The 41077-nt window shown below is 68.8% G+C and carries 42 protein-coding genes and 2 pseudogenes; 34 read left to right on the forward strand and 10 right to left on the reverse strand.

Translation table 11 applies throughout. The features are described 5' to 3' along the window. Positions 1-569, forward strand: a pseudogene (locus tag VSO01S_RS27540) (hypothetical protein); the annotation flags it as partial. On the opposite strand, the gene VSO01S_RS14430 reads toward VSO01S_RS27540, so the two are convergent. Then, positions 564-2195 (reverse strand): tannase/feruloyl esterase family alpha/beta hydrolase, encoded by a 1632-nt coding sequence (locus VSO01S_RS14430; protein ID WP_161944446.1) that lies wholly within the window; start codon positions 2193-2195, stop codon positions 564-566. The pseudogene VSO01S_RS27540 and the gene VSO01S_RS14430 sit on opposite strands and share 6 nt — an antisense overlap. A gap of 215 nt (positions 2196-2410) precedes the next feature. On the opposite strand from VSO01S_RS14430, the gene VSO01S_RS14435 reads away from it, so the two are divergent. Continuing rightward, the gene (locus VSO01S_RS14435; RefSeq protein WP_068643513.1) at positions 2411-3040 is read left to right on the forward strand and encodes a TetR/AcrR family transcriptional regulator; all 630 of its coding nucleotides are present in this window, start codon (positions 2411-2413) and stop codon (positions 3038-3040) included. 50 nt (positions 3041-3090) lie between these two features. Here VSO01S_RS14435 and VSO01S_RS26765 read toward each other — a convergent pair whose 3' ends face one another. Next, positions 3091-3477, reverse strand: coding sequence for a LysR substrate-binding domain-containing protein (locus VSO01S_RS26765; RefSeq protein WP_161944447.1), 387 nt, complete (start codon positions 3475-3477; stop codon positions 3091-3093). Between the two features lie 12 nt (positions 3478-3489). Between VSO01S_RS26765 and VSO01S_RS14445 the strand changes: the two are divergent. The 5 genes and pseudogenes from VSO01S_RS14445 to VSO01S_RS14465 all read left to right on the forward strand — a co-directional run. Then, a pseudogene (locus VSO01S_RS14445) lies at positions 3490-3699 on the forward strand (hotdog family protein); the annotation flags it as partial. A 157-nt stretch (positions 3700-3856) separates the two neighbouring features. Beyond that, entirely contained in the window at positions 3857-4906 is a 1050-nt protein-coding gene (locus VSO01S_RS14450) for an SAM-dependent methyltransferase (RefSeq protein WP_068643516.1), read from the forward strand. Between the two features lie 33 nt (positions 4907-4939). Further along, complete coding sequence (locus VSO01S_RS14455) at positions 4940-5743, forward strand: DUF1295 domain-containing protein (RefSeq protein ID WP_068643517.1); 804 nt, start codon at positions 4940-4942, stop codon at positions 5741-5743. Then, on the forward strand, positions 5740-6384 hold the full coding sequence (locus VSO01S_RS14460; RefSeq protein WP_068643518.1) for a DUF6134 family protein: 645 nt from the start codon (positions 5740-5742) through the stop codon (positions 6382-6384). Before VSO01S_RS14455 ends, VSO01S_RS14460 begins: the two co-directional genes overlap by 4 nt. Positions 6385-6407: 23 nt before the next feature. Then, positions 6408-6833, forward strand: a complete 426-nt coding sequence (locus VSO01S_RS14465; protein ID WP_068643519.1) for a DUF2177 family protein — start codon at positions 6408-6410, stop codon at positions 6831-6833. Between the two features lie 8 nt (positions 6834-6841). On the opposite strand, the gene VSO01S_RS14470 is transcribed toward VSO01S_RS14465, so the two are convergent. Both VSO01S_RS14470 and VSO01S_RS14475 read right to left on the reverse strand, forming a co-directional pair. Beyond that, positions 6842-7483 carry a ChrR family anti-sigma-E factor gene (locus VSO01S_RS14470; RefSeq protein ID WP_068643520.1) on the reverse strand — a complete coding sequence of 214 codons (642 nt, stop codon included), beginning with the start codon at positions 7481-7483 and terminating at the stop codon, positions 6842-6844. Beyond that, positions 7480-8142 (reverse strand): sigma-70 family RNA polymerase sigma factor, encoded by a 663-nt coding sequence (locus VSO01S_RS14475; RefSeq protein ID WP_245684214.1) that lies wholly within the window; start codon positions 8140-8142, stop codon positions 7480-7482. Before VSO01S_RS14475 ends, VSO01S_RS14470 begins: the two co-directional genes overlap by 4 nt. Positions 8143-8303: 161 nt before the next feature. On the opposite strand from VSO01S_RS14475, the gene VSO01S_RS14480 reads away from it, so the two are divergent. Genes VSO01S_RS14480 through VSO01S_RS14490 form a run of 3 tightly spaced genes read left to right on the forward strand, consistent with a single transcriptional unit; the run spans position 8304 to position 11691 of the window. Beyond that, complete coding sequence (locus VSO01S_RS14480) at positions 8304-9650, forward strand: NAD(P)/FAD-dependent oxidoreductase (RefSeq protein WP_068643551.1); 1347 nt, start codon at positions 8304-8306, stop codon at positions 9648-9650. After that, positions 9647-10462 carry a DUF1365 domain-containing protein gene (locus VSO01S_RS14485; RefSeq protein WP_068643521.1) on the forward strand — a complete coding sequence of 272 codons (816 nt, stop codon included), beginning with the start codon at positions 9647-9649 and terminating at the stop codon, positions 10460-10462. Before VSO01S_RS14480 ends, VSO01S_RS14485 begins: the two co-directional genes overlap by 4 nt. Then, positions 10459-11691 carry an SAM-dependent methyltransferase gene (locus VSO01S_RS14490; RefSeq protein WP_068643522.1) on the forward strand — a complete coding sequence of 411 codons (1233 nt, stop codon included), beginning with the start codon at positions 10459-10461 and terminating at the stop codon, positions 11689-11691. Before VSO01S_RS14485 ends, VSO01S_RS14490 begins: the two co-directional genes overlap by 4 nt. Before the next feature lie 235 nt (positions 11692-11926). Here VSO01S_RS14490 and VSO01S_RS14495 read toward each other — a convergent pair whose 3' ends face one another. Continuing rightward, positions 11927-12727: an IclR family transcriptional regulator gene (locus VSO01S_RS14495; protein WP_245684215.1), complete on the reverse strand. Its 801-nt coding sequence runs from the start codon at positions 12725-12727 to the stop codon at positions 11927-11929. Between the two features lie 129 nt (positions 12728-12856). Here VSO01S_RS14495 and VSO01S_RS14500 point away from each other — a divergent pair, with 129 nt between their 5' ends. From VSO01S_RS14500 to VSO01S_RS14525, 6 genes are all read left to right on the forward strand, one after another. Continuing rightward, entirely contained in the window at positions 12857-14014 is a 1158-nt protein-coding gene (locus tag VSO01S_RS14500; protein WP_068643524.1) for an acyl-CoA dehydrogenase family protein, read from the forward strand. Then, positions 14011-15147 (forward strand): acyl-CoA dehydrogenase family protein, encoded by a 1137-nt coding sequence (locus tag VSO01S_RS14505; RefSeq protein WP_068643525.1) that lies wholly within the window; start codon positions 14011-14013, stop codon positions 15145-15147. The genes VSO01S_RS14500 and VSO01S_RS14505 overlap by 4 nt, the downstream gene beginning before the upstream one ends. A 23-nt stretch (positions 15148-15170) precedes the next feature. Then, entirely contained in the window at positions 15171-16151 is a 981-nt protein-coding gene (locus tag VSO01S_RS14510) for a Bug family tripartite tricarboxylate transporter substrate binding protein (protein WP_245684216.1), read from the forward strand. 2 nt (positions 16152-16153) lie between these two features. Continuing rightward, entirely contained in the window at positions 16154-17374 is a 1221-nt protein-coding gene (locus VSO01S_RS14515) for a CaiB/BaiF CoA transferase family protein (RefSeq protein ID WP_068643526.1), read from the forward strand. Between the two features lie 112 nt (positions 17375-17486). Next, positions 17487-17765, forward strand: coding sequence for a BrnT family toxin (locus tag VSO01S_RS14520; RefSeq protein WP_068643527.1), 279 nt, complete (start codon positions 17487-17489; stop codon positions 17763-17765). Next, positions 17740-18021, forward strand: coding sequence for a BrnA antitoxin family protein (locus tag VSO01S_RS14525; protein ID WP_068643528.1), 282 nt, complete (start codon positions 17740-17742; stop codon positions 18019-18021). Before VSO01S_RS14520 ends, VSO01S_RS14525 begins: the two co-directional genes overlap by 26 nt. A gap of 29 nt (positions 18022-18050) precedes the next feature. Here the strand turns inward: VSO01S_RS14525 and VSO01S_RS14530 are convergent, their stop codons facing one another. Then, complete coding sequence (locus tag VSO01S_RS14530; RefSeq protein WP_174544735.1) at positions 18051-18596, reverse strand: PaaI family thioesterase; 546 nt, start codon at positions 18594-18596, stop codon at positions 18051-18053. Between the two features lie 51 nt (positions 18597-18647). Here VSO01S_RS14530 and VSO01S_RS14535 point away from each other — a divergent pair, with 51 nt between their 5' ends. The 4 genes from VSO01S_RS14535 to VSO01S_RS14550 are packed head-to-tail and all read left to right on the forward strand — an operon-like array spanning position 18648 to position 22533. After that, complete coding sequence (locus tag VSO01S_RS14535) at positions 18648-19121, forward strand: MarR family winged helix-turn-helix transcriptional regulator (RefSeq protein WP_068643530.1); 474 nt, start codon at positions 18648-18650, stop codon at positions 19119-19121. After that, the gene (locus VSO01S_RS14540; protein ID WP_068643531.1) at positions 19111-20376 is read left to right on the forward strand and encodes an MFS transporter; all 1266 of its coding nucleotides are present in this window, start codon (positions 19111-19113) and stop codon (positions 20374-20376) included. Before VSO01S_RS14535 ends, VSO01S_RS14540 begins: the two co-directional genes overlap by 11 nt. A 9-nt stretch (positions 20377-20385) precedes the next feature. Beyond that, complete coding sequence (locus VSO01S_RS14545) at positions 20386-21795, forward strand: MATE family efflux transporter (RefSeq protein ID WP_068643532.1); 1410 nt, start codon at positions 20386-20388, stop codon at positions 21793-21795. 33 nt (positions 21796-21828) lie between these two features. After that, positions 21829-22533, forward strand: coding sequence for an SDR family oxidoreductase (locus VSO01S_RS14550; RefSeq protein ID WP_068643533.1), 705 nt, complete (start codon positions 21829-21831; stop codon positions 22531-22533). Here the strand turns inward: VSO01S_RS14550 and VSO01S_RS14555 are convergent. The 4 genes from VSO01S_RS14555 to VSO01S_RS14570 are packed head-to-tail and all read right to left on the reverse strand — an operon-like array spanning position 22515 to position 25314. Then, positions 22515-23285, reverse strand: coding sequence for an aldolase (locus tag VSO01S_RS14555; RefSeq protein ID WP_068643534.1), 771 nt, complete (start codon positions 23283-23285; stop codon positions 22515-22517). The two genes, VSO01S_RS14550 and VSO01S_RS14555, sit on opposite strands and share 19 nt — an antisense overlap. A gap of 28 nt (positions 23286-23313) precedes the next feature. After that, positions 23314-23955, reverse strand: coding sequence for a 2-dehydro-3-deoxy-6-phosphogalactonate aldolase (locus VSO01S_RS14560; protein WP_068643535.1), 642 nt, complete (start codon positions 23953-23955; stop codon positions 23314-23316). A gap of 8 nt (positions 23956-23963) precedes the next feature. After that, a complete protein-coding gene (locus VSO01S_RS14565) occupies positions 23964-24920 on the reverse strand; it encodes a 2-dehydro-3-deoxygalactonokinase (RefSeq protein ID WP_068643536.1) in 957 nt (318 codons plus the stop codon). A gap of 1 nt (position 24921) precedes the next feature. After that, positions 24922-25314, reverse strand: coding sequence for a RidA family protein (locus VSO01S_RS14570; RefSeq protein ID WP_068643537.1), 393 nt, complete (start codon positions 25312-25314; stop codon positions 24922-24924). A gap of 192 nt (positions 25315-25506) precedes the next feature. On the opposite strand from VSO01S_RS14570, the gene VSO01S_RS14575 reads away from it, so the two are divergent. The 14 genes from VSO01S_RS14575 (at position 25507) to VSO01S_RS14640 (ending at position 40888) form a co-directional block, all read left to right on the forward strand. Then, positions 25507-27045: an ABC transporter substrate-binding protein gene (locus tag VSO01S_RS14575; RefSeq protein WP_068643538.1), complete on the forward strand. Its 1539-nt coding sequence runs from the start codon at positions 25507-25509 to the stop codon at positions 27043-27045. A gap of 33 nt (positions 27046-27078) precedes the next feature. Further along, entirely contained in the window at positions 27079-28029 is a 951-nt protein-coding gene (locus tag VSO01S_RS14580) for an ABC transporter permease (protein ID WP_068643539.1), read from the forward strand. After that, the gene (locus VSO01S_RS14585) at positions 28026-28859 is read left to right on the forward strand and encodes an ABC transporter permease (protein WP_068643540.1); all 834 of its coding nucleotides are present in this window, start codon (positions 28026-28028) and stop codon (positions 28857-28859) included. The genes VSO01S_RS14580 and VSO01S_RS14585 overlap by 4 nt, the downstream gene beginning before the upstream one ends. A 2-nt stretch (positions 28860-28861) precedes the next feature. Beyond that, entirely contained in the window at positions 28862-29905 is a 1044-nt protein-coding gene (locus VSO01S_RS14590; RefSeq protein WP_068643541.1) for an ABC transporter ATP-binding protein, read from the forward strand. Positions 29906-29916: 11 nt separating this feature from the next. Further along, on the forward strand, positions 29917-30918 hold the full coding sequence (locus VSO01S_RS14595; RefSeq protein ID WP_068643553.1) for an ABC transporter ATP-binding protein: 1002 nt from the start codon (positions 29917-29919) through the stop codon (positions 30916-30918). A 12-nt stretch (positions 30919-30930) separates the two neighbouring features. Next, positions 30931-32208, forward strand: coding sequence for an amino acid deaminase (locus VSO01S_RS14600; protein ID WP_068643542.1), 1278 nt, complete (start codon positions 30931-30933; stop codon positions 32206-32208). Between the two features lie 13 nt (positions 32209-32221). Further along, positions 32222-33187, forward strand: a complete 966-nt coding sequence (locus VSO01S_RS14605) for a MurR/RpiR family transcriptional regulator (RefSeq protein WP_084241882.1) — start codon at positions 32222-32224, stop codon at positions 33185-33187. Next, positions 33171-34634 (forward strand): N-acyl-D-amino-acid deacylase family protein, encoded by a 1464-nt coding sequence (locus VSO01S_RS14610; protein ID WP_068643543.1) that lies wholly within the window; start codon positions 33171-33173, stop codon positions 34632-34634. Before VSO01S_RS14605 ends, VSO01S_RS14610 begins: the two co-directional genes overlap by 17 nt. A gap of 166 nt (positions 34635-34800) precedes the next feature. Next, the gene (locus VSO01S_RS14615; RefSeq protein ID WP_068643544.1) at positions 34801-35742 is read left to right on the forward strand and encodes a 2-hydroxyacid dehydrogenase; all 942 of its coding nucleotides are present in this window, start codon (positions 34801-34803) and stop codon (positions 35740-35742) included. Positions 35743-35768: 26 nt separating this feature from the next. Further along, positions 35769-36569 (forward strand): FadR/GntR family transcriptional regulator, encoded by an 801-nt coding sequence (locus VSO01S_RS14620; protein WP_068643545.1) that lies wholly within the window; start codon positions 35769-35771, stop codon positions 36567-36569. Between the two features lie 41 nt (positions 36570-36610). Beyond that, positions 36611-38002 (forward strand): ABC transporter substrate-binding protein, encoded by a 1392-nt coding sequence (locus tag VSO01S_RS14625; protein ID WP_068643546.1) that lies wholly within the window; start codon positions 36611-36613, stop codon positions 38000-38002. A gap of 43 nt (positions 38003-38045) precedes the next feature. Beyond that, a complete protein-coding gene (locus VSO01S_RS14630) occupies positions 38046-38924 on the forward strand; it encodes a carbohydrate ABC transporter permease (RefSeq protein WP_068643547.1) in 879 nt (292 codons plus the stop codon). Further along, positions 38921-39781 carry a carbohydrate ABC transporter permease gene (locus tag VSO01S_RS14635; RefSeq protein WP_068643548.1) on the forward strand — a complete coding sequence of 287 codons (861 nt, stop codon included), beginning with the start codon at positions 38921-38923 and terminating at the stop codon, positions 39779-39781. The genes VSO01S_RS14630 and VSO01S_RS14635 overlap by 4 nt, the downstream gene beginning before the upstream one ends. Before the next feature lie 36 nt (positions 39782-39817). Beyond that, positions 39818-40888 (forward strand): ABC transporter ATP-binding protein, encoded by a 1071-nt coding sequence (locus VSO01S_RS14640; protein ID WP_068643549.1) that lies wholly within the window; start codon positions 39818-39820, stop codon positions 40886-40888. Positions 40889-41077 lie beyond the last annotated feature (189 nt).

Raw genomic sequence — 41077 nt, forward strand, 5'->3', positions numbered from 1 at the left:
GGGCGCTGGCGCCACGCAGCACGGCCGCGCTGCTTCTGGTGGACGCCTCGGCATCCAGCGCCGACGCATCGAGCGATGGCGGCCCCAGCGCCCTGTCGCGCCAATGCGCACAGGCCGCGGCCCTGGCCCAGGCGATGCAGCGTGCGGGATGGCGCGTGGCCATCCGCGCCTTCCATTCGGATGGAAGACACCAGGTGCAGGTCCGGCGCGTGCTGGACTTTGGCGAACCCTGGGGCGACACCGCAGCCGCGCGCCTGGCCAGCCTTCGCGCAGGATTCTCGACACGACTGGGCGCAGTCTTGCGCCATGCCACCCGCACGCTGCTGGCGCAGACCGCGGACGTGCGGTGGACATGGGTCATCGGCGATGGTGAACCCCACGACATCGACGTCCCGGATCCGCGCCTCCTGGTCGCGGATGCCCGTGTGGCGGTGGCCCAGGCCCGGCGCGCCCGCATCTCCGTCATGTGCCTGCACCCGGGGCCGAAGCCCGTGGGGCGAGCCGCGGTCGAGGTGTTCACGTCGGCGGGAATCATCGCAGTCGATGACTGTCTCGGCGCTCGCTCATGATGTGCAGGAATAGCTGGCCGCTGCATTGATGACGCCAGTGCCGTTGTACTTCGGGTACTGGGGGTATTGGCAGACCGGCATGCTGCGCGTCGTTGCTCCGCTCTTGAATGTGTATGTCATCTGCGTGGGAGCCACGCCGTCTTCAACCCATCCCATGATGGAACCGGCCCAATCCACTTCCTGCAGACTCGAGCCGGCGGAGTGGCCTGCGCCAGGCACGATGAAGAAGCGCGTTGCGCTGCTCGGGTCGGCCAGGCCGTTGAACTTGGCAATGCCTGTCATGGTCGTCCAGTTGCGGTAATGGTCGTCGGGCGACAGAAGTCCATCGCTGCCATCGTGCCAGGAGATGAGTTTCTTGCCCGCCGTGATGAAGGCTGCGATGGCCGCCTTGTCATGGTCGGCGCCGATTCGCGCGAGGCCGTTGCCGAGCATGTAGTAGTCCGATTCCAGCTGGAACCCGGACTGTCGGGCCGGCGTCAGCCATGCGGGGTCGCCGCTTGCCAGCAGGGCAAATCCGCCGCCGAGTCCGCCCCAGCCCTGGCCAAGGCCTCTGGCCCACGAGTAGCCCGAAAGCACGGTGGTTCCGTTCTGAAGCTTCAGGTCCGTGATGAAGGACTTCATCGTCGTGACCTGGGCGGCGGTCAGGCATATGGAGGGGTCGCTGCTCGCCCCTGGCGCCCCGCACTGAAGCACCGCGGGGTCGAATGCGCATGCCTTCGGATTGCCGATGAGCCCGTCTGTCACGCCATCGAGGGAATCGCACGCCGACAGGGCAGCAGACCAAGCCGAATTGTTCTGTGCGCCGCTGAGGGCGGCAGGCGTTCCGGAATAGGAGGCGGCCTGCAGCCATGCACTCGCCTGTCCGGCCATGTCCATCGTCTCGCAACCGGACACGATGCCATCGAACTCCTCAGGCCAGCGCTGCGCCGCAATGTATGCGTTTCTCCCGCCGTTGGAGCAGCCATTGAAGTAGCTGTGCGTCGGCGCTGAGCCATGGAAGGCCTTTGCGAGCGCCTTGCCGAAGTAGACCGTCGTGCCCAGCGCCTGGTACGCATAGTCCGTGGCCGACTGGCGCCCCTCTGGGGTGCCGTTGCCCCACACCGCAGGCGCCGCCTGCGCCGCCACGGTTGCGCGGTTGCCACCGTTCGATGCGGCGTAGATCGCACCCTTGAGCGCGACAGCAGGACTGAGCGATGTGAGATTGCCGTTGGCGTCTGTCGTCAACGCAGAAGGGATGCGGCCATCGAAGCCACCGCCGCCTTGTTGCCAATAGCGCCCTGTCCAGTTGTCCGGCACGTCGACTTCGATGTCGAGAAAAGGAGCACGCGTGCCGAGCACCTGGCAGAAGCCGGACGGATTCACCGACTCCGCGGCTTCGAAGCGCCTGGTCTTCGTGATGGTGACGCCTTCGATGACTTGTCCGGTCAGGGAATTGCAGGTGGTTTTCAGCTGCTCCGCAGTCGGTCCCGGCGCAGGCGCAGGAGCCGGTGCGGGGGCTGGCGCAGGAGCTGGTGCGGGCGCGGGAGCCGGCGTATTGCCGCCACCGCCACAGCCTTGCAAGGACAGGCCCGCTGCAATCACAAGCCCGCTCAGCAGCAAGGCACGGGGTAGGGTTTCATTGCGCATGTTGTCTCCAGTGTTTGATTGGCGCACGTGCCAGCAGGGGCTGCTTCGCGCGCCCGCGGATGGCTCTTCAGGTTGTCAGACCGACCGGTCGGTCGGTAAACGCGGCGAGGCTACCCCAGTCGCCGGGACACACGCAAGCGCCGGCTCGTCGGGATAAACACCTATGATTTGGGCGCACCGCTGAGCGCATTGGCTCAGGGCCATCTTCTCTGTCCATGAGCGTTGAACCCATCTCGTCCCGAACCCATGAACAGCGCGCGTTGATTTCAAGCAAGGCGGCTGAGTTGTTCGCTCGCAAAGGCTATGCGGCCACGTCGATGAACGAGATTGCCGAAGCCAGTCACCTGTCGAAGCCCGGGCTGTATCACCACTTCAAGGACAAGGCCGAGGTGTTGTTCCACATCGCTGACGGCCACGTGTCGCGCCTGGCGGACATCGTCACCGGTGTGGAGGCCCTGGGGCTGCCTCCTGAGCGCAGGCTGCCGGAACTCATCGAAGTTTTCATGCTCGAGTACGCCGAGGCGCAGAACGAGCACCGGGTCCTGACCGAAGATGTACGCTTTCTGGACGCCGAGGCGCAGGCGTGCGTGCTCGACAAGGAACGCACGGTTGTCCGCGTTTTCGCAGACGCGATCGCTGCAGCTCGCCCCGACCTGGACGGTATGCAGCTGACCAAGCTGCTGACGATGTTCCTCTTCGGGATGCTGAACTGGATGTTCACCTGGTTTCAGCCAAACGGCCGCTTCTCACACGCGGAGATGGCGCCCATTGCGACCCAGCTCTTCCTTCACGGCGTTGCAGGGATGGAGGTCGAACACCCGGCCGCGCGCCGCAAGCGGCCATAGGCCCCCTGCCTTGCGGACTTGGACAGGGAAATCTCACTCCTTGTCCGTCCTCAGTGACGACCCCCGGCACCCGCCCCGCTCACCGTCCTCAAGGCCTCGACGATCAGTTGCGCGGAGGGCGACAGGCCGGGCGCAGTGCGCCACCAGACGCCCAGCGGCCGCTCGGTCTTGGCCAGCTCGAGCGGAAGGACCTTGATCAGCCCCGTGCGTGCCTCCACGTCGGCCAGGTGTTCCGGCCACACGGTGATCAGTTCCGACGCGAGTATCAGCGCACGGTTGGTAAGGAACGACATCGATTCCACCGTCGCCACTGGCGCATCCATTCCGGCTTCCCGAAAGGTCGCTTCGAGCTGTCGACGCATGGACGTTTCGTGCGGAGGAAGGACCCATCCGAAACCACCGAGCATGTCCAACTGGATGTGCCTGCGTTTGCTCAAAGGATGACGGGCGTGATCGCCACGCTGCTGCTGGACCTGCTGCGCCGCCAGATGCCCGATGCGCAGCTTGCCACCTTCAGCTTCAAGGCCGTGCGGCCGACCTTCGATCTGAACGCCTTCCATGTCTGCGGCCAGCCGGCGGTTGATGGAAAGACGATCCGCCTCTGGGCTTCGGACCACGAGGGCTGGCTGACGATGGATGCCACCGCGGTGCTGCGCTGACATCCGCCCACCCAAGATTCCAGGCGCTGCCGCCGTGGCAACAGCAAGGTGGCGATTGTGTCGCGCTCTTCGCAGCCCGGGCGTCGGGCACCGCTCGGTCGTGATCCAGGCATTGACGGCATCCGTATAAGGCGCATCGACACTCACTGGAGTTTCCATGTCCTCAAGCGCTGCCATACATTGGGTCGAGCAGGGCCTGGTGCCCGACCGCGTGGTGCGCCTGGGTATCCGGCGGCTGCTGCGCCAGCGGCTGGCCGAGGTGCACAGCGGCGACGGCGCGGCAACTGCCGCCTTGACCCAGCGCTTTGTGCAAACGGAGATGCGCACGGCCGAACTCGCCTTGCATCCGGACCAGGCCAACGCGCAGCACTACGAACTGCCGGCGCGGTTCTTCCAGGCCGTTCTGGGGCCACGGCTCAAGTACAGCTGCTGCCTATGGCCCGATGACAGCGAGGCCGCCAGCCTGGCGCAAGCGGAGCTTGCCGCGCTCGAACAGACCTGCCGGCACGCGCAGCTGGCCGATGGCCAGGAGGTGCTGGAACTGGGCTGCGGCTGGGGGTCGCTCAGCCTCTGGATGGCGGAGCACTACCCCAGAAGCCGGATCACGGCCGTGTCCAACTCGCATTCGCAGCGCGCGTTCATCGAGGAGCGGGCGCGCAGCCGCGGCCTGGCCAACCTCGAAGTCGTCACCCAGGACTTCAACACCTTCGAGGCGCCCAGCGGGCGCTTCGACCGGATCGTGTCGGTGGAGATGTTCGAGCACCTGCGCAACTGGCCGCGTGCCTTCTCGCATGTCGCACGGTGGCTGCGGCCCGGCGGCAGGTTCTTCATGCACGTGTTCGCGCACCGTGAGGCGCCGTATGCATTCGAAGTGCGCGACGTGTCCGACTGGATGAGCCAGTACTTCTTCACCGGCGGCATGATGCCCAGCGACGACCTGCCCCTTTACTTCCAGGACGACCTGCGCCTGCTCGAGCGTTGGCGCTGGAGCGGCCAGCACTACGCGAAAACGGCCCGCGCCTGGCTGGCCAACATGGATGCGCAGCGCGACGCACTGCTGCCCGTGGTGCAGGCAGCGCACGGCGGCGGTGGCGAGCTGTGGTGGATGCGCTGGCGGCTCTTCTTCATGGGCGTGGAGGAACTCTTTGCCTGGAACGAGGGCCAGCAATGGTGGGTGAGCCACTATCTGTTCGAGCGGCGCCCATGAGGCTGCTGCCGTTTCGCGCCTGGCTTGCTGGCAATGACTGAGACGGTGCTGTGCGCATACGGCGGCCTGGCGGTCAGCCTGGGCCTGGCGGTGCTCGCCTGGCTTTGCAGCCTGCGCCTGCAGGACGCCAGCATCGTCGACCCGTTCTGGCCCTTCCTGATCGTCGGCGCGGGCCTGGCCTATGCCGTCTGCCTGCCGCCCTCGGGCGGGCGCGGCATGTTGGCGCTCTCGCTGGCGGTGGCCTGGGCCCTGCGCCTTGGCGGCCATCTTGCGTGGCGGCGGCGCGCGCATCCGGGCGAAGACCGGCGCTACCAGGCGATCCGTGCGCGCCACGCGCCCGGCTTCGGCATCAAGAGCCTGTACCTGGTGTTCGGCCTGCAGGCGGTGCTGGCCTGGTGCGTCTCGGCGCCGCTGGGCGTGGCCTGGGCGGCCCATCGGCCCTGGCACTGGCCGGACCTGGTGGGCGCATCGCTCGCGGCCTTCGGCCTGGTCTTCGAGGCGGTGGCGGACGCGCAGCTGGCCGCCTTCCGCCGCAAGCGCGCAGGAAGCGGGCAGGTGATGGACCGGGGCCTGTGGCGCTACAGCCGCCATCCCAACTACTTCGGCGAGGCCTGCTTCTGGTGGGGCCTGGGCCTGCTCGCGGTGTCGGGCAGCGGCTGGGCCGGCGCATGGAGCTTTCTGTCGCCGCTGCTGATGACGGTGCTGCTGCTGAAGGTGTCCGGCGTCGGCCTGCTGGAGGCGGACCTGCTCGCGCGCCGCGGCCGGGCCTACCGGGACTATGTCGCGCGCACCCCGGCCTTCTTTCCGGGCCGCCCACGCGAGGCCGGGGCGCCATGAAGCGGGCGCTGCTGGCCGCCGCACTGGCCCTGTCTTGGCATGCCGATGTCTTTGCGCAGGAGGCAGGGTGGCGCTTCACCGTCTCCCTGGACGACGAACCCATCGGCACGCACGAGTTCACCTTGACGCCGGCCGCGGACGGAATGCGCAGCCTCCGCAGCGAGGCGGACTTTCGCGTGCGCATTCTCGGCGTTCCGGTCTACCGCTACCGCCACCTTGCGCAGGAACAGTGGCGCGGCAACTGCCTGCAGGCGCTGGACGCGCAGACCGAGGACGGCGGCGAACGCAGCCGCGTGCAGCTGCATGCCGACGACCGTGGCGGCCTGCAGTTGCAAGGCCCGCAAGGCCCGCAAGGCGGCATGCGGCTGTCCGGCTGCATCACGAGCTTTGCCTACTGGGACCCGGCCCTGCGTACCCGCACGAGCCTGCTCAACGTGCAGACCGGCGCCATGGAACAGGTGCGGTGGGAGCGCATGGAACGCGCCCCCATCGCCGTGCGCGGCCAGACAGTGGACGCCGTGCGGTGGCGCCTGTCGGGCACCCAGCAGCCGCTGGATGTCTGGTGGACCGAAGACGGCCGCTGGCTCGGGCTGGACGCCACCGTGCGCGGCGGGCGGCGGCTGAGCTACCGGCTGCGTTGAAAAACAAGGAGCATCGCAGGCGCATGAAACATCCACTCGCCACGGCGTGGGCCCTGTCCGCGCTGATCTTCCTGGGCATGGACGCCGTCTGGCTCACCCTCATGGCGCCGCGCCTGTACCGCCCGGAAATCGGCACGCTCCTGCGCAGCAGCTTCGACCTCGTGCCGGCGCTGCTCTTCTACGCCTTGTATGTGTGCGGCATGGTCGTGTTCGCGGTGCGGCCGGCGCTGGACGCGGGCCGGCCGCTCGTGGCCGGCCGGCTCGGCGCGCTGCTGGGGCTGCTCTGCTACGGCACCTACGACCTGACCAACCAGGCCACGCTCGTGGGCTGGTCCTGGCGCGTCACATTGGCGGACCTGGCATGGGGTTCGTTCGCCACCGGCACGGCCGCCGCGCTGGCGAGCATGGCCACGCTGGCCATCGTGCGCAGGCGCGCCAGGCGCCGCTGAAGCCGGCGCTACATGCCGATGAGGGAGCCCATCGTGCGCGCCAGCCAGCCTTCGAACAGCACCTTGCCCTCCACCGAGGCCAGGCAAATGCATTCCCCCACCGCGCCCACCACCGGCTGATGGCGGATGGTGCCGTCGGTCTCGTCGAAGTCGCCGGCCGCAAATTCGGCACGACCGTCGTCGAAGGCACCCCACAGCACCTGCGTCAGCTCGCTGTGGCTGTGCGTATGGCGCGGCAGCATCCGCCCCGCCCCGATGCGCAGCATGAACACATTGGCCTGCGGCTCATCGGGCACGGTGACGCGGTTCCAGTACATGCCCGGGCCCATCCAGCGCCAGCGGCTCACGTCGCAGCGGGCCAGGGCGCGCGGCCAGGCGGTGGGCAGCGGCGGCTTGGCCCCTTGCGGTGCCGTGCCCTGCAGCTGGGGGGCATCCAGCGCAGCCAGCGTGCGCTCCAGCGCATCGGCCGGCAGCTGGGACGGCGGCAGGGCGTCGAGCAGCGCGCCGCCCACGGCGTCGAGCTGCTGCATGCGCCCGCGGCAATGGGCGCATGCCTCCAGGTGGACCTCCAGCAGGAGGCGGTGGCCGGCGCCCAGCGTGCCGGCGCTATGGGCCAGCAGGAGGGCGTCATCGGGATGGTGTCGGATCATGGCTCGAGCCCATGGAGCTTGCGGCGCAACTGGTTCAGCGCCAGGCGCATCCGCGACTTCACCGTGCCCAGCGGGATGCCAAGCTCCGCGGCGATTCGCGCATGGGGGTGTTCCTCGTAAAAAGACAGTTTCAACACTTGCTGCTGCTCGGGCGGCAGCGCCGCCATGGCCGCACGCACGTCGCGTTCGCGCTGCATGCCCAGCAGCGTCGCTTCGGGCGTCGGGGCGTCGTCGGCTTCTTCCTGGGCCACGCCTTCTGCGGGTGCCGGCCCCGCGTCCTCCATGCGATGGCCCGCACGGCGGTAGTAGTCCACCCGCAGGTTGCGCGCGACGGTGAAGACCCAGGTCGACGCCGCGGCCTGCCGGGCATCGAAGCTCGCGGCCTTGCGCCAGACGCTGACCATCGCCTCCTGCGCAAATTCCTCGGCCTGCATCTCGCTGCTGCCCGAGCGCACCAGGTAGCTCTTGAGGCGCGGTGCAAAGTGCTTGAACAGCGCGGCGAAGGCCTGGCGGTCGCCTTCCTGCCCGACGGCCACCAGCCAGGTGCTCAGTTCTTGCGCGGTAGGCAGGGCGCTGTGGCTGTCTGGCGGCATCGCGATCGACAGGTAGGGAGGCAGCTTGCGCCCTGAAGCGGATTCGCTCGCCGAAGGCTGCCGCATGGTGGTCATGGTCCTTTCTACGCAGGGCAGGCGCGATTGGATCACAGCCGTCGCGCAACACGGCGATGATCCAGCGCCGGGCCTTTCTACGTACAAGTGGGCAGCCAACCACCGCACCACCCATGCCGCTGCGCTCCGACCCCGCCGGGAATACCCGGACCATGCCTTCAACGCCGGGCCGGCCCGGCGCGCTGCACATCGCCGTGGTCGGCAGCGGCATCTCCGGGCTGTCGGCGGCCTGGCTGCTTTCGCAGCGGCACCATGTGACCTTGTTCGAGAGCGAGCCGCGCGCCGGGGGCCATGCCCACACGGTGGACGTGCGGATCCAGGGCACGCAGGTGGCGGTCGATACCGGCTTCCTGGTCTACAACGAGCCGGCCTATCCCAACCTCAGCGCCCTCTTCGGGCAACTGGGAGTGCGCACGCAAGCCAGCGACATGTCCTTTTCGGTGAGCCTGGACGAGGGCCGGCTGGAGTACTCCGGCAGCGGCCTGGGCGGCCTGCTGGCGCAGCCCCGCAACGCGCTGCGTCCGCGCTTCTGGCAGATGGTGCGCGAGCTGCTGCGCTTCTACCGCGAGGCGCCCGCCGATGCGGCCATCTACGGCCTCATGCCGCTGGACGACTACCTGAACCTGCGCGGCTACGGCCGGGCCTTCCGGGACGACCACCTCTACCCGATGGCGGCCGCCATCTGGTCGGCGCCCGCGTCGCAGATCGGCCAATACCCCACAGAGGCCTTCATCCGCTTCTGCGCCAACCATCACCTGCTTGAGCTGGGCGCGCGGCCGAGCTGGCGCACCGTCACGGGCGGCAGCCGCCGCTACGTGCAGGCGCTCGTGGACAGGCTGGGTGCGTCACGGGTACACCTTGGCAGCGGCGTCGTGCAGCTCTCTCGCGCGCCCGACGGCGTGCGGGTGCGCACGGCCGCGGGCTGGCAGCCGCAGCGCTTCGATGCGGTGGTGCTGGCCACGCATGCGAAACAGGCCCTGCAGCTGCTGGACGAGCCCAGCACGGACGAGCGCCACCTGCTGGGCGCCTTCCATTACAGCCGCAACCTCGCGGTGCTCCACACGGACGCCGCGCTCATGCCGCGTCGGCAACGCGTCTGGTCGAGCTGGAACTACCTGGGCACCGGCGCTGGGCAAGGTGCTGTTTGCGTGAGCTACTGGCTCAACCGCCTGCAGCCGCTCGCCACCTCGGTGCCGATCTTCCTGACGCTCAACCCCGTGCGTCCCCCAGCCGCCCGGCACATCCTGCTTACGCAGACCTATGAGCATCCCCTGTTCGACAGTGCGGCCCTGCGCGCCCAGCAGGCGCTGTGGTCGCTCCAGGGCCGGCGGCGCACCTGGTTCTGCGGCGCCTACTTCGGCTCGGGCTTCCATGAGGACGGACTGCAGGCCGGCCTTGCGGTAGCGGAGCAACTGGGCGGCGTGCGCCGCCCCTGGCAAGTGCCCGGCGAGTCCAGCCGCATCGTGGTGGCGCACAGCCAGCACGCGACCACGCCATGAGCGCCCAGGCAAGCGCCGCGCTGCAAAGCGCGCTGTACACCGGCCACGTCATGCACCAGCGCCTGCGGCCGCTGCGGCACCGCCTGCGCTACGGCCTGTTCTTCCTGGTCGTGGACCTGGACGAGCTGCCTGCGCTGCACGAGCGCCTGCGCCTGTTCTCGCTCAACCGCTTCAACCTGCTGAGCCTTCACGAACGCGATCACGGAACGCCCCAGGGCATGCACCTTCGCGAGCACATCGGTGCCGAGCTCGAACAAGCCGGCATCGCCACCGGCGGACCGGTCTTCCTGCTGGCCATGCCGCGCGTGCTGGGCTTTGCGTTCAATCCGCTGTCCATCTACTTCTGCCATGACGCTTCGGGCCGGCTGGCCGCCGTGCTGTACGAGGTGCGAAACACCTTCGGCGAGCGCCACCGCTACCTGGTCGAAGTGGCGCCCGGGCAGGCGCAGGCGCCGGTGCTGCGCCATGCATGCGCCAAGTGCTTTCATGTCTCACCCTTCATGGACATGGCGCTTCGCTACCGCTTCGCGGTGTCGCCGCCGTCGACGCAGCGCGACGCACTGCAGCTGGACATCCACACGATCGATGACGAGGGCCCGGTGCTGGCGGCCCGCCTGGCGGGTGCCCGCAAGGCGCTGAGCGACAGGACGGTGCTCCAAGCCTTTGTCACCCATCCGCTGCTGGGCCTGAAGGTCCTGGCGGGCATTCACTGGCACGCCCTGCAACTGCTGCTCAAGGGGGCGCCGTTCCGGCGCCATCCGGGCGCGCCTGCCGATCACCTGACCATCATCCGCCCGAACGACGCCACATGACCCTCATCAGCTCCACGCAGCCTCCCGTGCCGCCGCGCGGCTTGTCCTCCGGCATGGCCTGGTCGCCCCACCGGCAATTGCAGCGGCTGCTCGCCCGGCTGCATTGCGGCACGCTGCGGCTGGAGCTGCCCGATGGCAAGGCCATCGTCCAGCGCGGCCTCTCGGACGGCCCGTGCGCCACCTTGCAACTGCATCGCTGGCGCGCGCTGCGGCGACTGGTCGCCCAAGGCGACCTGGGCTTTGCCGAAAGCTACTGCGACGGCGACTGGTCCACGCCCGACCTGGCGGCCTTGCTGGAATTCGGCGTGCGCAACGAGGCCGCGTGGGGCTCGGCCTTGCGCGGCCGCCCGCTGGCCCGGCTGGCCGCGCGCATCTACCACCTGCTGCATGCCAACACGCGCCGAGGGAGCCGGCGCAACATCGCGGCGCACTACGACCTGGGCAACGACTTCTATGCGGCGTGGCTCGACCCGCGGTTGATCTATTCGAGCGCCCTTTATGCGCCCGGCGACGCCACGCTGGAGGCTGCGCAGGCGCGCAAGCTCGCCCGCATTGCCCAGCTGCTGGCGTTGCAGCCCGGCCACCGCGTGCTGGAGATCGGTTGCGGATGGGGGGCGCTGGCCGTGGACCTGGCCCGCACGCATGGCATCGACCTGACCGGCATCACGCTTTCGCACAGGCAGCTCGAGCACGCGCGGGCCCAGGTGCGTGAAGCGAAGCTGCAGAACCAGGTGGACCTGCGACTGCAGGACTACCGCGAGGTGCAAGGCGAGTTCGACCGGATCGTGTCCATCGAGATGCTCGAAGCGGTGGGCGAGGCCTACTGGCACCGCTACTTCCAGACGCTGCGCGAACGGCTGGCGCCCGGTGGACTGGCCGTGCTGCAAGTGATCCTGATCGACGATGGCCAGTTCGAGGGCTACCGGCGCGGCGCCGACTTCATCCAGCGCCACATCTTTCCTGGCGGCCTGCTGCCCAGCGACCGCGCCGTGCGGGAGCAGGCCACGCGGGCCGGTTTCGAAGTCGAATGCACCGACCGGTTCGCCGCGAGCTACGCGCGCACGCTGGCCGAATGGCGGGGCCGCTTCGAGGCGGCATGGCCCCAGCTGCAGGCGCAGGGCTTCGACGATGCGTTCCGGCGGTTGTGGCGCTACTACCTGTGCTACTGCGAAGCGGGGTTCAAGTCCGGGCGCGTGGATGTTGCGCTCTATCGGCTGAGGCGGCCGTGATTCGGGCGATGCAGCCGAGCGCAGGCGGCAGGCGAAGCCGCAAGGGCAGGTGCGGCCTGAAGGCGGAGGCGCCGCAAGAAGCGTGGAGATCAGCGGCGTTCCCAACGACCGGAGCGCCGTATCGGCCCAGAAGCGTGTGCAGTCGCGCGATGCCCGTCGGCCCAACGCGCGCAAGACAACGCAAGGCGGGACGCCGGACGATCCGTTGGCGCCCGCGAAATAGGCGCGCGCGTCATCATCCACGCAGCCCGGCCTGCCGGTCCGCCGCATTCACCAGTTGCACCAGGCTCGGCCCGATGGTGTCCAGCAACTGGGCCTTCTTCCACTGCAGGCCCGGCACGGCGCAGTTGAAGAGCAGGCGCCGCGGCCCGTAGCGCATGCGCGCCGCCGTGCCCACGGCGAGCACGCCGAAGCCTGAGTCGCCCAGGTTGATGGTGAAGCCGCGCCTGGCGTACTGCGCCACGCTCTCGCGCACGCCTTCGCTGCAGCGCGCCCACTCTTCGGGCCGCTCGCGCTTCACGCGGGCCAGGAAGTCCTGCCGCTCGCCGGCGGGCAGCTGCGCCAGCCAGGCGCGCCCCATGGCGGTTTCCACGATGCCGCGCACCGCGCCCACGCCGGGGCGCTTGAGCGTGCCGTCCTCGTGGCTGCAGGTTTCCAGGTACACCACGTCCAGGTCCATCGTCACGCCCACCGACACGGCGCCCTCCAGCCGGTCGGCCAGTTGCTGCATGGCGGGCCGGATCAGGCCCAGCAGCGGCGTGTTGATGACGTAGGGGTAGCCCAGCGCCACGGCCGCAGGGCCGATGAAGTAGCGGTCCAGCCGTTCGTCGTGATCGAGGAAGCCCATGGTCAGCAGGCTCTTGCACAGGCGCGAGACGGTGGGGCGCGACAGCCCCAGCTTGGCGGCGAATTCGCTGTTGGCATGCGCGCGCGGATCGCGCACGAAGGTCTGGAGGATGAGCAGGCCCTTGGCCAGCGTGCCGGCAATGTAGGGGTCTTCTTCCCGGGCGCGGCGCAGGTCCTCGTGGTCCTTCATGTTTCGGTGGACGGGTGGGTGGGACTGGCGGCGATTCTGCGGAGGGCGGGCCATGGAACGAATCGTGATTTCAATGATTGAAACACCGTGCCAGGGATTTTGAACCCGCTTCCTACAGTCGCGGCCATCATGATCCGAGACAACGCACGCATCGAAGCCCTGCTGGGCGACATCCGCACCTTTGTTCGCGAACGCTGGCATCCGCTGGAAGAGCAGGTCAGCCGCGACAACGACATTCCGCCCGAGGTGGTGGATGAGCTTCGCCGCAAGGGTTATTTCGGCTGGAGCATTCCGCAGGCCTACGGCGGCCTGGGCCTGACCACCGAAGAGCTGGTGCTGTGCGCCATGGAGCTGTCGCAATCGTCGGTGGCGCTGCGTGCCCGCGTGGGCACCAACACCGGCATCGGCTCCGAGGCGCTGGTGGCCGACGGCACCCAGGAGCAGAAGCAGCGCTGGCTGCGGCGCATGGCCACGGGCGAACTCACCGGCTGCCTGGCGCTCACCGAAGCGCAGGCGGGGTCGGAGGCGAGCAATGTGCAGACCTTCGCGCGCCGCGAGGGCGAGCACTACATCCTCAATGGCAGCAAGCGCTTCATCACCAACGCGCCGGTGGCCGACGTGTTCACCGTCATCGCGCGCACCGAGGAAGGCAGCAAGGGCAGCAAGGGCGTCTCGGCCTTCCTGGTCGAGCGCGGCCCGGGCCTGAGCACCGGCGAGCCCTACCGCATGATGGGCCAGGCCGGCTCCTTCGTGTCGGACGTGCATTTCAACGATTGCCGCGTGCATGCCAGCCAGCTCATCGGCGGGCGCGAGGGCGTGGGCTTCCAGACGGTGATGAAGGTGCTGAACAAGCAGCGCCTGCACCTGGCCGCGCTGTGCACCGGCCCGGCCATCCGCATGCTGGACCTGGCGATGGCGCACACCTCGCAGCGCAGCCAGTTCGGCCAGGCGGTGTCGGACTTCCAGCTGGTGCAGGCCATGATCGCCGACAGCCGCACCGAGATCTTTGCGGCCCGTTCCATGATCCTGGAAGCGGCACGCGCGCGCGACCGCGGCGAGGACGTGGCCATGCCCGCCTCGATGTGCAAGTACTTCGCCTCCGAGATGTGCGGCCGCGTGGCCGACCGCGCGGTGCAGATGTTCGGCGGCTCGGGCTATGTGGCCGACTTCAGCCCCATCGAGCGCTACTACCGCGACGTGCGGCTGTTCCGCCTGTACGAGGGCACCAGCCAGATCCACCAGCTCAACATCGCCAAGCTGGCGCTGCGCGAGGCGGGGGCGACATGAGCCAGGCCCTGGTGGCGCGTGTGCGCGGCTTCATCGACCGGCACTGCATTCCGATCGAGTCGGCCGCGCATGTGCACGACCCGGCCGCGATGGATGCCGCGCTGGCGCAGCTGCGCCCGCTGGCACGCGAGCTGGGCCTGTACCTGCCGCAGATGCCGGTGCAAGAGGGCGGGCTGGGCCTGTCGTGGGTGGCGCGCGCCGCCGTGTTCGAGGAAGCCGGCCGCAGCTACCTGGGGCCGGCCGCGCTCAACTGCGCCGCGCCCGACCAGCCCAACATGATCAGCCTGCTGCGCCAGGGCACGGCCGCGCAGCGCGAACGCTACCTGCGCCCGCTGGCCGAAGGCCGCATCCGCTCCTGCTTCGCCATGACCGAGCCCGCGCCGGGGGCGGGATCCGATCCGTCCATGCTGCGCACCAACGCGCGCCGCGACGGCGACGGCTGGGTGATCGATGGGCACAAGTGGTTCATCACCGGCGCGGTGGGCGCGGTCTTCTGCATCGTGCTGGCGCAGACCGACGAAGGCCCCACGCAGTTCATCGTCGACATGGACAACCCCGGCCTGCACCTGGTGCGCGCCATCAAGGCCCTCGACCCTTATGCGGTGGGCGGCCATGGCGAATTGCGCTTCACCGCCTGCCGCGTGGGCGGCGATGCGGTGCTGGGCGAAGTGGGGCAGGGCTTGGCGTATGCGCAGCAGCGGCTGGAGCCGGCGCGGCTGTCGCACTGCCTGCGCCTCCTGGGCCGTGCGCGCCGCGCGATGGAAGCGGCGCAGGCCTACGTCTGCGAGCGCTCGTCCTTCGGCGAGCGCCTGGCCGACCTGCAGCAGGTGCAGGCCATGGTGGCCGACTGCCACATCGACCTGCATGCCAGCCGCCTGATGAGCCTGGACTGCGCCCGCCGCATGGACGAGGGCCTTTCGGTGAAGACCGAATCGGCCATGACCAAGGTGTTCGTCTCCGAGGCGCTCGGCCGCATTGCGGACCGCGCTTCGCAGCTGTGCGGTGCGCTGGGCATGTCGGAAGACGACGCGCCGGTGGCGCTCATCGTGCGCGAGCTGAGGCCCTTCCGCATCTACGACGGCGCCTCCGAACTGCACCGCGCCACGCTGGGGCGGCGCTTCCTGAAGACCTGAAATCACAAGACATGGAGACTGACATGAACAAGCAATTACCCAAGAAGGTGCTTTCGCGTATCGCCGCCGGCCTCGCGCTCGGCCTGGCTGCCTCGCTCGCACTGGCCGCCTTTCCCGATCGCCCTGTGAAGCTGATCGTGCCCTTTCCCGCTGGCGGCAGCACCGACCTGGTGGCGCGCGAGGTGGCGCAGGAACTGGGCACCGCCCTCGGCCAGCCCATCGTGGTGGAGAACAAGGCCGGCGCCGGCAGCCTGATCGGCTCCGAGCTCGTGGCCAAGTCCGCGCCCGACGGCTACACGCTGCTGATGGCGGGCCTGACCAACATCTTCCTGCCTTACGTCCACAAGGGCCTGAAGTGGAACCCGGTGGACGACTTCGTGCCGGTGGGCCTGGTGGCCGACCTGCCCAACGTCATTGCCGTCAACGCCAAGACGCCCTACCAGAAGCTGGGCGACCTGATCGCCGCCGACAAGGCCCGGCCGGGCCAGCTGTCCTTCGGCTCGGCCGGCGTGGCCACGCCTTCGCACCTGGTGTGCGAAATGGTGAACCACCAGGCTGGCATCAAGCTGCAGCACGTGCCCTACAAAGGCAACGCACCGGCGGTGGCCGATGTGATGGCCGGCCACATCCCGGTGATGTGCAACAACCTCGGCGGCACGCTGCCCTACATGAGCAGCGGCCAGATCCGCATCCTGGCGCAGACCGGCCGAACGCGCTCGCCTTCGGTGCCCGATGTGCCCACCTTTGCCGAGCTGGGGCTGCAGGGCCTGGACAGCGGCTTGTGGATGGGCATCGTCGCGCCCAAGGGCACGCCCGAGGCCGCCATGGCGCCGCTGCGCAAGGCGCTGGCCCAGGCCATGGCGCTGCCCGGCGTGAAGGACAAGCTCGGCAAGCTGGGCGCCGCGCCGCTGGATCCGTCCGTGGCCGCCTACGAGAAGCGCATCGCCGCCGACCGCAAGGCCTGGGACCCGGTGCTGCAGCGCGTGGACCTGAAGAGCAACTGATGATGAACCTCCCTTTGCAAGAAGGCGCGCCGCTGCGCGGCGTGCGCATCCTCGACATGGCGACCGTGCTGGCGGCGCCTTTTTCCGCCACGCTGTGCGGCGACATGGGCGCCGAGGTCGTGAAGCTCGAGCTGCCCGCCGGCGGCGACCCGCTGCGCGGCCTCACGCCGGTGCACGAAGGCCATCCGCTGTTCTGGAAGACCGCCAACCGCGGCAAGAAGGGCATCTCGCTGGACGTTCGCAAGGCCGAGGGCAGGGCGCTGTTCCTGAAGCTCATTGCCGGCTTCGACGTGCTGGTGGAAAACTTCCGCACCGGCACGCTGGACGGCTGGGGGCTGGACATGGCCGCCTTGCACCAGGCCAATCCGCGCCTGATCGTGCTGCGCCTCACCGGCTTCGGCCAGACGGGGCCCTATGCGCGCCGGCCGGGCTTCGCCCGCATCTTCGAGGCCATGAGCGGCTTCACGCACCTGACCGGCGAGCCGGGCGGCCCGCCGCAGCACATGAACTATCCGCTGGGTGACGTGGTGGCGGGCCTGTTCGGCGCCTTCGCCATCAGCACGGCGCTGGCCGAGCGCAATGCGCTGCCGCGCGAGGCGCAAAAGGGCGCGGAGATCGACCTGTCGGCCACCGAGGCGATGGCGCGCCTGCTCGATCCGCTGGCGGCCGAACACCGCATCGGCGGGGTGGTGCGCGAGCGCACCGGCTCGCGGGCGACCTACACGGCGCCCTCCAACGTGTTCCGTTCGGGCGACGGCGTGTGGTTCACGCTGGTGGGCACGGGCGGGCCGATCTTCGCGCGCATCTGCCGCGCCATCGGCCGCGAAGACCTGCTGGCCGACGCGCGCTTTGCCGACAACGCGGCGCGCATCCGCAACCTGGAGGCGCTGGACGCCCTCATCGCCGACTGGTGCGCGAGCCGGTCCTTCGCCGAACTCACCGCGCCGCTGGAGCGGGAAGACGTGCCCTACAGCAAGGTGTATTCGATTGCCGACCTGCAGGCCGACCCGCACATGCGCGCGCGCGGCGCCTTCATCGACCTGCCCGACGAACAGTTCGGCGCCGTGCCCGCGCCGGCGCCGGTGCCACGCTTCGTGGGGCGCGAGAGCATGCGCCCTCCCGCCACCGGCCCACGCACCGGGCAGCACAACCGCGAGGTGTATGGCGAGCTGGGCCTTTGCGACTCGCAGCTCGATTCGCTGCGTGAAGCCGGGGTGATCTGAGGCGTAGTTCTCGCTCGAGGCGGCTGCTTCGTTCTCGGTGAGTTGGGTCTTGGTATTTTGTACTTACTATTTGCTTGCTGACACATCAAATCGTAAATACAATTTAACCAAAATGTTGATCGAGTTCGACGCGACGAAGAACGAGAGGAACATGGTCGAACGCAACCTTTCATTCGAGCAGGTCGCAGAGTTCGATTTCAGCACCGCGATCGTTGAAGCGGATGACCGCAGGGTCTACTCGGAGGTCCGGTATGTGGCCGTGGGCTTTCTGGGGCTTCGTCTTCATGTGCTGTGTTTCACCCCGGTCGCTGGCGGCATTCGTGTCATCAGTTTTCGCAAGGCTAACAAACGAGAGGTCAAGGACTATGAGCAAGCGCAAACCTCTGACTGATGCGGACGGCGAAGTCCGTGAACTGACGGCTGCCGACCTCGCCAAGTTCAAGCCGGCCAGCGAGGCGCTCCCGCCCGAATTGCAGGAGACCCTGGGCATTCGACGCCGCGGGCCGCAAAAGGCCCCGACGAAGGTGGCGACCACCATCCGGCTCTCGCCCGAGGTAGTGGAGTTCTTCCGCGGCCTTGGGGCGGGCTGGCAGTCGCGGGTGGATGGCGTGCTGCGCGACTACGTGGCCAAGCACGCACCGCGCTAGCGGCGTCCTGCGCCGGCCTCAGGCCAGTTTCACTCCGGCCGCTTCAACTCGAACACCAGGCAGGTCGTGGTGGCATGCGCATACAGCGTGCCGTCCGGCCCGTACAGCCGCGCCTCGGCCGTGGCGAGCTGCTTGCCCACATGCACAACCTTGCCCTCGGCGCGCACGCGCGGGGCCTTGGGGCCGATGGCCTTCACCAGATTCACGCCCAGTTCGGCCGTGGTGTAGCCGCGGCCCGGCGGCATGGTGGTGTGCACCGCGCAGCCCAGGGCCGAATCGAGCAGGGTCGCATACCAGCCGCCATGGATGCCGCCCATGGGGTTGCGGTGTTCCGGCTGCGGGGTGCCCTGGAAGAGCGCGCGGCCGGGGCTCACCTCGATGATCTGGAAGCTGAGCGTCCTGGCGATCTCCGCATAGGGCAGGTCGCCGCGCAGCATGGCTTCCATCATCTGCAGGCCGCTCATGCCGGCGATCTGCTCGGGACGCGCCACGCCCGGCCCGGCGCCCGCGTCCAGCCGCGCAATCACTTCGCGCTCCTGCGCCAGCCAGGCCTCGAGTTGGTTGATTTCGCTCACGATGAATCCTTGAGGTTGCATATACAATAGTTGCAGGTACAATCGTAGCACATGAACTCCACCGTCCTCCAACCCCAGGGCTGCACCAACCTCCGGGTGCGCCAGCTCATGCGCCGCATCGGGCAGCACTACGACGCCGAGATGGCGCGCTGCGGCCTGAAGACCACGCAGTATTCGCTGCTCTCGTACATCGTCAAGCTGGGCCCGATCCGCCCGTCGGAGCTGGCGCAAGCCATGCAGATGACGCCTTCCACGCTCAGCCGCAACCTGCAGCCGCTGGTGGCCGCGGGGTGGGTGGTGCTGGGGGCCGGCACCGACGCGCGCAGCCGCCTGGTGCAGGCCACCGAGGCCGGCCACGACAAGCGGCGCGAGGCGCAGCGCCACTGGAAGGTGGCGCAGCAGACGCTCAACGCGCAGCTCGGCCCCGAGCGCGTGGTGGCGCTGCATGCCCTCATCGACGAAAGCCTGTCGCTCCTGCAAGGCAGCGGCGACGACGACACTGAAGGAGAAGGCGATGCCTCCTGAATCCAACGCGGCCGTGGCGCAAGGCGCGGCACTTCGCAAGCCCGCCCAGCTGGCGCTGGGGCTGGTCCTGCTGGCCGCGGCCGGCGCCTTCGCCCTGACCATGGGCGTGCGGCAGACCATGGGCCTGTTCCTGTCCTCGCTCAACACCTCCACCGGTCTGGGCATCGGCAGCATCAGCCTGGCCTTCGCCTTCGGGCAGCTGTGGTGGGGGCTCACGCAACCCTTCGCCGGCGCGGTGGCCGACCGCATCGGCACCGGCCGCGTGATCTTCATGGGTGTGCTGCTGGTGGCGCTGGGCACCATCATCACGCCGCTGATGAGCAGCACGGCCGGCCTCATCTTCGCCATCGGCGTGCTGGCCGCGGGCGGTGCCGGCATGGCGGGGCCGTCGGTGCTGATGGCGGCCACCACGCGGCTGGTGCCGCCGCAGCGGCGCGGGCTGGCCACCGGCGTGGTCAATGCGGGCGGCTCCTTCGGCCAGTTCGCCATGGCACCGATCGCGATCGGGCTGATCTCCGCCACCGGCTGGGCCAATGCGATGCAGTGGCTGGGCGTGCTGGTGCTGCTGGCCCTGCCGGCCGCCTGGGTCCTCAAGGGCAACTCGGCGCACCTGGCGGCTTCGTCCGCTGCCGCCGGGGCGCGCCCGCTGTCGGCGCGCGAAGCGGTGGCACAGGCGCTCGCCAATCCCAGCTACCGGCTGCTGAGCCTGGGCTTTTTCGTGTGCGGATTCCATGTGGCCTTCCTGGCCACGCACCTGCCCGGCGTGGTGGCGGCGTGCGGCCTGAGCCCGCAGATTGGCGCCTGGTCGCTGGCCATGATCGGCCTGTTCAACATCGTCGGCAGCCTGGCCATGGGCTGGGCCGTGGGCCGCTGGCGCATGAAGTCGCTGCTGGCGCTGGTGTACGCCACGCGCGGCATCGCGGTGCTGGTCTTCCTGCTGGCGCCCAAGACGCCGGTGGTGATGCTGGTGTTCGCCGCGGTGATGGGCGTGACCTTCCTGTCCACCGTGCCGCCCACCGCAGGCCTGGTGGCCAAGTTCTTCGGCCCGGCCAACATGGCCATGCTGTTCGGCATCGTGATGCTGGCGCACCAGGTGGGCGGCTTCCTCGGTGCCTGGCTGGGCGGCCGCGTGTTCGAGGCCACGGGCAGCTACGACTGGGTCTGGTACATCGACATCCTGCTGGCGGCCGGTGCAGCGCTGGTGAACCTGCCGATCCGCGAGCAGGCACCCAAGCCCGCCGCGGCGGCGGCCTGAGGGGGCGCCATGAGTTCAGGTTCGCCTGCCATGGACCCGCGCACGCGCCTCTTGCTGGAGGCGCCCATCGCGCCCACGCTGCTGCGCCTGGCCTTTCCCAACGTGCTGGTCATGCTGGCGCAGGCCGGTGTCGGCCTGGTCGAGACCTACTTCGTCGGCCAACTCGGCGGCGATGCGCTGGCCTCGATGGCGCTGGTCTTTCCGGTGGTCATGCTGATGCAGATGACATCGGCGGGCGCCATGGGCGGCGGCATCGCCTCGTCCATCGCGCGGGCGCTGGGTGCACGCCGGGATGCGAATGCGCTGGTGGCCCACGCGCTGGTCATCGCGCTGGGCTTCGGCCTGTTCTTCAGCGCGGCCTTGCTGCTGGGCGGGCCGCGGCTGTACGCCGCCATGGGCGGCAGCGGTGCGTCGCTGCAGGGCGCGCTGGTCTATTCCAACTGGGTGTTCGCCGGCGCGGTGCTGGTGTGGCTGTTCAACTCGCTGGCGGCGGTGATTCGCGGGACCGGGAACATGGCGGTGCCGGCCAATGTGACGGTGGCGGGCGTGGTCATCATCATTCCGCTGTCGCCGCTGCTCATCTTCGGCTGGGGGCCGGTGCCGGCCATGGGCATTGCCGGCGGCGCGGCTGCGCTGCTGCTGTACTACCTGGGCGGCAGCCTGGCGCTGTGGTGGTACCTGCGTTCGCCGCGCAGCCTGCTCAAGCCGCGGCTGGCGGGCGTGCGGCTGCAGTGGCCGCTGTTTCGCGACATCCTGCGCATCGGCCTGCTGGGGGCGGTCTCCACCCTGGCGACCAATCTTTCCATCGGCATCGCCACGGCGCTGGCCGGCCACTTCGGCCCGGCGGCCATCGCCGGCTACGGCACCGCGGCGCGGCTGGAATACCTGCTGGTGCCGCTGGTGTTCGGCTTCGGCGCACCGCTTCTGGCCATGGTGGGCACCTGCATGGGCGCGGGCCGCAAGGAGCGCGCCATGCACGCGGCCTGGGTGGGCGCGCTGATGGCCTTCGCCGTGACCGAGGTCATCGGCCTGGCCGCCGCCATCTTCCCGCATCAGTGGCTGCTTCTGTTCGGCAATGACCCGGCCATGCTGGAGGCCGGCACCCAGTACCTGCGCGCGGTGGGTCCGCTGTACGGATTCTTCGGCGTCGGGCTGGTGCTGTACTTTGCCTCCCAGGGCGCGGGGCGGCTGCTGTGGCCGGTGCTGGGCAACCTGGCGCGCCTCGTGGTGGCAGCGGCGGGCGGCTGGCTGGCGCTGCGCTGGGGCGGCTCGCTGGTCCATGTCTTCATCGCGCAGGGCGCGGCGCTGCTGGTCTATGGCGTGTTCATTGCTGCGGCGATTGCCGGCGGCGCCTGGTTCGGGCGCGTTGGCTGGCCGCGTTCCACCGCCGCGCTGCTGCGGCGTGCCGAGCCTGTCTGAGGCTTCCATCCACTCCCAGGAAAAAGGTTCATCATGAAAATCGAAGGTTCCGTCGTTCTCGTCACCGGCGCCAATCGCGGCCTCGGGGCGGCTTATGCGCGCGCCGCGCTGGCGGCGGGGGCGCGCAAGGTCTATGCGGCCGCGCGCGATCCGGCATCGGTCGCGCTGGAAGGCGTGGTGCCCATCGCGCTGGACGTGACCGATGCCGCGCAGGTGGCGGCAGCGGCGCGCGAATGCGCGGACGTCACGCTGCTCATCAACAATGCGGGCATCTCGCGCGGTGCCGGGCTGCTGGATGCCTCGGCCGGCTTCGACGAGGCGCGCGCCGAGTTCGAGACCAACTTCTTCGGCCCCTGGGCCATGACCCGAGCCTTCGCGCCGGTGCTCAAGGCCAATGGCGGCGGGGCGGTGGTGAATGTGCTGTCGGCGCTGAGCTGGCTGAGCCTGCCGGGCGCGGCCAGCTACAGCGCCTCCAAGGCGGCCGCCTGGTCGCTGAGCAACGGCCTGCGAAACGAGCTGCGCGCGCAGGGCACGCAGGTCACCAGCGTGCACGTGGCCTTCATGGACACCGACATGGCGCGCAAGATACCCGGCGACAAGATCTCGCCCGACGAAGTCGCGCGCCAGACCCTGGCGGCCGTGGAAGCCGGCGCGCCCGAAGTGCTGGCCGATGCCACCACCCGCAGCGTGAAGCAGGGCCTGGTGGCAGACCCGCCGGTCTACGCCGCCGCGCGCTGAGGCCGCAAGGAAGACGCGGGCGCCGGCAGCAGCCGGCGCAGCGCCTCGAAGAACAGGTCGGACTGCTCGCGCTCGCCCTGGATCTGCGCGGCCACCTGTGCGGCCAGCGCCTCGTTCACCGGCGCCAGCGGGCGCCCGGTCGATTGCGCGATCACCTGATGCAGGCAGGCGCGCTCCAGGTAGTACAGGTCGTCGTAGGCGTGGGCGATGCTGCCGCCCGCCACGATCACGCCGTGGTTGCCCAGGAAGGCCACGTCCTTGCCCGCCATGGCGCGTGCGATGCGCTCGCCCTCGGCGGTGCCCAGCGCCAGGCCGTTGTACTCGGCGTCGATGGCGATGCGGTGCATGAAGCGCATCGCGTTCTGGCTGAGCGTCGGGTCGAGCGCGCGGTCGGTCGTGAGTGTGAGCGCGGTGGCGTAGGGCATGTGGCAATGCAGCACCACCGCATGGCCCGCGATGCGATGCACCGCGCCGTGGATGAACAGGGCCGTGGGCTCCACGCGATGGCGGCCCGCCAGCACCTTGCCTTCGGCATCGATGAGCACGATGTCGTCGGGCCCGACCTCGCTCCAGTGCAGGCCGCGCGGGTTGATCAGGAATTGCGCCGCTTCGCCCGGCAATGCCACGCTGAAATGGTTGCACACGCCTTCGGACAGGCCGTGATGCGCGGCAGCGCGCAGCGCCAGCGCGAGGTCTTCGCGCAGGCGGCGGATGGCGGGGCTGGCGTAGATCGCGTCGTGGCTGGTGCTCATGGGGCTGGCCTCTTCTCTTGTGCGCGTTTCAGGCGCGAACGAGCCGCTGCCACGCAGCGACAAACTTCTGTGCATCGTCGGCCACCGCGGCCGCGCTCTTGCCCGGCTTGTAGAGCGCCGACCCGATGCCGAAGCCGGTGGCGCCGGCCGCGCGCCAGGCGTCCATGTTGTCGGGGCTGATGCCGCCCACCGGCATGAGCGGCGTGCCTGCCGGCAGCACGGCCAGCAAGGCCTTCACCACGGCGGGCGAGGCGAGTTCGGCCGGGAAGAGCTTGAGCCCGGTGGCACCGGCATCCAGTGCCGCAAAGGCCTCGGTGGGCGTCATCACGCCGGGCAGGCTGACCATGCCCAGCTTCACGCTCTCGGCGATCACTTCAGGCTTGCAGTCGGGCGAGACCACGAGCTGGCCGCCGGCCGCATGCACCTCGCGCACCTGCTGCACGTTGAGCACGGTGCCGGCGCCCACCAGCGCCTGCGGATAGCGCTGGCGCATGAGCGCGATGCTGGCCAGCGGATCGGGCGAATTGAGCGGCACCTCGAGCAGGCGAAAGCCGGCGGCAGTGATGGCGTCGCCCACGGCGGGCGCCTCCGCCGGCGTGAGGCCGCGCAGGATCGCCACCAGCGGCAGCGCGCCGGCGGCGGCCTGGAACTTTTCTTGGGGTGTGGTCATTGGTGATCTCAGGAAACGGACAGGGCATGCAGCCCCGCCCAGGTGGCTTCGGAGCCCAGCGTTCGCGTGGCGGTGCCCAGCGACCTGAGCGCAAGCGCATAGCGCTGCGTGAGGGCAGGCGAGCCGATGAGCACGACCTCGCCGTTGGCGCGGACCGATTGGGTGCGCAGTTCTTCGCCGATGAGCAGGCCCGACAGGTAGCTGGCCAGCTCGCCCGCCGACATGCGCTCGAACAGCGACAGCGTGCGCGCGCCGAAGGCGTTGTGCAGCAGGCCTTCGCCGTTGTCGGCCTGCGCCACGCCGGAGAGAAAAGCCGCCTCGTCGAACAGGGCCGCCGCATCGAGCGTGCGCGCGAGGATCGAGTGCTGGCTGAGCAGCGCGTAGAACTCGCCCGTCATGAAGGTCCTGAAGCCCGTCACGCGGCCGTCCTTCACGCGCGCCCACTTGTTGTGGGTGCCGGGGAGCACGAACAGGCCATCGCGCAGACCGGTGAGGGCGATGGCGCCGAAGATCTGCACCTCTTCGCCGCGCATCACGTCGGGCACGCCCGCATGCTCGCAAGAAAACGCCGGGCCGCCCCAAGTTTTCTTGTCCCCCTCGGGGGGCGGGCTGGGCGAAGCCCAGACCTGGGGGTGCTCACACGAGAGGCCCGGCACGATGGCGATGCGGCCCGGCTCGATCTCGCGCACCTTGGCGCGCACTTCGGGCAGGCCCGCGGCGCAGGGGCAGTAGGGCGCTTCCACCCAGCCCTGCTTGCTGCCTGCCATGCCGGAGATGAGACAGCGCGTGCCGGCCTCTTGCATCCATGCGCCGAACAGGCTGTCGAACACCTCGCGAAAGCCGCCCGGCGGCACGGTGAGGATGCCGCGCGCATGGCTCTGCTCCTCCAGCACGCGGCCCTTGGCGTCGATCAGCGCGCCGCGCAGGGAGCTGGTGCCCCAGTCGACTGCAACGAGCTGGCCCATATCAAGCGCGGGGTTTGTAGGCGGTGACGTCGATCTCGACCTTGGCATCGATCATCAAACGCGACTCCACCGTCGAGCGCGCGGGCCGGTGGTCGCCCAGCAGTTCCATGTACACGCGGTTGAAGCTGCCGAAATCGCGCGCGTCGTTGAGCCACACGCTCACCTTGGCGATGTCGGACAGCTTGCAGTCGGCCAGCGCCAGCGCCTCCTCGATGCGCTTGAACACCTGGCGCGTCTGCGCCTCGATGCCGCCCACGATCACCTGGCCCTGGTCGTCGGTGGGCACCTGGCCCGAGACGAACACGAAATCGCCGGCGCGGGTGGCCGGCGAAAGGGGGCGCGCCTGGCGATCGGACGCGATGGGCGAGGTGCCGAGCATTTCAACTTTGGACATGGATTTGCCTCTTGTCGGTAAAGAAATTACAGAAAACGTACGGGTAAACCCGATTTATACGCACGAATCACGGGGAATACGATTCGTTCTTGTAATGTTATTACTCACGGAGCCACGATGCAAACATCAGACAACACTGTAGCCACATATGGTTCTTGCCTGCCCCGCGCGTTTGCCGCGACGCGGCGCGGCATGCTTCTCGGCGCTGTCGCCACCAGCGTGCTCGGCCTGGGAATCGGCCTGGCATCGGGCTCCGCACAGGCCGCACCGGCACGCGGCGGCGCCGCCAACCTGGCCATGATCGGCGAGCCCCAGGGCCTGGACCCGATGACCAGCACCGCCGACCTGGTCGGAACCATCATGCAGCATGTGTACGAGCCGCTCTACACCTTCGACGCCAACTGGAAGGTGGCGCCGATGCTGGCCGAGGGCATGCCCACCGTGAGCAAGGACGGGCTGACGTACACCATCGCCATCCGCAAGGGCGTGAAGCTGCACAGCGGCCGCGACCTGAATGCCGACGACGTGGTGGCCTCGCTGCAGCGCTGGATGGAAGTCTCGCCGCGCGGCAAGGCCGTGGGCAAGGAAGTGGCATCGCTCGCGGCCAAGGGCCCGAACACGGTGGAGCTCAAGCTCAAGCAGCCCTACGCGCCGCTGCTGGCCCAGCTGGCGCTGCCCAGCGGCATGGCGGCCATCATGGCCAAGGAAAGCATTGCGCCGCAGGTCACCCAGTTCATCGGCACCGGCCCCTACAAGTTCAAGGAGCGCCGCCCCGACCAGTTCACCGTGCTGACGCGCTTCGACCAGTACAGCGCGCGCAGCGAGCCGGCCAGCGGCTACGCCGGCAAGCGCGAGGCGCTGCTGGACGAACTGCGCTTCGTGCCCGTGCCCAGCGCCAACACGCGGGTGGAAGGCGTGCTGTCGGGCCAGTTCCAGTACGCGGACCTGCTGCCGGTGGAAGCGGCCGGCCGTGTCGAGAAGGGTGCGCCGGCAGTGGTGCCCATCGTGACGAAGAACTTCGGCTTTCCCTACATCGTGTTCAACACCAAGGAGGGCGTGCTGGCGGCGCAGCCCATGCGCCGTGCGGTGCAGGAGGCGGTGGGTTCGGGCGAGCTGATGGCCGCGGGCTTCGGCGACCAGCGCTTCTTCGTGGTGGAGCCCAACTTCTTCCCCAAGGGCACACCGTACTTCTCGGACGCGGGCAGCAAGTTCTACAACACGCGCGACGCCAAGGGCGCGAAGGAATCGGCGGCCAAGGCGGGCTACGACGGCAAGCCGATCCGCATCATGGCCAGCCGCCAGTACGAGTTCCACTACAACATGGCGCTGGTGATGTCCGAGCAGCTGAAGAAGGCCGGCTTCAAGACCGACCTGCAGGTGGTGGACTGGGCCACGCTGGTGCAGCGCCGCAACGATGCCAAGCTGTGGGACGTGTACTTCACCCACTCGGGCCTGTTCCCCGAGCCGATGCTGAGCCCGCCGCAACTGGGCGACGGCGCGCCGGGCTGGTGGGAGACCGAATCGAAGAAGAAGGTGCTGGCCGCCTTCAACGCCGAGGTCGATCCGGCCAAGCGCAGCCAGCTCTGGGGCCAAGTGCAGCAGACGGTGTACGACGAAGTGCCCTTCATCGAGGTGGGCAAGTTCAACAGCCTGTCGGCCCGCTCGGCCAAGCTGGAGGGCTACACGCCGGCCATCTGGCCCTTCTTCTGGAACACCGGTTTGGCCAAGTAAGCCTCGGCCAGTCTTCGTTCAGGGAGCTATTCAATGCTGCACTTCCTGTTGCGCCGGCTGGCCGGCGCCTTCGTGGTGCTGGCCATCGTCGCGGTGCTGGTGTTCCTGCTCACGCGCCTGGCCTCGGGTGACCCGGTGGCGCTGCTGCTGGGCGACCAGGCCACCGCGGCCGACATTGCCAAGGCGCGCGTGCAGTACGGGCTGGACAAGCCGCTGCCCACGCAGTTCGTGCTGTGGCTGGGCGAGCTGGCGCAGGGCAACCTGGGGCAGTCGCTGTTCCTGCAGCGGCCGGTGTCGCAGGCGCTGCTGGAGCGTGCCGAGCCCACGCTGTTCCTGGCGCTGTTCGCCGTCTTCATCGCGGCGCTCATCGGCATTCCGGCCGGCATGGCCGCGGCCGTGTGGCGCGGCAGCGCGGCCGACCAGGCGGTCAGCGGCGTGGCCATGCTGGGCGCGAGCGTGCCCAGCTTCTGGCTGGGGCTGATCCTGATCCAGTTCTTTGCGGTGAAGCTGGGCTGGTTTCCGGCCTCGGGGTATGGCGACCCGACGGCCAGCTTCGTGGAGCGCATCCACCACCTGCTGCTGCCGGCGCTGGTGCTGGGCCTGCTCAACTCGGCGCTCATCATCCGCTTCACCCGCGCCTCGATGCTCGACATTTTGGGCGAGGACTATGTGCGCACCGCGCGGGCCAAGGGCCTGCCCGAGGGCGTGATCATGGTGAAGCACGTGCTGCGCAACGCGCTGGTGCCCATCGTCACCGTGCTGGGGCTCACGCTGGCGCTGATGATCGGTGGCACCGTGGTCACCGAGACGGTGTTCAACCTGCCCGGCGTCGGCAACCTGGTGGTGCGCGCGGTGCTGCGGCGCGACTACCCGGTGATCCAGGGCACGCTGCTGGTCATTGCGGCCATCTACGTCTTCATCAACCTCGGCGTGGATTTCATCTACACGCTGGTCGACCCGCGCATCCGCCTGGAGTCCAAATGAACAAGGTCCTACGCCGACTCTTCTCCCGCAAGATCGTGCTGGCCTCGGCCCTGGTGCTGCTGCTGGTGCTGGCCGTGGCGGTGTTCTTCCCGATGCTCTCGGATGCCGATCCGGGCGCCATCTCCATCAGCGAGCGGCTCAACGGCCCGTCGATGACGCACCTGGCGGGCACCGACGAACTGGGCCGCGACGTGATGCTGCGCATCGTGTATGGCGCGCGCTACTCGCTGGCCATCGGCTTCGTCACCGCCGCCGGCGCGGTGCTGTGCGGCACCCTGCTGGGCATGCTGGCGGGGTTCTTCCGCCGGCTCGACGCACCGCTGATGCGCCTGGTGGACGCGATGATGTCCTTCCCCGACATCCTGCTGGGCATTGCCCTGGTGTCCATCCTGGGTGTGTCGCTGTGGAACGTGATGCTGGCGCTGGTCATCGTCTACACGCCGCGCGTGGCGCGGGTGGTGCGCGCCACCACGCTGGTGCTGCGCGAGCTGCTGTTCGTGGATGCGGCGCGGGCATTGGGTGTGCGCACGCCGCGCATTTTGCTCAAGCACATCCTGCCCAACCTGATGTCGCCCATCCTGGTGCAGGTGACCTTCATCTTTGCCTACGCGATCCTCGCGGAGGCGGGGCTGTCGTTCCTGGGCGTGGGTGTGCCGCCGGACATTCCCACCTGGGGCACCATGATCGCGGGCAGCCTGGAATATGCCGACAAGGCCTTCTGGACCATCTTCTGCCCGGGCCTGGCCATCGTGCTGACGGCGCTGTCGCTGCAAATGCTGGGCGATGGCGTGCGCGACCTGCTCGACCCCAAGCTCAAGAAGGCGGCCTGACCATGAACGCGAACAACAGCGCAGTGCCGCGTCTCGAAGTACGGGGCCTGTCCACCTCCTTCGCCACCGACGCCGGCCGCATCCAGAGCGTGGCCGACGTGTCCTTCTCCATCCACCCCGGCCAGACGCTGGCGCTGGTGGGCGAGTCGGGTTCGGGCAAGTCGGTCACCAGCCTGTCGCTGATGGGCCTGCATGCCAAGACCTCGCAGGCGCAGGTGCAGGGCGAGGCCCTGTTCGTCAAGCGCGACGGCCAGCGCGTGGACCTGCTCAAGCTCCCCGAGGCCGACAAGCGGGCCTTGCGCGGCAACGAGCTGGGCATGATCTTCCAGGAGCCCATGACCAGCCTGAACCCGGTGCTGACCATCGGCGAGCAGATCGCCGAATCGGTGCGCCTGCACCTGGGGCTGGACCGCAAGGCGGCGCTGGCGCATGCGCAGCGCATGCTGGAGCTGGTGGAGATTCCGGCCGCCAGGCAGCGCGTGCACGAGTACCCGCACCAGCTCTCCGGCGGCATGCGCCAGCGCGTGATGATCGCGCTGGCCATGGCCTGCAACCCCACGCTGCTGATCGCCGACGAGCCCACCACCGCGCTGGACGTGACCATCCAGGCGCAGATCCTCGCGCTCATGGGCCGGCTGCAGAAGGAGACCGGCATGAGCATGCTCTTCGTCACGCACAACCTGGGCGTGGTGGCGCAGTACGCCGATGCGGTGGCGGTGATGTATGCCGGCCGCATCGTCGAATCGGCGCCGGTGCACGAGCTGTTCGCCGCGCCGGCGCATCCGTACACGCGCGGCCTGCTGGCCTGCCTGCCGGGTGTGGCGCGCCAGCACGGCGGGGCCCATGCGGGCGGGCGCCGGCAACTGGTGGCCATTCCGGGCCAGGTGTCGAGCCCGCTGGCACCGCCGCCAGGCTGCGCCTTCGCGCCGCGCTGCCAGTACGCACGCGCGGAATGCAACGCGGCCATGCCCAGCCTGGACAGGGCAGGGGGCGAGCGCATGGTGCGCTGCATCGGATTCACCGAGATCACGAAGGAGGCCGCATGAACGCCGCCGTCATGGAGCGCGATGCGCCGCAACAGGCGCAGCCGCGCGCGCAGAAGAACCTGATCGAGATCAAGGGCCTGCGCAAGTACTTCGGCAAGGGCACGCACCCGGTGCGCGCGGTGGACGACGTCAGCTTCGTCATCCGCCAGGGCGAGACGCTGGGCCTGGTGGGCGAGTCGGGCTCGGGCAAGAGCACCATCGGCCGCCTGCTCACCCGCCTGGTCGACCCCACCGATGGGCAGATGCTCTATTCGCCCGATGGTGACAAGGCGCAGGACCTGGCGACGCTGTCGCAGTCGCAGTTCCGCCCGCTGCGCTCCAAGGTGCAGATCATCTTCCAGGACCCGTACGCGAGCCTGAACCCGCGCATGCGCATCCGCGACGTGCTGGGCGAGGCGCTGGACACGCACGGCCTGGCCAAGGGTGCGGCGCGCATGCCGCGCATCCACGAACTGCTGGCGCAGGTGGGCCTGCGGTCCGAGCATGCGGACCGCTTTCCGCACGAGTTCTCCGGCGGCCAGCGCCAGCGCATCGGCATTGCCCGCGCACTGGCGGTGGAGCCGAAGTTCATCGTGGCCGACGAGCCCCTGTCGGCGCTGGACGTGTCCATCCAGGCGCAGGTGGTGAACCTGCTGGGCGAGCTGAAGGAAAAGCTCAACCTCACGCTGCTCTTCATCTCGCACGACCTGGACGTGGTGGAGTACCTGTGCGACCGCGTGGTGGTGCTGTACCTGGGCCGCGTGATGGAGATCGCGCCGACGCACTCGCTCTACGCCGCGCCCAAGCATCCCTACACTCGCGCCTTGCTGGCCGCCGCGCCCATTCCCGATCCGGCCCAGCGCCGCGTGGTGCCGCTGCTGCAGGGCGACCTTCCCAGCCCCGCCAATCCGCCCTCGGGCTGCGTGTTCCGCACCCGCTGCCCGCGTGCCGAGGCGCGCTGCGCCAGCGCCGACATGCAGCTGCGCGAAGTGCAGCCGGGGCACTGGCATGCCTGCTGGCGCGACGATCTCTGAGAGACTTTGCACATGACCATCACCGACGAACTCATCCTCGACCACCGCAGCAAGAGCTATCCGCTGGGCGCCGCGCCCTGCCGCGCCAGCGACATTGCCAGCCGCGGCTGGAACGTGCTGGCCGATGACCTGCCGTACCCGCTGGCGGCCATCCGCCGCTCGGCCCTGGCGCACAACATTGCCTGGATGCAGGACTTCGCGCAGCGCAAGGGCGTGCTGCTCGCGCCGCACGGCAAGACGACCATGTCGCCCGAGCTGTTCAGGCAGCAGCTGGCCGGCGGCGCCTGGGGCCTGACCTTTGCCACCATCTTCCAGCTGGCGGTGGGCGTGGAAGCGGGCGCGCGCCGCGCCATCATCGCCAACCAGGTGCTGGGCGATGCCGACCTGGACGGCCTGGCGGGCCTGCTGGCGGCGCATGCGGATCTGCGCGTGTGGTTCCTGGTCGATTCGCTGGCCCAGCTTGCAATGATCGAGCAGTGGGCCCGGCGCCGCGGCTTCGCGGGCAAGTTCGATACGCTGATGGAGATCGGCGTGCCCGGGCAGCGCACCGGCGTGCGCACGCAGGGCGAGGCCGTCACGCTGGCCCGCGCCATCGCCAGATCGCCGGCGGCGCAGCTGGGCGGCATCGAATGCTACGAAGGCGGCGTCGCCAAGTGCGACAGCGAGCACGACGCGAAGGAAGTGAGCGCGCTGGTGCACCGCGTGACCGAGGCGGTGCGCGCCTGCGATGCAGAGAACCTGTTCGCGGGCGACACCATCCTGCTCACCGCAGGCGGCTCGGCCGTGTTCGACCTGGTGGTGCCGCTCTTGCGCACCCAGGGCCTGTCGCGCCCGGTGCAGGGCGTGCTGCGCTCGGGCTGCTACGTCACGCATGACCACGGCAACTACAAGCGCTTCCTGCAGCTGGTGGAAAAGCGCGAGGGCCTGGACGAATCGCTGCGCGCGGCGCTGGAAGTGTGGTCCATGGTGCAGTCGGTGCCCGAGCCCGGCCTGGCCTTGCTCACCTGCGGCCGGCGCGACATCTCCTATGACATCGAGCTGCCCATGCCGGTGAAGCATTCGCCTCGCGGTACGCGCGAAGTGACGGGCGTGCCGGCCGACTGGAAGATCAGCGCGCTCAACGACCAGCATGCCTACCTGCGCTTCGACCCCGCCGGCCGCGTGCCGCAGGTCGGCGACCGCGTGGTGCTGGGCATCTCGCATCCGTGCACCACCTTCGACAAGTGGCGCTGGCTGGCCGTCATCGAGGACGACGGCGCGGTGAGCGGCGCCATCAGCACGCGCTTCTAGAAAAAAAGAGCCCATGAACGACGCAGCAAGCAATCTACTGCAGCGCCTTCGCGAGCGCATGGACAGCCTGCCCGCCGCCCAGCGCAGCGTGGTGCAGGCGGTGCTGGACGACCCCGGCGCGGCGGTGGCCGCCACGGTGGAGCAGCTGGCGCAGCAGGCGGGCGTGTCGATGCCGACCATCGTGCGAACCTGCCGCAGCTTCGGCTTCGACTCGGTGCGCGAATTCATGCTGGCGCTGGCGCAGGACCTGGCGGTGCGCGGCTCGTACCTGCACCGCGCGGTGCTGGCCGAGGACACCGCGGGCGACGTCAGCAACAAGATCGTGCATGCGGCCGTTTCGTCGCTCACCGAGCTGGGGCGGCGCCTGGACGTGGAGGTGCTCGACCAGGTGGCCAGCAAGCTGGCCGCCGCGCGCCGCATCGACTGCTATTCGGTGGGGGCGGCCTCCACCTTCATGGCGGGGGAGCTGCAAAGCCGCCTGTTCCGCCTGGGCTGCACGGCCAACGCGATCTTCGACGCGCACCAGCAGCTGGTGTCGGCCAGCACGCTGGGGCCGGAAGGCGTGGCCTTCGTGATCTCGCATGTGGGCCGCATGCCCTACACGCTGGAGGCGGCGCGCTTTGCCCGTTCGCAGGGCGCCACGGTGGTGGCCCTGACGCAGCCGGGCACGCCGCTGGCCGACATTGCCGACCACCTGATCGCGGTGTCGGTTCCGCAGGACGCGGTGATGCGCGTAGGCACCGAGGCCTACCTGGCGCACCTGGTGGTGATCGAGATCCTGATGGTGCGACTGGCGCAGAAGCTCGGGCCCGTGGCCACGCGCGGCCTGGCGCAATTCAAGCAACTGCTGCACAAGCACGGCTTCGACAGCGCCGAATATTCCGGCGCTACCGAAGCCTTGCAGGACGCCGCCGACAACAACGACGAACGCGGCATGCAGCCATCCAACGGAGGAATCGGCCATGGCCGAGGGGAATGAAGCAGCCACCCTGCTCCAGGGTGGCCTGATCGTGGACGGCACCGCTGCACCTGCCAAGGTGGGCGACGTGCTGCTCGTGGGCGAGCGCATCGCGGCCGTGGGCCAGGTGCCGGCGGCGCTGGTCGAGGCGCATCGTCCGCAGGTGATCATCTGCGCAGGCCAGGTGGTGGCGCCCGGCTTCATCGACGTGCACACGCACGACGACGCCGCCGCCATCGAGAAGGCCGACATGCTGCCCAAGCTGTCGCAGGGCGTGACCACGGTGATCGTGGGCAACTGCGGCATTTCGCTGGCGCCGGTGGTCACCGGATCACCGGCTGCGCCGTTGTCGCTGCTGGGCCACTCCCAGTTCCGCCACGGCACCATGCGCGAATACGCCGATGCGGTGGATGCGGCCCGCCCGGGCGTGAACGTGGCGGCGCTGCTGGGCCACACGGCCTTGCGCATGCGGCACCTGGCGGCGCTGGACCGGCCGGCCAACGCCGAGGAGCGCGCCGCAATGGCGGCCGACATGCAGGAGGCGATGGATGCGGGCGCGCTGGGCCTGTCCTCGGGCATCTTCTACCAGGAGGCTTATGCGGCCGACGTGGAGGAACTGGTGGCCGTGGCCTCGGTCGCGGCGAAGAACGGCGGCGTGTATGCCACCCACATCCGCGACGAGCTGGCCGGCATCCTGCCCGCGCTGCAGGAAGCGGCGCTCACCGCGCGCCAGTCCGGCCTGCCGCTGGTGATCTCGCACCACAAGTGCGCCGGGCCCGCCAACTGGGGGCGCACGCGCGAGACCCTGCCGCTCATCGAGCAGCTGGCCGCCGGCCAGGAGATGGCGATGGACGTGTACCCCTACACGGCCGGCTCCACCGTGCTGCGCGAAGACCTGGTGGACGGCGTGATCGACATCCTCATCACCGGCAGCCAGCCGCATCCGGAAATGGGCGGGCGCTACATCAAGGACATCGCGGCCGAGTGGGGCGTGTCGCAGCAGGAAGCGGCGGTGCGCCTCAAGCCCGGCAACGCCTGCTACTTCCAGATGCGCCAGGACGACGTGGACCGCGTCATCACGCACCCGCTGTCGATGATCGGCTCCGACGGCCTGCCGCACGACGAGCGGCCGCACCCGCGCCTGTGGGGCGCCTTTCCGCGCGTGCTGGCCACCTACTGGCGTGAGCGCGGCCTGCTGCCGCTGGAGCAGGCGATCCACAAGATGACCGGCATGTCGGCCACGCGCTTTCGAATTCCGCAGCGCGGCTTTTTGCGCGAGGGCTGCATGGCGGACGTGGTCGTCTTCGACCCGAAGACGGTGCGCGACGCCGCCACCTTCGAGCAGCCGCGGCAGTTCTCCGAAGGCATCGAACGGGTGTGGGTGAACGGGGTGCTGAGCTTTACCGCGGCGGGCCGCTCGACGGGGCAGAGGGCGGGGCGCTTCGTGAGAAGGGCGCAGGCGGCGTAGCGTGCGACGCTTCGGCATCCCGGGTAATTTCTGGATCGGAATCGCCTAGGGTTTTCTCTGCAAGATACCGGTTTCAATCATCATATGATCGGCTCCGCTTCGGGCTGATCGACCTCCGTTTGCATGGAGGCCAGCCCGTCCCGACCTGGTGTTGAAGGAGACGAGCATGGCGCGCCCCGAGGTGCTGGTGGCTGCCCCGCTGATGCCCTACCTGATGGAGGCATTGCGGCGCGACTACACGGTGCATGACCGCATTCATCAAGGCGACCCGGCCGCGCTCGCGGCTGCGGCGCCCGGCATTCGGGCGGTGGTGGCCAATGGCGAGGCCAAGGTGCCGCGCGAGCTCATTGCGCAGCTGCCGGCGCTGGAAGTGATCACCGTGTTCGGCGTGGGCTATGACGGCGTGGACGTGGCGGCGGCGCATGAGCGCGGCGTGCCTGTCACCAACACCCCCGAGGTGCTCAACGACGACGTGGCCGACCTGGCCATGGGCCTGCTTCTTTCCGTGGCGCGCCGCATTCCGCAGGCCGACCGTTTCGTGCGCGAAGGGGCGTGGCCCAAGGGCCCCATCGCGCTGGCACGCAAGGTGAGCGGCGGCAAGCTGGGCGTGGTGGGCATGGGCCGGATCGGCCAGGCGATCGCCCGGCGGGCCGAAGCCTTCGGCATGCACATCAGCTACACGGCGCGCTCGCCGCGCTCCGATGTCAACTACACCTACTACCCGGATGCGGTGGCGCTGGCCACGGCGGTGGACTTCCTCATCGTCATCACGCCCGGCGGCGCCGCCACGCGCGGCCTGATCGATGCGCGGGTGCTGCAGGCGCTGGGCCCGCAGGGTTATCTGGTCAATGTGGCGCGCGGCAGCGTGGTGGACGAGCCGGCGCTCATCCATGCGCTGGAGCAGGGCCACATTGCCGGCGCGGCGCTGGACGTGTTCGCCGCCGAGCCCCACGTGCCCGACAAGCTGCGCGAGATGCCCCAGGTGGTGCTCACGCCGCACATGGCCAGCGGCACGCGCGAAACTCGCGAGGCCATGGCCAACCTGGTGCTCGCCAACCTGGCCGCGCATTTCGCCGGCAAGCCCCTGCCGACGCGGGTGCCTGCCTAGCACCCGGCAAATCCGGCGCGTCCGCGATGCGAAGCAACAAGAACTCCCACGGCCGCACGCTGGATCTGCTGGGAGAGGCCATCGTGGGCGGCCGCTATCCGGCCGGCGGCCCGATGCCGGCCGAGCCCGTGCTGTGCGAACAACTCGGCGTGAGCCGCACCGTGGTGCGCGAGGCGGTGAAGTCGCTGGTGGCCAAGGGCCTGGTGGTGACCGGCCCCAAGGTCGGCACGCGCGTGCTCACGCAGGACAAGTGGAACTGGTTCGACCCCGATGTCATCACCTGGCAGGCCAGCTGTGGCCTGACGCATGAGTTCGTGCGCGACCTGCATGACCTGCGCCGCGCCGTCGAGCCTGCCGCGGCCCGGCTGGCGGCCCGGCGCATCACGCCGCGCCACATCGAGGAGATGGAGGCGGCGTATGCCGGCATGAAGGAAGCCATCGAGAACGGCGGCGACTACGTGACCTTCGACCTGCGCTTTCACCACGCCATCCTGAACGCGGCCGACAACCGCATGATCGTGCAGATGAACAAGGTGCTGCACGCGCTGCTGCGCACCAGCTTCGAAATCTCCACCTCCAAGGCCAACGGACCGGCGCTCTCGCTGCCGCTGCACCGTGCCGTGCTCGATGCGCTGATCGCCCGCGACCCGGCGGCGGCCGAGGCTGCCGTGGCCTTCCTGATCGACAGCGCACGCGAGGACATCGACGAGGTGCTGGGCTCGCGCAGCAGCCTGCCGCGCCTGAGCCGTCCGCCGCCGCACCTCAAAGCCGCACCACGCGCCGCCGCATCGCGCGCCCGCGGCGCAGCGCCAAAAGACATGCATTGACCCCGACCAGCAATCCGACAACACGACAGGAGACACGCATCATGAAGAAACTCAAGGCAGCACTTGCCCCGACCCTGCTGGCCGCGCTCGGCCTGCTGGCGGGCGGCCAGGCGATGGCACAGGAAAAGCTCACCGTGTGGTGGGTCAAGGGCTTCTACAAGGCCGAAGACGACGCGCTCTTCGCCGCCATCAAGAAGTTCGAGGACGCCAACAAGGGCGTGAAGATCGAACTCTCGCAATACCCCGTGCAGGACATGATCCCCAAGACGGTGTCCGCGCTCGATTCGGGCAGCCCGCCGGACGTGGCGTATGCCGACGTGTACGACTTCCAGGTCACGGGCAAGTGGGCCTACGACGGCAAGCTCGAGGACATCAGCAGCGTGCTCAAGCCCATCCTGGGCAACTTCGCGCCCAACACGGTCGAGACCACCTTGCTCTACAACAACCAGACCAAGAGCAAGGCCTACTACGCCTTCCCGATCAAGCAGCAGACCATGCACATCGAGTACTGGAAGGACATGCTCGAGGAGGCCGGCTTCAAGGATTCGGACATTCCCACCGCCTGGAAGGACTACTGGAGCTTCTGGTGCGACAAGGTGCAGCCGGCCAGCCGCAAGGCCAGCGGCAAGCGCAACTTCGCCATCGGCATGCCCATGGGCGTGGATTCGAGCGACTCTTTCTATTCCTTCCTCACCTTCATGGACGCCTACAACGTGAAGCTGGTGGACGACAGCGGCAAGCTGCTGGTGGACGATCCGCAGGTGCGCACCGGCCTCATCGGCGCGCTGACCGACTACACCGCGCCCTATACCAAGGGCTGCACGCCGCCATCTTCGACGAGCTGGAAGGACCCGGACAACAACGTCGCCTTCCACAACAAGACGACCGTGCTCACGCACAACGCCACCATCTCGATCGCGGCCAAGTGGCTGGACGACATGAACAACGCCACGCTCACGCCCGAGCAGCGCGAGGAGGCCAAGAAGAACTACACCGAGCGCATCCGCACGGCGGGCTTTCCCAACAAGCCGGACGGCAGCAAGATGGTCTACCGCACCGCGGTGAAGACGGGCGTGGTGTTCAAGGACGCCAAGAACAAGGAAGCCGCGAAGAAGTTCGTCGCCTTCCTGCTGCAGGAAGAGAACCTCACGCCGTACGTGGAAGGCGCGCTGGGCCGCTGGTTCCCGGTGACCAAGGGCGCACAGCAGCGCGACTTCTGGAAGGCCGATCCGCACCGCCTCTCGGTCTACAACCAGTACGCGGCCGGCACGGTGACCTTCGAGTTCACCAGGAACTACAAGTTCACCGTGCTGAACAACGAGAACGTGTGGGCCAAGGCGATGAACCGCGTGGTCAACGAGAAGGTGCCGGTGGACAAGGCCGTCGATGAAATGATCGCGCGCATCAAGACCGTGGCGGGCGCGCCCAACTGAGCACCTGCGCCTTCTTCAGCAGGGAGGCTTTCCGAGAAAAATCATGACGACATCCGCTGCAATCGAAGCGGTGCCGGGGCGGGCTCGCCCTGGCGCCGCCCGGCGGCCCAGCCGCTGGGAGTTCTGGGGCCGCCTCATGGTGGTGCCCTATCTCCTCGTCTTCCTGGTGTTCGTGCTCTATCCGGTGTGCTATGGCCTCTGGCTGGCGCGCCATCCGCAGAGCTACGTGCACCTGGCGGACGACCCGATCTTCTTCCGCTCGGTGATCAACACGCTGGTGTTCCTCGTCGTGGCCATCAACCTCAAGATGCTCGTGGCGCTGCTGCTGTCGGGCTTCTTCGTGCAGCAGCGCTGGTGGATCCGCATCCTGGCGGCGGTGTTCATCCTGCCGTGGGCGCTGCCGTCCATCCCGACCATTCTTTCGGTACGCTTCATGCTCAACCCGGAGTGGGGCGTGATCAACAGCCTGATCTTCCGCCTGACCGGCGCCGACGGACCCAACTGGCTGAACGACCCGACGCTGGCACTGGGCTTCTCGATGCTGGTGCACATCTGGAAGTCGCTGCCGTTCTGGACGCTGATCCTGGTGGCCGGGCGCCTGGCGATTCCGGCGGAGCAGTACGAGGCTGCCTCGGTGGACGGCGCGAGCAAGCTGCAGAAGTTTCGCTTCATCACCTGGCCGGCCATGCGCACGCTCTACGTCACATCGCTCATCCTGTCGATGATCTGGACGCTGGGCGACTTCAACAGCGTCTACCTGCTCACCGGCGGCGGCCCGGCCGACCTCACGCACGTGCTGGCCACGCTGGGCATCCGCTACCTGCGGCTGGACCAGGTGGACCTGTCGATGGCGTCCATCGTGGTGGCGATGCCGCTGGTGCTCCCGCTGGTGTATTTCATGATGAAGAGGCTCTCCAAATGACCGCGCGCCGCAAGTTCCGCTGGAAGGACGTGGGCACCGAGGCCAGGCTGCTGCTCATCGGCATTCCGGTGCTGGTGTGGACGCTGCTGCCGGTCTACCACATGGTGCTGTTCGCCATCTCGCCGCGCGATTCGGCCACCTCGGGGGCGCTGTGGCCCAAGTCGCCGACGCTGTCCAACTTCTCGGTGGTGTTCGGGGAGAAGCACCACTACCTCAACAACTTCTGGGTGCAGCTGGGCAACTCGGTGTTCATCGCGGTGGCGGTGGGCGCCATCACGCTCTTCGTGGCCACCACCGCGGCCTTTGCCATCAGCCGGCTGCGGGTGCGGGGCGGGCGCACGGTGCTCAACATGGCGCTGTTCACCTACTTCATCCCGGCGGCCTTCCTGGCGGTGCCCATGTACAAGACCATGGGCAACTACGGGCTGCTCAACAGCCAGTGGGCGCTGATCCTGGCCATGGTGACCATCGCGTCGCCCTACTGCATCTGGGTGCTCAAGCAGGCCTCGGACAAGCTGCCCTACGAGCTGGACGAGGCGGCGCGCATGGACGGCGCCTCCCCGCTGCAGCTGTTCCGCCTGGTGTACCTGCCGCTGATGGTGCCCTCGCTCGTGGCCGTGGGCACCTATGCACTGCTGCTGGCGTGGAACGAATACCTCTACGCCTTCCTGCTGCTGTCCAACGACAAGAGCGTGACGCTGGCGGTGGCGCTGGGCAACTTCCTCGCCGCCGACGATTCGCCGTGGGAGCTGCTGATGGCCACCGGCCTGGTCTATGCGCTGCCGCCGGCAGCCATCTACTACACCTTCAAGCGCTACATGGTGGGCGGGCTCACCGCCGGCGCGGTCAAGAGCTGAAGACACACCAAAGAAAGTTCAAGGGCACGACATCACATGGCTTCCGTATCGTTCAGAGAAGTGCAGAAGACCTTCGGCAAGGTGAAGGTGATCCAGGGCATCAGCTTCGACATCGCCGACGGCGAGTTCGTGGTGCTGGTGGGCCCCTCGGGCTGCGGCAAGAGCACCTTGCTGCGCATGCTCGCCGGGCTGGAGGAGATCAGCGGCGGCGAGATCGGCGTGGACGGCAAGGTGGTCAACGACCTCGAATCCAAGGATCGCGACATCGCCATGGTGTTCCAGAGCTACGCGCTCTATCCGCACATGACGGTGGCCGAGAACATGGCTTTCAGCCTGCGCCTGCGCAACGCCGAAAAGGGCATGACGGCCGAGCGCGTGTCCAAGGCGGCGAAGATCCTCAACCTGGACGCGCTGCTCGAACGCTACCCGCGCGAGCTCTCCGGCGGCCAGCGCCAGCGTGTGGCCATGGGCCGCGCCATCGTGCGCGACCCGAAGGTGTTCCTGTTCGACGAACCGCTGTCCAACCTCGACGCCAAGCTGCGCGTGGCCATGCGCGCCGAGATCAAGGCGCTGCACCAGCGCCTGAAGACCACCACCGTGTACGTCACGCACGACCAGATCGAGGCCATGACCATGGCCGACCGCATCGTGGTGATGCACGACGGCATCGTGGAGCAGATCGGCACGCCGCTTCAGCTGTACGACCGGCCCGACAACCTGTTCGTGGCGCAGTTCATCGGCTCGCCGGCCATGAACGTGATGGAGGGCGTGGTGCGGCGCGCGGGCGAGCAGGTGCACGTCGAGGCGCAGGGCGCGTCATGGCCCGTTGCGCCGGGTGTGACTGCGCCGGATGGCACGCCGGTGCACTACGGCATTCGTCCGGGCGACATCTCTCTCTCGGCCCCCGGCCAGGGCGTGCGGGCACGCGTGGTGGTGGTCGAGCCCACCGGCGCCGAGACGGAGTTGCTGGTGCAGGTCGGGCAGGGGCAGCTGGTGGTCACGGTGCATGGCCGGGTCGAGGTGGGGCCGGACGACGAAGTCGGGCTGGTGGTCGATGCCAGGCGCGCGCACCTGTTCGACCGGCAGAGCGGGCGCCGCATGGGCTGAGCCGCCCGGTGGCGCATCAATGAAAAAGGGCGCCCGAGGCGCCCTTTGTTCTGCTCGTGCCGAAGCGCGTGCCCCGACAAGACATTCAGCGACCGCCGAAGCGGCCACCGCCGTAGCCACCGCCGCCGCCCGAACGGCCGCCGCGGTTGCCACCGCCACCGCCACCACGTCGGCCGCGGCCGCCCATGC

The sequence above is a fragment of the Variovorax soli NBRC 106424 genome (assembly GCF_001591385.1).
Taxonomy (GTDB): Bacteria; Pseudomonadota; Gammaproteobacteria; order Burkholderiales; family Burkholderiaceae_C; genus Variovorax; species Variovorax soli.

Bases quoted from the DNA above. Each gene is read 5' to 3' on its own strand.
- VSO01S_RS14430 (WP_161944446.1), bottom strand. From the start codon at position 2,195: ATGCGCAATGAAACCCTACCCCGTGCCTTGCTGCTGAGCGGGCTTGTG.
- VSO01S_RS14435 (WP_068643513.1), top strand. From the start codon at position 2,411: ATGAGCGTTGAACCCATCTCGTCCCGAACCCATGAACAGCGCGCGTTG.
- VSO01S_RS14450 (WP_068643516.1), top strand. From the start codon at position 3,857: ATGTCCTCAAGCGCTGCCATACATTGGGTCGAGCAGGGCCTGGTGCCC.
- VSO01S_RS14455 (WP_068643517.1), top strand. From the start codon at position 4,940: ATGACTGAGACGGTGCTGTGCGCATACGGCGGCCTGGCGGTCAGCCTG.
- VSO01S_RS14460 (WP_068643518.1), top strand. From the start codon at position 5,740: ATGAAGCGGGCGCTGCTGGCCGCCGCACTGGCCCTGTCTTGGCATGCC.
- VSO01S_RS14465 (WP_068643519.1), top strand. From the start codon at position 6,408: ATGAAACATCCACTCGCCACGGCGTGGGCCCTGTCCGCGCTGATCTTC.
- VSO01S_RS14470 (WP_068643520.1), bottom strand. From the start codon at position 7,483: ATGATCCGACACCATCCCGATGACGCCCTCCTGCTGGCCCATAGCGCC.
- VSO01S_RS14475 (WP_245684214.1), bottom strand. From the start codon at position 8,142: ATGCGGCAGCCTTCGGCGAGCGAATCCGCTTCAGGGCGCAAGCTGCCT.
- VSO01S_RS14480 (WP_068643551.1), top strand. From the start codon at position 8,304: ATGCCTTCAACGCCGGGCCGGCCCGGCGCGCTGCACATCGCCGTGGTC.
- VSO01S_RS14485 (WP_068643521.1), top strand. From the start codon at position 9,647: ATGAGCGCCCAGGCAAGCGCCGCGCTGCAAAGCGCGCTGTACACCGGC.
- VSO01S_RS14490 (WP_068643522.1), top strand. From the start codon at position 10,459: ATGACCCTCATCAGCTCCACGCAGCCTCCCGTGCCGCCGCGCGGCTTG.
- VSO01S_RS14495 (WP_245684215.1), bottom strand. From the start codon at position 12,727: ATGAAGGACCACGAGGACCTGCGCCGCGCCCGGGAAGAAGACCCCTAC.
- VSO01S_RS14500 (WP_068643524.1), top strand. From the start codon at position 12,857: ATGATCCGAGACAACGCACGCATCGAAGCCCTGCTGGGCGACATCCGC.
- VSO01S_RS14505 (WP_068643525.1), top strand. From the start codon at position 14,011: ATGAGCCAGGCCCTGGTGGCGCGTGTGCGCGGCTTCATCGACCGGCAC.
- VSO01S_RS14510 (WP_245684216.1), top strand. From the start codon at position 15,171: ATGAACAAGCAATTACCCAAGAAGGTGCTTTCGCGTATCGCCGCCGGC.
- VSO01S_RS14515 (WP_068643526.1), top strand. From the start codon at position 16,154: ATGAACCTCCCTTTGCAAGAAGGCGCGCCGCTGCGCGGCGTGCGCATC.
- VSO01S_RS14520 (WP_068643527.1), top strand. From the start codon at position 17,487: ATGTTGATCGAGTTCGACGCGACGAAGAACGAGAGGAACATGGTCGAA.
- VSO01S_RS14525 (WP_068643528.1), top strand. From the start codon at position 17,740: ATGAGCAAGCGCAAACCTCTGACTGATGCGGACGGCGAAGTCCGTGAA.
- VSO01S_RS14535 (WP_068643530.1), top strand. From the start codon at position 18,648: ATGAACTCCACCGTCCTCCAACCCCAGGGCTGCACCAACCTCCGGGTG.
- VSO01S_RS14540 (WP_068643531.1), top strand. From the start codon at position 19,111: ATGCCTCCTGAATCCAACGCGGCCGTGGCGCAAGGCGCGGCACTTCGC.
- VSO01S_RS14545 (WP_068643532.1), top strand. From the start codon at position 20,386: ATGAGTTCAGGTTCGCCTGCCATGGACCCGCGCACGCGCCTCTTGCTG.
- VSO01S_RS14550 (WP_068643533.1), top strand. From the start codon at position 21,829: ATGAAAATCGAAGGTTCCGTCGTTCTCGTCACCGGCGCCAATCGCGGC.
- VSO01S_RS14555 (WP_068643534.1), bottom strand. From the start codon at position 23,285: ATGAGCACCAGCCACGACGCGATCTACGCCAGCCCCGCCATCCGCCGC.
- VSO01S_RS14560 (WP_068643535.1), bottom strand. From the start codon at position 23,955: ATGACCACACCCCAAGAAAAGTTCCAGGCCGCCGCCGGCGCGCTGCCG.
- VSO01S_RS14565 (WP_068643536.1), bottom strand. From the start codon at position 24,920: ATGGGCCAGCTCGTTGCAGTCGACTGGGGCACCAGCTCCCTGCGCGGC.
- VSO01S_RS14570 (WP_068643537.1), bottom strand. From the start codon at position 25,314: ATGTCCAAAGTTGAAATGCTCGGCACCTCGCCCATCGCGTCCGATCGC.
- VSO01S_RS14575 (WP_068643538.1), top strand. From the start codon at position 25,507: ATGCTTCTCGGCGCTGTCGCCACCAGCGTGCTCGGCCTGGGAATCGGC.
- VSO01S_RS14580 (WP_068643539.1), top strand. From the start codon at position 27,079: ATGCTGCACTTCCTGTTGCGCCGGCTGGCCGGCGCCTTCGTGGTGCTG.
- VSO01S_RS14585 (WP_068643540.1), top strand. From the start codon at position 28,026: ATGAACAAGGTCCTACGCCGACTCTTCTCCCGCAAGATCGTGCTGGCC.
- VSO01S_RS14590 (WP_068643541.1), top strand. From the start codon at position 28,862: ATGAACGCGAACAACAGCGCAGTGCCGCGTCTCGAAGTACGGGGCCTG.
- VSO01S_RS14595 (WP_068643553.1), top strand. From the start codon at position 29,917: ATGGAGCGCGATGCGCCGCAACAGGCGCAGCCGCGCGCGCAGAAGAAC.
- VSO01S_RS14600 (WP_068643542.1), top strand. From the start codon at position 30,931: ATGACCATCACCGACGAACTCATCCTCGACCACCGCAGCAAGAGCTAT.
- VSO01S_RS14605 (WP_084241882.1), top strand. From the start codon at position 32,222: ATGAACGACGCAGCAAGCAATCTACTGCAGCGCCTTCGCGAGCGCATG.
- VSO01S_RS14610 (WP_068643543.1), top strand. From the start codon at position 33,171: ATGGCCGAGGGGAATGAAGCAGCCACCCTGCTCCAGGGTGGCCTGATC.
- VSO01S_RS14615 (WP_068643544.1), top strand. From the start codon at position 34,801: ATGGCGCGCCCCGAGGTGCTGGTGGCTGCCCCGCTGATGCCCTACCTG.
- VSO01S_RS14620 (WP_068643545.1), top strand. From the start codon at position 35,769: ATGCGAAGCAACAAGAACTCCCACGGCCGCACGCTGGATCTGCTGGGA.
- VSO01S_RS14625 (WP_068643546.1), top strand. From the start codon at position 36,611: ATGAAGAAACTCAAGGCAGCACTTGCCCCGACCCTGCTGGCCGCGCTC.
- VSO01S_RS14630 (WP_068643547.1), top strand. From the start codon at position 38,046: ATGACGACATCCGCTGCAATCGAAGCGGTGCCGGGGCGGGCTCGCCCT.
- VSO01S_RS14635 (WP_068643548.1), top strand. From the start codon at position 38,921: ATGACCGCGCGCCGCAAGTTCCGCTGGAAGGACGTGGGCACCGAGGCC.
- VSO01S_RS14640 (WP_068643549.1), top strand. From the start codon at position 39,818: ATGGCTTCCGTATCGTTCAGAGAAGTGCAGAAGACCTTCGGCAAGGTG.